Raw genomic sequence first — 56,841 nt, forward strand, 5'->3', positions numbered from 1 at the left:
CCTTGTAAAGTTGCTTTTTCTGCCGTTGACATCATCTTTTTTCAACAGCATGACAAGAGCAAACTAGAGATCTAGTTTGCTCTTGTTTAGTAAGAGAGGTTATTTGATATAGGTTGGTTTATTGACCTTATCTATTAAAAGTATGCCATCGTATTGGTCGCGCGGAACAAAGCTTTCTTGCATGACACCCCAACTATAGGCTAAACGAGGCTCAAACATCCATGAGTTGCCTCGCTCATTTTGACGGTTGCGCAAATCAATGAATGTGTAAGGTTTATTTGTTGTAGACAGAATATCCTCAATAGATCCTTTGACAGGAGGTAAAACAGGCATAGGTTCTCCCATATTATTTGCTGTCTCTCCACTTGTCATGTATAGACCTAATACATAGCTATATTTCTTATACATATCAGGTAAACGTTCTCCCATTAATTTAACTGGGTAAGGGGATCCCATTACATCCGATTGTGCCTTACGAATATGATCGTTATGTGCCCAGACAATAAACTTTTCTGTTGGGTAAACTTCTTCAGCTAACCAAAGTAAGTTCTCCATCATCGCTTGATCTCGCCATTCCATAGTTTGTAAAAAGGATGCTATAATATTTTGTTCAATGTCGATGTTGGACTGAATCGTTAACTCTATATATTCGTCCGCTAGCCGAATACGATCTGTTAGCGTGCGATCCATCAATTTTACAATATGAGGCTCATTTGGATAAGCTGTCTGTAACTCTTTTTCTTTCGTTTCAATTTGTGATTTTACCTGTTTATACACATCCATTATAGTAGCTTTTACTTTCTGATAGCCTTTCAAATCTTTTCCTGAGCTCCATTCGGCAAGTTGCTTCTCCGCTTCACTGAATTGCTGAGCTAGCTTAGGGTTTTGGAGCCAATCTCCGTTCGTAAATGGCCCTTGCTGTTGAATATCAAAGCCAGTAAGTACAAGAGGTTGCTCTGTTGCTTGAGTTGATTTTGCATAGTCAAACAGAGGCAAAGTTTCTTTTGTCCACCAAACCCCGAAAATGGCATCCTTCATTGTCTGTAGAGCTGCTTGCTTGTCAATTTGTCCTTGAGCGTTCATCACATTGCCCATACCACTTTCAAAGGCAAGGACATTATAGCCCATTTCCTGATGTAAAAATTGTATTAAACGTGTTTTCGCGAGATTGAATTGTGCCACACCATGCGAGCTTTCCCCTAAAAAGACAATACGTTTATCGTGTAATAAGGGCTTTAACATCTCTAAATCCTCAAATTTGTTAGCGGGAATTTTTTGTCCATTAAACATTTCAGGCTGGATGGATGACAAGCTGTATGCATGATCATTCGCCCATTTTTTCCAATCAAGTAATGTTTCATTAGAAGTCCTAGCTTGTTTGACTGTAGAATCGTTTTCAATATTAACCTGCTCAGTTGTAGGAACAGCGGCAGAGACACTAGCAACTCCGTTCAATGTCAATAAACTTGCCAGTACAAAACTTAATAAAGCCTTATGCTTCCTAGCTTTCTTCATTCATTATCAGCCCTTTTCTTTATAGTAATACTAATTATAGGGAGCGAAGTTTAAAGTAAAGGGAATATTTGTTTAAATTTAGTTTAAATTTCCTTATATAAAAAGAAAAACACCTCCAATTGATGGAGATGTAGGAATGCTATTTATAGTGATACGTACTTGCCCTTACATGGTTACGTTGAATTTGGTTAAACCACGCACGATCCTTTTCTTCTTGTTTTAATGTACCAACAATGGAGGAAGAGCAACTTACGCAAATTTTAGCTTGTGTAATCTGCCCACATCGTTCGCAAGGGGCTCCTAGATTAGGGAAAATGGAGTTCTTTAATTTCCCTGCTTTTACCCATTTGTAAAGCAATTCGGATGATACGCCTGTTAAAGCGACAACTTCATCGTTTGTTAAGTAGCGATTATTTTTTCTTAATAAAAAATGATGTAACTCTGAAAATATATCTTCTTCTCTCACATCTATTTTCTTTTGAAATAGCAACATAACTAATCATCTCCTCGTCCCATTAATTAATGATTTCATTAATTGTTATAGGTTGTTCATCATATTTATAATTTTCCCAACGATTACGTGCAAGCTTGCGATATTTCGCCGAAACATTTCGATCAGCGATTAAGCGAGAAAATCCTTTTTTAGCTTCAGGAATGTCACCTAGTCGTAGGCTTAATTCAGCATGTAAAAACTGAATTCTCTCTCCACCTTCTTGATTGGAGGCAAAGGATTTACTATAAAAGTCTCTAGCTGCAAAAAGGTAGCGCTTTTCGGATTCTTCGTCATTTTTTAATCGATAGAGCCAAGCAATTTTTAGAGCGAAATTCGCCATTAAAAGAGCTTCCTCCATTGATGCACGGGATACTAAATAGGCGAGCTTAAAACTGATAATGGCATCATCAATTGTACGTTCCTGACAGATATCCATAGGTTTCTGGAGCTCTTTAATGTATAGTTCATCAATGAGTAGCATGAAAGGTCCATATGTCCGTGTCATAGATTTATGATAGGCATAGCCACAATGTGGACACACGGCAACTTCATACAGCAAAGGGTTTAGGCCATCATAAACAGGCATGAAATCCGTTTGTTCTTCGATAATTTTATATCGATTAGGGCGAACTTTATATGTTGTAAACTGCTTTTTGCAAAATTTACAATCTACACTACTTTCATAGTAGTAAATGTTAAATGCCATAAGAATCAACTCCTTTGCGTGCTCTAGAATTTTATTTCTTTTGTTCTATTTATACGTAAGAATTTATCGTTCAATGTATTTAAGTGATTATCTTTTATTTTAACAATTTTGAGTTCTTTGGTATACTCCTTTAGAATTATTAAAATAAAAATATTCATGGATTTATTAGTTAAATATTATTATAAATACGCTTGTAATAGTTTTTATCGGTGTTGCGAATGGAAGTTATATAGTTTGCTGAAAGTTTGTCAAAATACTTTCACATATTTCATGGAAAAGAAATAATAAACTTGATTCTTGTGGTTCTAAATTACTATTTATGTAGGGGGACTCAAAATGAAATATAACATCGTGTTTTTTGATGTAGACGGCACATTAATTAATTACGAGGATGGCTGTGTGGAAGAAAGTACAAAACAGGCTATTCAGCTATTGCAAGACAAGGGAATCCATCTTGTAGCGGCTACCGGAAGACCCTTATCCATGTGCTCTGAGTTAAAAGAGCTGGGGATTGAAACCTTTATTACAGCAAATGGAGCCTATGTGAAACATAAGGATCTTGTCATACATAAAACACCCATTGCTAAAGATATTGTCCAAAATGTACAGGCTTTTGCGCAGGAACAACAGCATAGCCTAACATTTTTTACAGAGCAACTGTCCATGAATAGCATACAAAGTCCAGTAGCTTTAAGAGCGATGCAAGAAACTTTATCTTTACGGGATTTTCCACTTGTAAATGAAACAATTGTAGATGAAGAGGTTTTTCTCATGTGTCTGTATGCAGATGAGCTGGCTGAAAAAAGATATGCTAGCCAATTTTCGAATATATTTTTGCAGCGATGGCATCCTTATATTGTGAATGTATTACAGCAGGATGTTTCGAAGTCATTAGCTATTAAAGCGGTACTGGATTATTTTAATATTAGCCCTGAGAATGCCATTGCCTTTGGCGATGGGGATAATGATATTGACATGTTAGAGTATGTAGGGTTAGGGATTGCCATGGGAAATGGTAGCACAGCTCTAAAAAGTGCTGCCAATTTTGTTACAAAGAAATCTACTGATGGCGGTGTCAATTTTGCTTTACGTCAACTTCAAGTCATTTAGAGTGCTGAGGTTAGACTGTCATGAAACTTATATAGCAGGTCGATTTTAATAAATTTTAGGTGGGATGATTTATGGCACAACACGTGCAGTCTCTAATTGAACATTACGGATACTTTGGGATTATCGTGATTCTAATTGGAGGCATTGTTGGGTTGCCACTTCCTGATGAGGTCTTTTTAACTTATGTAGGCTATAGTGTTTACCGAGAAAGCCTTGAACACATTCCTGCCCTAGTCAGTGCAATGATTGGTGCAGTAGGAGGCATTACTTTAAGCTACTATATCGGTTATCGTTTTGGCTTACCGTTATTGCAGAAATATGGCCCTAAAATGCATATTACAGAGCAAAAAATTGATTTTACGAAAAAGATGTTTACAAAAATTGGACCTACCTTATTATTAATTGGCTATTTTATTCCTGGGGTACGTCATTTGACAGCATATATTGCAGCTATTAATAATTATCCTTATAGGAAGTTTGCGCTTTTTGCCTATACAGGTGCATTTATTTGGACGTTCACATTTATATCATTAGGAAAGATGCTTGGGGAGAAATGGCGATTTGTTGGATACTATTTAACCCATTATAGTATCTATCTCATCCTATTGTTTATTCTAGGAATGCTTATTGCTTACTTTTTATTCAAAAAAAGAAATGGACAAAAATAAAAGTCGGTATACGCTATACCGACTTTTATGTTATGGCAAAATAGCAAATGAGCGCACAGGGAAGCCTGATGCTTTTTCTGGCTTAGGTACGATATTGAAGATGATAGCGCCCTTCGCAGGTAGCTTGTCCAAATTAGTCATTAACTCAATTTGATAGGTGTCTTGTTCAAGCACGAAATATTCGCCATCTAGCTTGCCATTTTTACGAAAATCAGCGGCAGAGTCCGTATCGAATGTTTCATGACCAATTGCGCTTACCTTGCGTTCTTTTAGTAAAAACTGTAAAGCCTCTAAACCCCAGCCAGGGATGTGGTTATGTCCTTCTGCATCCTTATTACTGAATGCCTCCTTATCTGGCCAACGCTTACTCCAATCTGTACGTAATGCTACAAATGTTCCTGCTTCAATTTCTCCATGCTGGGCTTCAAAATCACGAATATCTTCAACACTTAATGAAAAGTCATGGTTGCTAGCAGCCTCTTGTGATTTATCAATGACGACAAGGGGAAGAACGAGTTCTTTTAGTTCTAATTCTTCTAAGTACCGAGTGTCTCGCACAAAATGAATAGGCGGGTCGATATGTGTGCCATATTGACCAGGGAACGTAAATTGTTGGGCGAAGAAACCATCTTCATGAGAGAATAATGTTTCAAATTTAGCGTCCTCAAACATAAAAAAATGTGGTGAATTAGGGCCGAATGTATGTGTTAAATCAACCCATTGTTTTGATTTTAATAATTGCAAAGCTTGTAAAAGTTCATTAGACATCATTTTCCCTGCTTTCTGTTGAAATTAGTGGTAAATAAAAGGAGTCCCCTTATAGAAGAGGACTCCTGCAAAAACAACGGTAGTTCTTCTTCTCATCTTCAAGGCTGATCATTTTGCCAATTGGAGTTAGCACCATACTGTTGAGCTGGTTGCTGAGACTTCATCGGGCCAATCCCTCCGTCTCTCTTGATAAGAAAAGTGATATAAGAATTTTCAGAAATAACAATACAAATACTTTAGCATAGTTTTTTATAGTTTACAAGTTCACTAGGGATACAAGGTTAAAGTTTTTTCACCAATTTAAATTTAAGGTTACTCCACAACAATCATGATCAATAAGACGTATTCTAAAACTGTCTGGTGTATAGTTTGCTTCAAATTTCATCGTGATGCCTGTTGATGTGATTAGTCTATCAACCTCTGTTTTATTTGAAAGCTGTGCAGCATTCATTAGATCATGTGCAAATTGTTGAGAGCTATCAATTTTATCCGTAAGTAATTGAGCTTGCTGCATCATCGCCTTTATCCGTGTAGCTGAAATTTTCAATTTATGTGTGTCGACAGGTGGAAAGGGATTTGTGGTCGGCATTGCTAAATGTTGAAGAATAGGTCTTACGGCAAGCTGATGGACGGATGGCGACGTTGGATAATGATAGGGATGAACAAAGTACGGATAAGGATTGTAATACAATGTAATTCCTCCTATCCTATAGCTGATATCTTATCTTATGTAGCCAAATGGCTTTCGGTGTTACTTTCAGTATCAAGTTTGTCCTAAAACATTGAAAAAGGAAGCTATAGTGGGCTTCCTTTTTGTTTAGCCTAGGATATTCAAGACATCATCAATTTTTTTACTATGTGATAAAATGCCATAATTCATCCATGTTAAAAAGTCTACTTCATAGACACATTTACTTTTAACTGCGGCTAGGTTTTTCCAAGTGGGCGTTTTTAAAATAGCACGTTCCTCATTTTCATAAATAGAATGTTGTTTATCAAATGTAATAAACAAGTGATCTGCGTCTAATTGCAGCAATTGATCAAACGTCAGTTGTGCTTTACGTTGATTGTGCGGAATACTCCATACTAGTGGATGTGGCATTAAACCTAAGTCACGATATAAAATGGGCCCCGTATAGCCACATTCAGGACCAGCGTATAGGGTAATGCCAATGGCTGAAATACGGAGAAATGCCACACTTTGCCCATAAACGGATTTGCTAAGAATTCCTTTTGCTTGCTGTACCTTATCCTCATATTGTAGGACCACGTCTTGCATCAAGGAGGTCTTTCCTGTTAAATCAGCAATTTTAAATAAAGTAGATTGCCAGTTCTCACCAGGATGTGAGATATGGCAGACAGGGGCTACCTCATTTAAATGATGAAAGGATTCCCAACGCTCCACACCAGAATCTAGCATAATTAAAGTTGGTTTATAGTGAAGAAGTCGATCCATTTCTCTATTTTGTACATCAATATCTGGCACTTCTTGGAGACCTAAATAGTCTTGTTTTCCCCATTTTGAATGACTGAATTGAGCAATTGGCGTAATCCCAAGGGCGACAAAGAAATCTTCTAAAAATGGTGCAAATACACGTAGATTGCTGCTTTGATTTCTTCGATATTGCCCTGGAGAGATGCCGACCTGTTCTTTAAAACGACGATTGAAATAATACTCATTATTAAATCCGACAGACTGACTAATTTCAAATACTCGATCATTTGTCGTCATTAATAATTGCTTAGCTTTTTCAAGACGAATGTTATTTAAATAGTGAAGAGGGATTTGCCCCGTAATCTCTTTGAAAATGCGCGTATAATTCCATCTTGGTACATCGGCTAATTCGGCCAACTGCTCAACTGTCCACTCTTTTTCAAAATGTTTATGCAAGTGGTTAATGGACTGCTCAACAGATTGGCGATCATTTTTTTGCACCTGCTTGGGTATAGCTTGATGTAAGAGCAATAACATCAGCTCTTGAAAGTGAACATGCTGCTCAAAAATCGTATGCTCATCCTCCGCTAGGCGGTTTTGATAAATGGCTTCTAGCAGTCTGTGACATTGCGAAACGGGGAGGAGACGTTGCTCTTTAACACGCGTAAAATGGTTAGAAATAGTCTGATTATCACTGAGATGGACAATGTTGAATTGTAATTGATAAAAACATAGGTGCTTGCTTTGGATGTGAATACTAACCGTGTTATTGGGCGGTATCAATATGCACTTTTCTTCACTAAGATGTATGGTGTTATGATCTATTTCTAGCTTTCCACTGCCACTCATTACGATGAAAAGTGTATAGAAATCACTACTAATCAACTGCTTGTTTGATGATTGAATTGCATAAGAGATATTTTGTAACGTATAAACATGTGTTAAGTTACCCATTGATGATTCACCCCTTTATGTTGAATTTGAAGAAAAACACAAAGAAAGCCCTCTTAAGAGCTTTCTTTTGAACATTATTTTACGAACCATTTCTCTAGATCATCATACTTTAGCAAGTTAGCTGTGATTGCACCTGATTGCCAATATGTTCGATCAGCAATATAGACATGCCCATTTTTTACAGCAGGTAGTGTTTTCCATAGTGTACTATCTAACCATTTAATTGCTTCTTGGTTTTCTTCAGACTCCCAAGAGCCGTTTGAAGGGAAAAGGATGATATGATCCGCATCTAATTCTGGAATAGCCTCTTCAGATAAAACCTCGTGGAACTCTGTCATGTCACGGGCTAATGGATGTGGTGTTAAGCCTGTCTCTGTGTAAATATAGCCAGTATAGCGATTTTTAATGCCAAATAACGCTAATGTATTATCTGCTACATTTAGACGTACAACAGCAACTGTTTCGTCTCCAATAGACTTATCTAAGTCTGCTTTTAAATCGGTTACACGTTGCTCATATTGATCAACGATTTCTTTTGCTTTATCCGGAATATTTAAAACATCGGCTATAGTTTTCACAATTTCACGTGGATCTTGTAGAATATCTTCTTTTAAGCGGTAAGTAGGCGCTATCTTCGAGTATTCTTCATACTTTGCCTTATCCGCTGCACCATCTACAATGATTAAATCAGGCTTAGCTTGTAGTAATGTTTCTATACTACCAGTAATGTCGAACTCAGGAACATCTAATCCTAAATAGTCTTGTTTACCCCAGGATGGGTGATACCATTGCACTACAGGTTTTACATCCAAGGCAGTTAAATAATCTTCCAAATAGATAGCAGCTACACGCTGTGGGTTTGTAGGGATTTCTACTTTCCCAAACTCATCTTCTACAATTCTTGTATCTTTAGTTGATTGTTCCTCTTTAGCTGTATCCTCTTTTACTTCATTTGAGCCACAGGCACTTAATACGAACATTAGTGCAAATAAAACTACAAATGAAAAATATCGACTTCTACGCATTGCTATTCACTCCTATAAATTTACTAAAACAATAAGAATATCATCTTAATCCAGAATGATAATCATTCTCGTTTGATTCAAGTAAATTATAGGACACAACATATCAACAAACAATACACAATCTCTACTTCTTTTTTATACAAAATGAAATTTGGCTTCCTAATGTTTTTTATTATCGAAGATTAACCATAATAATGTAACAATCGCTGCAAGCATAACCATTAAAAATCCATACAAGGGAGTATGTGCTAATGATTGATGGCGAATAATAAAGCCTCCAATATATGATCCTAAAAATATACCAATGTTGAAGGCGGAAATATTTAATGCAGAAGCCATAGAAATAGCTGATGGCACATATTTTTCAGCCAGTAGCACAGCATATAGCTGCAATCCTGGTACATTCATAAACATAAATAATCCCATTACCAATACCATGATTAATCCGATAATAGGTGATTCGAGCGTGAAGCCAATGCCAAGCAAGGCCAAGGCGAGTCCTACAAATATAATAAAGATCGAACGTAGCGGATTATGATTAGCAAAATGACCACCTAATGTATTACCGATCGCAACGCAAATACCATAGACCACTAAAATAATGACTACTGCATGAGGAGAATACCCCATATATTGCTCTAAAATAGGTGAAACATATGTGTAGACAACAAAGGCACCACCGTATCCAATTGCGGTAATGAATAGGATTAAGATCATACGAATATTTCCTAATACTTTGCCGATATCACGAATAGAGATGGGATTGCCTTTTGATAATTGGCTAGGTACTAAAATCGCATTACTAATTAAACCGATGATTCCAATTACAACGATAAAGATGAATGACATACGCCAGTCTGTTACTTGACCAATAAATGTACCAAGTGGAACACCTGTTACAGTAGCCAAAGTTAAGCCTGTAAACATAAAGGCAATAGCACTTGCTCGTTTATTTGGTTCCACTACATCCGCTGCTATAACAGAAGCGATGGACATAAACACACCATGTGCTAATGCTGAAATAATACGTCCGATTAATAGTAAAGCGAAATTAGGTGCTAAAGCGACTGCTAAGTTCCCCACTATAAAAATGGACATGACTAACAATAATACAGTTTTTCGACTAAGGCGAGATGTTAAGGCTGTTAATAATGGAGCCCCAACAGTTACCCCTAGTGCATATATAGAAACGGTTAAGCCAGCTGTGCTGAGAGAGATACCAAAGTCATCTGTAATTAATGGTAGAAGCCCTACGCTGATAAATTCAGTTGACCCTATACCAAATGCACTGATTGCAAGGGCTAGCAAGGTTAGTTTAGCATTTGGCTTTTTTGATTTTGACATACTACGACTACTCCTTTGATTTTTTTTATTGTGTGTAGTAATATTCATACATACCAAAAAGATATGTAGAGTACTTTTAGTTACTTTTGAATATTACAGGAGGTTTACGATGCAAAAAATTTATAATATTGGTGTTGAAGCTACGCTAGAAGTTATTGGTGGTAAATGGAAACCGGTTATTCTTTGTCATTTAAACCACCATGGTAAAATTCGAACAAATGAATTTCGACGATTGATTCCAGGTATTTCACAAAAAATGCTCACTAGTCAATTAAGGGAACTGGAGCAGGCTGGATTAATCAATCGAAAGGTCTTCAATCAAGTACCACCAAAAGTTGAATATTCATTAACACCCTATGGACAAGGGATGGAACCTATTCTGAACATGCTTTGCACTTGGGGTGAAAAACATGTTGAATTATTACAGGATAAAGGTGAAGATGTACTGTTAAAACAACGTGATGAAGATATCGCTATGCAGCAAACATCATAATGAGGGGAGAAAGAGACTGTCACATACTAGACAGTCTCTTTTCCCTTTTTAGTGCTTATAAAACAAAGTCAAATTCATCTGGATTTGGTCCAACACGTTGCTCCAGGTTCATCTCATTGATCAAAGCCATTTCTTCGTTAGTTAGGCTAAAGTCGAAGATATCAGCGTTTTGCATCATACGCTCTCTACGTACTGATTTTGGAATCGTGATTACGCCATTTTGTATATCCCAGCGCAAAATAACTTGAGCATTCGATTTTCCATATTTTTCAGCGATTTTCGAAATTGTTGCATCTTCAAGAAGTCCACCTTGCATTAAAGGTGCCCAAGCCTCAAGCTGAATATCATGCATGTCACAAAATGAACGAAGCTCAGCTTGCTGTAAGCGTGGATGAAATTCCACCTGATTCACAACAGGCTTAACACGAGCAAATGATAGTAAATTTTCTAAGTGCGCAACAGTAAAGTTACATACACCAATTGCTTTGATCTTTCCTTGATCGTATAAGTCCTCTAACGCTTTCCAAGAATCAGCATACTTCTCTTTACCAGGCCAATGAATAAGGTAAAGATCTAAATAGTCCAATCCTAGTTTTTCTAGGCTTTCCTCATATGCCGTAATGGTTTCTTCATAGCTTAATCCGTCGTTCCAGACTTTTGATGTTATAAACAAGTCTTCACGCTGTAAGCCTGTAGATGCTAATGCCTGTTTAATACCTTCCCCTACACCAACTTCATTGCCATAAATAGCAGCAGTGTCAATACTACGATAGCCGACCTCAATAGCGTTTTTAACCATTTCAGCAGTAGCATCATTCTCTACTTGAAAAACACCTAAACCCATACCAGGCATTTGTAGGCCGTTATTTAAAGTGATTGTATCTTGTAAATGAGTAATCATTTTTAGTCCTCCATTTTTTGTGATTGTTTGATTGCTTACTCATTATGCTGCTAACATACCCTCAAAAAAAGTACGTACTTTTTTGTGTCATAGAAACGTATAGGTAACTTTTGTGAGCTGACAATGATTAGAGGAATAAAAATATTTATTAATGAAGTTATTAACTAAAGATATAAACACCTGATTGGTCTTAACTACTAGTAAAAAATATTGAGTGGCCTATAAAAAGTATTTGGACAGAAGTAAACGAATATTTTTCTTGGAGTAATAAAAGGAAATGTATGTTCGATAGAGAATTTAAATAGTAATACTTTAAAAAGGGGATTGGAAGATGAATCGATTAAATTTAATCACATTAGGTGTAAAAGATATGGTGGAGTCTTTAACTTTTTACCGAGAAGGGCTTGGCTTTGAAGTGGTGGTATACGGAGAAGAGACGAATCCCGATGTTATGTTCTTTAATAATGGAGGAACAAAAATATCGTTATTTCCAATTGAACGCTTGGTCAAAGATATCAATGAAGCTAATCCACCAGAAATTAGTCAAGGCTTTGGCGGAATCACTCTTGCCTATAATGGTAAATCAAAAGAAGAAGTGGATCGAGTCTTTGCATTAGCAAAAAAGGCCGGAGCCAAAATTGTTAAAGAGCCCGAAACGGTATTCTGGGGTGGCTATAGTGGCTATTTTCAAGATCCAAATGGCTACTATTGGGAAGTTGCCTATGGCGACATGTGGCAGTTTGATGAGAATGATATGCTGATTATTCAATAACTGTTCAAAAAGATGATATCAACGGCAGAAAAAGCAACTTTGCAAGGTGAGAGGTTGATTTCCGTTCCGCCAACGTCCTTTCCAGGGGGCGTCCGATGAGCCGCTTCACTCACTAACGTTCGCTCCAGGGTCTCCTCTGTGACGCTAAAGCCCCTTGGAGTGACGCTGGCTCCACTCCAATCAACCATTATCTGTATTCTTTAGAGGGGATAAGCTCTTATTGGGGAAGTGATGCGTGACAACACCCCTTCATAAAGAGTAGTGAACACCTTCACTTTATTTGAAAACCTTTGCTAAACTTTTGTGGGTTGGAGTGGAAGGCTACTTAACTCCCGTGGGATAGCGAGACAGGCAAAACTCTAAACGGAGCGGTAGCGAAGGAAGCGGCTCGGCGCTCGCCCACAGGAAAGCAAGTAGCCTGCAACGGAAATCCATTTCTACCTTTCAATTGACTGTTTTGTTTTTCAACACTAAGAAAAGAGAGCAAACTAACGTTTCTAGTTTGCTCTCTTTTTTATTAACCGTTAACAATAGTGCTCCCTCATTAAATCCACAAAATTTTGAGCGGCTTTGGATAAGTAATGATTCTTTAGCCATACAAGTCCTACGGAAGTGGATAATTCTGCTGATGGGATTTTGTATGCATGAAGTGGTAAATCTTCATATTGCTTTAAAATGGTTTCAGGTACGATAGAGGAGCTAAAGCCAGAAGCAATTAAGTTCATTAACAATGCCGTATCTGAACATTCTCCGACAATATGGGACTGCAACTTGAAGCGAGAAAATGCTTCTAATATCGAATAATGTACGCCTAACCCTTCTGTGCTTGGTAAAAGGATTGGCCAATTTTGTATTTCAGCTAAAGAAACATCGTGTTCTAACAAGTCGAACTTCTTGGACTGTATAAAGTAAAATGGTTCTGAGTACATATGAAGAACAGAGAAATCATCTAATTCTAAAGGTAAGCGAATGATGGCAAGTTCTACAACACGATCCCTTACTAATTTACAAAGATAAGAAGATTCGTTTTGTTGAATTTTATAGGTCACCTTTGGATAATGTTGTTGAAATTGTTGTAGCAATTGGGGCAGCTCAACAACTGAAAATGTATTAATGCCTAATGTCAATCGTCCATGAAGGCCTAATCCAACATCCTTAACCTCTGCTTCTGCCTCTTTCATTAATTGAGCAACCTGCAATGCATATTTATATAAGGTCTTTCCCGCCTCAGTTACTTCGAAATATTTCCCGCTTCTTTCTACCAATTTTGAACCGAGCTCTTCCTCCATCGTTTTTAAATGCTGGCTTAATGGTGGCTGAGAAATATGTAACCTTTCTGCTGCGGCAGAAATCTTCTTTTCCTCCACAATTGCAATAAAATAGCGTAGCTGTCGAATATCCAAATCCTAAACACCTCTTTATTATAGGTAAAACCTAAGTAAAATATATTTTTTTAATATTTTTCATATAGTTAAAGCCATGTTAGCATAGTTAGTGAAAAGAAAAAAGGAGAGCTTTTCCTTTTTTATCACTAGAAATTAGACCAATGCACCTAAGCGTGAAGGAGAAAAAATCAATGCAAACTAAAACAGTATTTTCACTTTTATTGGTTTATATGTTTCTTGCGATGCTTGGTGCAGGACTTGTCATACCTATTTTCCCTCAGCTTTTAATCGAATTTGGAGCAAGTGGTAAAGCAGCAGGTTACTTAGTATCTGCTTTCGGTTTAACGCAATTTTTATTCTCTCCTATAGCTGGGAATATTGCTGATAGATATGGTCGTAAGCCAATGATTATCGTTGGCTTATTATTATTTGCCTTATCCAATCTAATTGGCGCTCTTGCAAGCAATTTTACTATTTTTCTCGTGGCGCGGTTTATTGGAGGGATGGGTTCTGCGGCATTAGTTCCGTCTATTATGGCATATATTGTAGATATTACCTCGGATGAAAAGAGAACGAGAGCCATGTCTTTTTTAGGTGCATCTATGTCTTCGGGATTTATTGTTGGACCAGGGTTAGGAGGGCTTTTAGCAGAATTAGGTACACGTGCGCCATTTTTTACCTCGGCACTTGTTGGTCTAGTAGCTGCGATGAGCTGTCTAGTGATATTGCCCGAATCACAAAAAGCTCGTGTACAAATAGAAGCTACTTTCAAGAAAGAAAACATTTTTATTCAGCTTGTTCAATCTATCAAATCACCGTACTTTATTTTGCTATTTATGGTGTTTTCACTGACATTTGGATTAGCTCATTTTGAAACAGCATATCCATTAGTCGTAACACAGAAATATGGATTTACAACTAGACAGATTTCTATTTTATTTATGATTTGTTCCTTAGGGGGAACAGTGACTCAATTATTATTAACAGGCTGGCTTACGAATAGATTTGGAGAAAAGCGGATTATTAGCAGTATGCTTCTTCTCTCGGCTTCAGCGCTTGTACTCTTGCTTCTATCAGCTAAATTTTTCTATGTAATGGTGATAACCATGCTCTATTTTTCGTTTAATAATATTTTGCGTCCTACCATTAATACACTATTGTCGAAAGAAGCAGGGAATGAACAGGGATTTGTGGCAGGTTTAAATAATGCTTATATGAGCCTCGGTCAAATTTTTGGACCAGTGCTAGCAGGATATTTATTTGATGTCCATATTAATTTACCTTATTTATTTGGTGCGCTCGTGTTAATCGTTAGTAGTGCGATTGCTATGAAACGAATAGGAATGAAGAATGAAGACCGTTTGCAACATAAAAGTTCAATACAATAACAAAAAGCGGATGGTTTAAAATAGGAGCTGAACATCTACATGTTGAAGAAATGGATTATTGCATGCTTAGCAATAGGTTTATGGCTACAAGCATGTGTTCCTAACGATCATAATGATACTGAAGTGGGTGATCAACTACTTCAAGCAGCAGAGCAGGGAGATATGGCTAAGATCAATAAACTAATCACCCAAGAAGATATTGACTTGAATATACAAGATACAAAAGGGCGTACACCACTCATGATTGCAACCTATAACAATGATGTGGCAATGGCTAAGGTTCTGATTGATGCTGGAGCGGATGTTAATATTCAGGATGATATGGAGAACAATCCTTTCTTGTATGCAGGTGCAGAAGGCTACATAGATATTTTAAAACTTACAAATAATGTGGGAGCAGACCCAGCACTGACCAATCGTTATGGAGGAACAGCATTGATTCCTGCATCAGAGCATGGCTATGTGGATATAGTTAAATTCCTCTTGGAACAAACAAAAATAGATGTGAATCATGTTAATAATTTAGGTTGGACTGCGCTTATGGAAGCTATTGTTCTAGGTGAAGCTGGGGAAAAGCAGCAAGATACAGTAAAAGTTTTACTTGCCCATGGAGCGGATATGAGGATAGCCGATTTAGAGGGTAGGACGCCATTACAACAAGCTGAGAAAAGAGATTTGAAAGAAATCACTCAAATTCTAGCGAATGAAAGCTTTAATAGATTATCTGAATCTGAAAAAGTCCAAATAACAAAGCAATTCTTCAATGCAGTGGCACAGGGGAATGTTATGCAAATAACGGAGATTTTAAATAAGGGAATTGACATAAATATTGCCGATGAACAAGGAAGAACGGCTGCGATGCTTGCAACCTATAGAAATTTTCCGGAAATCGTAAAGGTTTTAATTGAACATGGGGCAGACATCAATAGGCAAGATAATATTGAAAATAGTCCTTTTTTATATGCGGGAGCAGAAGGATATTTAGAAATTTTGAAGTTAACGATTGAAGCAGGTGTAGACACTACAATTTTAAATAGATTTGGTGGGACGGCCTTAATTCCTGCGTCAGAACATGGCTATGTGAAGAATGTTCGAGAGATTCTTGAGCATACAGACGTAGATGTGAACCACATCAATAAACCAGGTTGGACTGCATTGTTGGAAGCAATCTACTACGGCGACGGTGGACCAAGATATCAAGAAACAATACAGCTATTAATCGAGCATGGTGCTGATGTAAATATTGCTGATGCAAAGGGAATCACTCCACTTCGGCACGCACAGTCGCGTGGCTTTAAAGAAGTGAGTCAGATGCTTATGCAGGCAGGAGCAAAATAGCAAGTGTGAAAAGCAAAGTGTAGTGAGTCCTGAATGGGCTTCTACACTTTGTTTTGTTTAAATAATGTTCATTTATGTCTAAATTCTGACTTTCATCTTAAAAAAATTGTGCATATATACCAAATTATCTAATGAGATTTCGGAATGTTTGTACAGGGACAAAATTTGACTAATCTTTAAAATAGAAAATGAAAGCGCTTTATTATCCGCGGATAAAGTACTGAAACATACGTAAGGAAGGGGAGATCAAATCAATTAATAAATGTTATGAGGGAATAGACGGGTTCTAAGATGTTTAAGTGGTAAAGAAAGTGTTCTCCAAATGATTGAAATATTAAGAGCTTTCTCTTAAATACATAAAAAATTGGAGTGAAACCAATGTCAACGATAACTAATGATCAAAAACAAGGACTAGATCCAGAGTTTGAACACACGGCTGTACCAAAAGAATATCGAAAAAGCTTCTCCTCTGTTTCTGCGGTTTGGTATAGCTTTCCTCTAGTATTAACGAGTGCTGTTATTGGTGGTGTTGTGACAGCAATGCTTGGATTTAAAATGGGTGTTGCAGCAATTCTAACGGGTAATCTGTTATTGTGCATTATTGTTGGAGCTCTTAGTTATTTGGCTGGGAATACAGGAGAAAACTTTGCTATTTCCGCAAAAAGAACATTTGGTCAACTAGGCTATTTAGCAGTTTCAGGATTACTATCAACCGTTGTAGTTGGGTGGTTTGCATTAATGGTAGGCCTTACTGGCGATACAATGTTCCGTTCATTTGGAGCCAACTTATTATTTATGACGATTTTAGGTGGCGTGCTTTATGTTGGAGCCACTTTTATTGGCATTAAAGCTCTCACAATTTTAGGCTATATTGCAGCACCCATGTATCTCATTCTAGGGATTGTCTCAGTAATCATTGCCTTTAAAAATGGTTCTTCGGATATTATTCATTTTCAACCAATAGCAGGTGTAGGGGCTTTATCCTTTGGAGCAGCAGTAACAATGGTCTTTGCCACTTTTACTGACTCAGGTACAATGACAGCCGATTTTACACGATGGGCAAAAAACGGGAAACAAGGATTCTTTGCCGCATTTACAGCATTCCCTATTTCAAAATTTCTAGCAGAAGTAATAGGAGCTATTATTGTAGCAACTGGTATTGTGTTACAGCCAGAAGCAACTGGCGGAGACTTTATTATGATCTTAGCTGATGCCGGTCCGTTTCTTTCCATTTTAGCTATACTCTTTGTATTTATAAATTTAGGTGTAGGTTGTACACATTGCTTATACAACGGTGCTGTAGGATGGTCTCATATGACTGGTGGTAAAATGAGAACGCTAACAATTGTCCTTGGTATAATCGGAATTATTGTCGCAATTTCAGGTATATGGAATGCCTTCCAAACGTGGTTAAATCTACTTGGCTTAATTGTACCTCCAATTGCTACTATTATTATTATGGATCAGCTTGTCTTAAAGAGAAAAAATGATGAGACGAAAAAATGGCAGCCTTTATCATTCATCTCTTGGGGCTTAGGAGCGCTTGTTGCATTAACGGTAAATGAATATGCGCCTCAGTTATCTGTTGTCGTAGCAGGTATTGTATCATCAGCTATTTTCTTCTATATCGGTAATATGTTTACGAAATCCACTTCACCAAATCACGCATAATATCAACCTCTAAAACGCAACTTTTACAAGCTATTAAAAGTTGCGTTTTTTTATTTCTACGCAATAAATCTACGTTATCAAATTTTCTAAGAAAACAAATAGTATTTACCATATAATAACCATGTATGGCAATTATGTTTTAGTTAAAGATATCATGAAAAATATGGTATTTTAATATAGGTTTAGGTCATCAACGAGGAGGATAAACATTGATTCGTATATTATACATAGAAGATGAAAAAGAAATCGGACAATGGGTAAGCAAGGAATTAACTGAACGAGGTTATGATGTGACGTGGCTAGAGTCGGGGGAGGGTCTTGAGCAACACATTACCACAAAAGATATTGCTATATTGGATGTGATGCTACCTGGATTGGATGGTTTCTCCATAGGTAAAAGAATTAAACGCGAAAATAAAGACCTGCCAATTCTAATGTTATCAGCACGAACGGCTGTTGAAGATAAAATTGAAGGGCTACATTTTGCTGATGATTACTTAACAAAGCCATTTCACCCTGATGAGCTAGTAGCAAGGCTGGAAGTATTATTGAGAAGATATCAAAAAAATGATGATGTACTGTCATTGCAGCATCTTAAAATTTATACGAAAGATATGCGAATTATCAATACGATAAATGAAGAAGAAATTCCTTTGACGGGTAAACAATTTTATTTATTGCAGTATTTTATACGACACCTAAATCAAATTTTAACGAAGGAGCAACTCTATGAGGGGGTTTGGGGTGAGAGCTATATAGAAGGTGATAAAACCCTGATGGTGCATATACGGTACTTAAGAGAAAAGATAGAAATAGATCCTGCAAAGCCCATGATTATTGAAACAATCAGAGGAATTGGCTATAGGGTGAAACTATGAAATTTTTTCGATCATTATTAGCGAAATATATGCTCATTATTTTATTCGCCATATCCATTGTTCAAATTTCCTATCTTGGTGTTGCTATTTTCGTATTAGGCATTACAAAAACAGGGACAGGGGAATTTTCCAGCGGAGTTCTCGTAGAAAGTGATATTGAAAAGCAATGGCATGCTCAGGCTAAAAATATGACCAATGTGACAGATGATACTATTACGCAGCTTTTTCAAAAGTGGCAAGAGCAATTTCCTACTGCTTCTATGTTTTGGGTAAGTGAAGAGGGGAACTTACTGACTACTTTGAATGTAAAGGAGCAGTTGCCAGCAAAGTGGACACCAGCCTATACAACCCAATTTATAAAAGAGCGCTATGGAGGCGATCCATTTACTGTTATAGCCTTCTTAGACGATGATATGTCAAATGGCTTTATTGTACTAGAGATTTCAAGAGTAGCATTTAATCCTCCGCTTATTAAGGTCTACGATAACTATGGTAACTTTTTATTTTTTGGCGTTGTTGCCGTTATTCTATTTTTTATTGTGGTTTCGCTTTTGTTTTTCAAGGGAATTCGCAAAAGACTATTACATCTCCAAGAAGCTATGGAGATACGTGATGTAGATGGTTTACCTATTGAAATTCATGTGAAAAAGAGAGACGAAATTGGTCAACTGGAGCACAGTTTTAATAGAATGGTCAGCGAGCTGCGAGAAAGCAAGCAACGCCAACAAAAAGAAGAGCAACTAAGACGTGAACTGATTGCTAATTTATCACATGATTTACGGACACCTTTAACGAAAGTAAGAGCACAATCCTATTCAATTAGTAAAGAGGCATTATCAGAGGACGGGAAGCAGGCATTAAAGGCTATGGAAACATCCATAGTGAATATTGATGCTTTAATTGAAAATTTGATGTCCTACACATTGCTTATGGCAAGTAAATATAAATTTGAACCGAAAGACATCAATGTGATTCGATTTGTGCGGGAACACCTAACGACATGGTACCCAGTTTTTGAGCGAGAAGGTTTCACCATCGATATTGAACTGCAGGCATTTGAACCAGTTGAATGGCGTGTTGATCCATTATGGTTAGGACGAGTATTTGATAATATTTTCCAAAATATACTACGTCATGCGAATAGCGGGAAATATATAAGCGTGAAAACGGTATCGACGGAGAGTTATACAGCATTTATTATTGAGGATCATGGGCAAGGAATGAAAAATGAATCAAATGCAAAGGGTGCGGGAATTGGCTTATCGATTGTTGATGTCATGATAAGGGGCATGCATCTAGAATGGGACATCCATTCCGATCACTCCGGCACAAAAGTCATCATAAAGAATTCTGCGAAGCTTGAGAAATAAATGCTTCGCAGAATTTTTTATGTTAGAAATATTTTTTAAACAAAATTTAAACTTGGCCCATACCTGTTTTTAAACTTCCCTTTTTATGATAGTTAAAGAGGTGAGGACATTGGAATATATCGTACAAACACAAAACTTATCAAAAAGCTTTGGGAAAGAGCAAGCTGTATCAAATTTGAACTTACAAATACGTAAAGGTGAAATATATGGATTTTTAGGCCCAAATGGGGCAGGTAAAACGACTACAATTCGAATGCTTCTTGGTTTAATGAAGCCATCTTCGGGAACAATTAAAATCTTTCAAAAGAATATTACCAAGGAACGCATCCAAATATTAGCGAAGGTTGGTTCATTAGTAGAAAACCCTTCCTATTATCCGCACTTGACGGCATATGAGAATCTGGAGGCACTAAGAAAAATACTAGGTGTACCGAAATCTCGAATCGATGAAGTTCTGGAAATTGTCCGTTTGAAGGAAGCTGCCAACAAAAAGGTAAAAGGTTTTTCTCTAGGAATGAAGCAACGTCTTGGTATTGCAGCTTCTTTACTACATCATCCTGAATTACTTATTTTAGATGAACCAACGAATGGTCTCGATCCTTCAGGGATTATAGAAATTCGTAATTTAATTAAAAGATTACCAGAGGAATATGGCATGACCATTATTATTTCCAGCCATTTATTATCAGAGATTGATCAAATGGCTACACAAGTAGGAATTGTTTCTAAAGGCAAATTGATTTTTCAAGATTCTATTGAGGCGATGCGCCGATTTGCCCAACCAAAGGTTACCTTTAAAGTGAACAATGGCGAAAAAGGATGGCGTTCCTTATTGGCAAATGGCATTAAGGCAGACTATCAAGATGGTGTGATTTTCTTAGAAGAATGCTCAGATGAAAAAGTTGCCCATATTGTCCAAGTTCTTGTTCAGGAAGGTATATCAGTATTCCGAGTGGAGGAAGAGAAACGTTCATTGGAGGATATATTCCTGCAAATGACGATGGGAGAGCAGGGGATATGATGGGAAAGCTGTTAACTGCTGATTTCTTAAAAATCAAGCGCAAAGGATTATGGCTTCTAACGCTCATCGGTCCTTTAGGCGTGGTTGCTCTGCAAATGGTCAATTATGGAGTAAGAAAGGATTATCTCTTACAGCAAAGTGAGGATGATTGGGGCTATTTCATACTAAACGTGCATTCATTTACACCACTTGCCCTTGTCTTGGGCATTGTCATTCTCACATCATTCATGGCGAGCATTGAAAATGAAACCAATGCTTGGAAGCAGCTCATCGCATTACCTGTTTCCAAATTAACCGTGTATTTGTCGAAATTTACGCTGTTAGCTATCTTACTATTTTTGGCTTCAACACTATTAATGCTTTTTACGTTGAGCTTTGGGCTGTATTTAAAATTAGGTGATACCGTACCTTACACGGAGCTAGCTAAATTTAGTTATTTCCCTGCTTTTGCAGCATTGCCTATCTTGGCTCTTCAATTGTGGATTGCGAGTGTAAGTCATAATCAAGGAATCCCTATAACTGTAGGCATTATCGGGGTGATTTTTGCCTATTCTTCCTATGTTCTACCTGATTGGATGATATGGAAATGGCCATCATTGATGAACCATTGGAATGAGCCGATAATCAATGTCTTATTAGGCGTAGGAATTGGTATTTTACTCTATGTAATCGGCATGATTGATTTTACAAGAAGGGACGTGAAATAATGATTGCTTTACTTCAAGCTGAGTGGTTTAAGTTACGTAAATCAAAAATGGTACCGATTATTTTGGCAGGACCCATGATCGGGCTTTTCATTGGTCTATCAGCTAATTTAGAAGACAACATACAGGGGATTGAAATCAATGAATGGTATATTTCTCTGTTTTCGATGAATTTAACATACGCTCTATTATTTTTACCTCTTATTTCAGGTGTTTTTACCAGTCTCATTTGTAGGTATGAACATCAGTCGGGTGGATGGAAGCAGCTTTTGGCACTGCCCGTAACAAGGGGGAAAGTATTTGTAGCCAAATACGTGTTGGTTATGCTGCTTGTCTTGGCGATGCAGATATTGTATTTAGGCTCTGTCTTTGCTGTTGGGATGGTAAAGGGTTACACAGATCCCTTTCCTATAGAAATTGTTTGGAAAAGCATAGTAGGAGGCTGGGTAGCGACCTTGCCATTAGTAGCCTTGCAATTATGGATGTCCATTATGTTTAAAAGCTTTGCTGCACCGTTTGCTGTTAATGTTATATTTACGTTACCTTCTATTTTAGCGGTGAATTCTGAACGTGTTGGTCCATATTATCCGTGGGCTCAACCTTTTTCAATGATGTATATAGGTGGCAAAACAGATGATGTGTTTTTTGTGCCGTGGGAGCAATTGTTAACAGTTGTAGGGGGTGGATTCATCCTGTTTTTCCTTGGAGGTTATTACTATTTCCAACGCAAAGCCATTTAACACCTTAAAGGAGAAATGATATGAGAATGTTGAAACGAAGCTTACGATTTTTAACTGCATCTGTACTGCTAGTAGCTTTAGCAGGATGTGGAGAAGGTGAGGTTGTAAAAGATGCCTCGCAATATACTAGTGAAATAAAAGAAATCAATATTCCTGACGATGTGAAAATTATTGGATTTGGGGAAGCCACACATGGCAATATCGAATTTCAAACGTTAAAAAAAGATTTGTTTGAGACGATGATTAAAAATGAAAATGTCCATGTCTTTGTCTTAGAAGGAGATTTTGGTGGAGCCCAGCAGATTAATCAATTTATCACAAATGGTGCTGGAACAGCAGAGGAAGCTATAAAAGCTTTAGACTATGGCATCTACAAAACTGAGCAAATGGTAGAGTTTGTGCAATGGATGCATGACTATAATCAGACAGTCGATGAACAAGATAAAATTTATTTTTATGGCAATGATATGCAACGCTATGATTACAGCAAAAAAGGGTTGCTTGATTTTTACGCCAAGGTACATGCTGACAATGCGCAGAAATTCACGACTGAGCTAGAGCATGTTTCCAATAAAACGATGAGAGATTTATCAAATAGTCAGCTAAACGAGCTGGATAAAACGATAGATACAATAATTAACGATTTACAATCAAACAAAGTGATATATGAGAAAAAATCATCAAAGGATGACTTCTCCTTTGCTGCACAATACGCACAAATTATGAAACAGCGTACACAATTATTTTTAAATGATGGCAACTACATGAATTTACGGGATCAATATTTAGCTGAAAATTTACAATGGATTGTTGAGTACGAAGCAACACAAGGTCACAATAAAGTATTAATGTCTGCTCATAATGGTCATATTGAGAAAACTTCTGCTTCGATGGCAGGCTATCAATCAATGGGACAATATTTAAACGAGCATTTTAAAGATCAATATTTTGCAATTGGCACAGACTTTGTGAAAAATACATTCCAAGCACAAAATGGGTCTGGTGAACGAAAGGAATACACGATTGAGCATCATAATGCTTTAGTGGATGCCTTTAGTGACATCGATAGCAACATCTTTTATGTGGATTTTGAAGCTGCCAAACAATCGAAGGAGCTGGCGAATATTCTATCCAAAAAGCAAAGAATGGGCAATATCGGTGATGATTTTCGTCCATGGTATAAGCTGACACAAATGCTGTATACCATTAAAATGACGCCTGAGGAAGCTTATGATGGTCTCATTGTTGTGCAGGAAGCAACACCAACAAAAATAATTGATTGAGTTAAATTTAGCAACCTCCATCAAAAAATCTGTTTCCTTCTCCAGTATGATAAAGATGAGGTGAGTAACATGGAGTATAGTCAGGCAACACAAAGAACTATTGCCTATATCGAGGAGCAATTGATGGAACAAATTTCACTTGAATGTCTTCCTAATACTGCTGGCTATTCGAAGTACCATCTAAGTCGTATTTTTAAGCAAGAAACGGGAGTTACGATTGGTGAATACATTCGTATACGCCGGCTAGCCATGGCTGCGAGTTATTTGATGTACTCTAATGAATCGATATTAAAGATTGCATTTACACTTCAGTTTCAATCACAAGAAGCTTTTACAAGAGCCTTTAAAGAAGTTTATGCTGTACCACCAGGTAAGTACCGAAAATTGATGCAATCACTAAATATGTTGGAGGAGGGAAATTACATGGAAACAGTTGAACAGGTTAAAGGTTGGATGTTGAGTGGAGTGAATCCAGAATTATATAAATTTCATACAGATGACAAGGTGTTTCATTCAGGGAAACGTTCAGGCGTATTGTATTCCACAACTGCATCAGCAAATCAGAGGCAATTCGGTACGATGATGCAGGGCTTTCAGGCAACTAACTATAAAGGAAGCGCTTGAAAATGTCATGCTATTTAAAGACGGCAGACGCTACAAAGTGTGGTGCATGGATGCGTATTGACAATGGTACGGGTGATACCATTCAATTTGATAATATGAATCAGCGTTCTGTGACAGGTTCTACTGAATGGAATCACTATTCTATTGTCTTAGACGTACCTGAAGAAGGTGACTCCATTTATTTTGGTGTGTTATTAATTGGTTCGGGTAAGGTATGGGCAGATGGTTTTCGATTTGAGGAGGTAGATGACAAAGTACCCTCTACAAATATGCTTACACAAGAACATTTATCGAATCATCCAACTAATCTAGACTTTTGTATGGAGTAAATCAGACAGCACTAACTAAATCGTGAGATGACTTTTTTGAATTACGTATTGATTACCTCGAATTTGTTAAAGATAACAAAGAGGAGGTGTGAGACAATGGCACAAGAAATTCTTTGTGAAGTCAATAACTGCACATTTTGGGATTCTGGTAACAAATGCACAGCCGAAAAAATTTATGTTGTCAGCCAAAAGGGACAACATGCTTCCAACAGTGAAGAAACAGACTGTAAAACATTCGAACCTGAAACGCATTAATGTAAAAGGGTAGCCATAAATATGGTTACCCTTTTTCCCTTTCTTTATTAATAAATATCCACCTTTTCTTTGTTAAATAAAAGAGCATGTGCATTTTTTACTTTTTCTTCTACATAATCTAACGAGTATTTACCAACGGAATCCGTTAAATCACCAATTGCGCGAGATAAATTATCGATGATTGGAATAAGTTTGTGCAATTCAATGCAGTCTTTGTCTTTGTGCATCTCATCCATGATTTCATAAGCAAGACGCTGAATTTTTCTTAATCGTAATTTTTCAGCTTGCATTGTATCCCCCTTATAGAAGCATTTAAGATGTCTCATTATATGAGCTACAATAAGGTTTCATGAATGCTATTTTTTAGAAGTAATGTTTAGGGCTATGAAGGGCTAGCGCTATTTCCCTTATGCCAGCATCAATTTTGGATTCTTCTACATTCGATACATTTATTTTTAAAATACGTTCATGATAAAATACATCTAAATAATTGCGGTTTATAGGATCCAGCAAAATATTTTGTTGTGCCAAATGTTGAATAAGCTTATTAGTATTCACCTGCCTCGGTAGAACGATATGGCTATGCATACAGATTTCCTTAGAGGATGGATACTCTGCCAGATGAGTTGCTATAGATTGCTGAAGTTGATTCGCTCGGCTTGCATAAGCTTCACTGACTTTCTTTTGATAACGCTCAAACATGCCACTTTTCAAGTAAAGCTCTAATGCAGCCTGAGAAATCATGGAGCTATCAATATCAGTGGTATTTTTATACTGTTGAAAGGTATTAATCAAAACATTTGGTAAAACGGCAAGTCCAATACGTAAGCCAGGAAACATAATTTTAGAAAAGCTTTTTAAATAGATAACATGCTGCTGTGTATCATCTGTATAGATGGGATCTATTTTCGAATTTTGCTCGAAATCCGCTAAATAATCATCTTCAACAATGTAAACATTATATTGATAAGCAAGTTTACGGATTAGATCCTTTGTCTTTTTGCTATAAGATGTACCTAGAGGATTGTGCAGGCGCGGCATCGTGTAAAAAAACTTTATGTCATGTTTGCTGAAAATGCTTTCTAATTCATGTAAATCAATGCTATCCGTTGTTCTTTTGATGCCGATTGCTGGTATTCCATAGGTTTTTAAATAATCCATATATAAATGGTAACTAGGTTGTTCCACTAAAATGGTTGAGCGACCATTTGGAAATGGCATAATACTTAGCAAAGACAAGGATTGCTGGACGCCAGAAGTAATGAAAATATTATCTTCCTTTGTAAACAGTTGATAACTTGTTAATAATTTTTTTGCTTCCTCTATTAATGAAGGTAGGCCTTTTGGTGTTCCATATCTAAATAAATCTGCTTGGTATGTGTCGATGGCTTTGTTAATACAATGCTGAAAATCTTGGTATGGAAAAGCATGCCAACTGGGTGATGATGTAGCAAAATCTATGTAATTTTTCATTTTCGGTTGGATGGGCAGCTGATGATCGACAACATAGTAGCCACTTTTAGGCAATGCATAGATAAGATGCTGATTCTCCAGTTTTTTTAAAGATGTTAAAATCGTACTCTTACTACAGGAAAATTGCTGTGATAACTGGCGAATAGAAGGAAGTTTTGCCCCTGCATGAAGAGAGCCTGTTTGGATTTGAGTCAGGAGCTGAGAATAAATCCATTCATATTTAAGCATATATAACCTCCAGCACATCTGTATCGGTACAGATGTGTTTTTTTCATATCGTCAATGTGTTCTCTTTTTAATACGATAACAATACCGGCCGGAATGATTTGAGAAGGAGCATTATCGTATGTCAGAAAAAAGAAAAGCCTATATAGCAGCGATTTCGTATGCATTTATCATTGGCCTTTCCTTCATGTTTGTGAAAGTTACATTAACAGTGGCGAGTCCAATTGATACATTAGCCCATCGCTTTACGTTTGCCTTTATCGGTATTGTTATTTTAATGGTCTTTCTGAAAAATAAGCTAACAATAAAAAAATATGATGTACTAAAAATTTTACCGTTAGCCATATTGTATCCCATTGTTTTTTTCACTTTACAAGTGCTGGGGCTTGCTAGAATTTCCTCTTCTGAAGCTGGAATTATTCAAGCAACGATTCCTATTTTTACATTAGCACTAGCAGGTTTATTGTTAAAGGAAAAAGCTACTCGTGGACAGCTTGTCTTCATTAGTTTATCTGTACTTGGAGTTATCTACATGCTAATTATGAATGGAGCCAATGCGACTACAGGAAATGTCATCGGAAGTGGATTCATTTTACTTTCAGCCCTTGCTGCGTCGCTTTATAACGTGTTTGCAAGAAGGCTTACAAAGCAATATTCATTACTGACCTTAACGTATGTGATGACACTATGCGGATTTGTCATTTTTAACGGAATGGCTCTTGGAAATCATCTGGTGAATGGTACAATCAATGAATTTTTTCAGCCATTAACACATGTTGATTTTGTCATCGCGATTTTATATTTAGGGCTATTATCTTCGCTCGGTACGTCCTATTTATCCAATTATGCGTTATCTAAATTAGAAGCTTCCCAAATGAGTGTCTTTAGCAATTTTGCTACGCTCATTACAATACTGGCAGGCGTTTTGGTTTTACAGGAAGTCTTTCACCTTTATCACTTTATTGGTGGAATCCTCATCATTATTGGCGTCATAGGAACAAATTATTTTGGGCATAGGAAGGGAGTGCAATGAGAAAATACAGCCTTTTGCTATTAATAAGTTGTATATGGGGCTCTCAATTTTTCTTCGTAGCATTAGTTACGAATGATGTGGGGGCTGTTACTTTATCTTTGTTAAAAGCTTTAATCGGTGCAATCTGCTTAAGTATCATGAGCTTATTTTTGAAAAGAGAAAACTACTTAGCAAATAGTAAATTATATATTGGGATTGCCATTTTTGAAGTAGTGATTCCCTTCGTCCTCATTGCGCAAGGTCAAAAATATGTATCCAGTAGTATTGCGTCTATGCTCATAGCAATGGTCCCCATTATCACATTAATCCTCTTTGTTTTTTTCTTTAACAAAAAAGTTAGTCCGTTTCAAACGGTTAGCATTCTATTAGGCTTTTTGGGGATCATCATTCTTTCTTGGCCAACACAAGGGATGGGTGGTTCAGGCACAGTACTAGGGAATGTGCTGCTACTATTAGCAGCACTGAGCTTTGCATTTTCGTTAATTTTAATGGAGAAGTTAGAGGATGGTTCACCAATCGTTCATATGAGAAATATTTTAGGAATTGCCACCGTGATTTTATTACCAATGGCATTTATCCTTGAACAACCATTACTATTAAGCATAGATGGGATTCAGATCGTTTCCATTGTTATATTAGGCATTTTCCACGCAGGGATTGTGTATATGCTTTATAATCTTTTAATTAAAAGTGAGGGTGCTTTATTTGCCTCTTTTAGTAATTATATTGTTCCCATAGTAGGTGTTCTACTTGGATATTTGATGTTGAAGGAACCGTTATTAATCCAACATTTCATAGGGATATGCATTATTCTTTGTGCTCTTTTGTTGTCGAAAGAGCGGGTTGTTGAAAAGAAACAAGAAGTGGGGAATATCAAAGAAGTGAACTTAGGTTATAAAAAATCACCTCGATAGTGTACGAGGTGATTTTGCCATTTTTTCGGAAATGTAACAATGAAGGCAGCCCCTTTAGCAAGTTCACTTTCTAGGGCGATAGTGCCTCTATGTGTTTGGACAAGGTTATAAACAATTGCCATGCCTACTCCAGTGCCTTCTGAAGAAGTATCTGTGGTTGTTCTGCGATAATACTGTTGGAATAGTTTATCCTGCATATCGAGAGTCGTACTGCTCCGCAATCATTAATGCTGATAGCAAATAGTGAATCATCAGATATCACAGTTAAATTAAAGGGATTAAAGATAGAAAAAAATACTAAGGACTCAATGGAGGGGAGAATTGGGGAAGCAGAAAATAGGGTAGAGTTAAAAAATAAGGCAGGAATAATGAATGTGAAATAATAGAAATGTATGACAAGCTCGAAATAATTCAGAGTTTGTCATACAAAATAGTATATTTTAATGTTGCTTTATTTTTATTTTTAAAATCAATTTATGATAAAGTGACAAAATTATATAGGCTATCATAGAAAACAGACCAATGACAATTAAACTTACAGTGAAAGCATGAATATAATTTAAGAAAGAAGCGCTCTCTAAACTTGTTCCTATATGATAAGAAAATACTATACTAATACCTGCGACTGCTAAGGAATTTGCTAAGTACATAAAGGTTGTAAATAGACCAGCAGCAACCCCCATATGAATCTTTGGAATGTTACCCAATATGGCATTTGCTAAAGGTGTTGTAGCAAGACCAAGTCCAAGGCCATAGATGAATAAAAGGATTATTGCATCCGTGCTGAGTAAATCATATTGCTTCATCCATAAGAAAAAGACAAGTAAAAAAGTACACATACTCATACATAATGCACCCATTTTTAAAACAATAAAACCATATTTATTAATAATTTTTGAAGAAACAATGGACGTTAAAAAGAATCCAATTCCTATTGGTAGAAAAACTAAGCTCGTTTCTCCTGTATCATACTTTAGACCATATTGTAAAAAGTAACTAAGGATAAAGAAAAAAGCAAACATACTTAAGTAAATAGATAGCACAGAACAAATGCCAAATACAAAAGGGCGATGCTTAAATAAACTTAGGTCTACGAGAGGTGACTGTTGAAGTTTTTGCTTAAATCGCTCAAGATAAATGAACAAAATAAGTACAACAAATGAAAGCAGTAGACAGCTAAAAATCCAAGTTTGCCATCCTTGTTGTTGGACTTCGGATAAAGGATAAATAAGTAGAAATATACTAACCATTAATAAAATTGAACCCATCCAATCAATATGATTGGATTTCTTATCCGTTGACTCCGGTATAAAAGGGAGCAAAAGGAGTACTAGCATGCCAATTGGAACATTGAAAAAAAATACAGTTCGCCAACCGCCGTTAAATAGATTCCAATGAACTAATAATCCTCCTAATATTAAGCCAAAGGTAAAGGCTACTCCAATGACAGCACCATACAAGCCGAAAGCTAAATTTTTTTCTCTAGGCGGAAAAATTTCCTGGATTGTTGATAAAACTTGAGGCTGAATAAGGGCTGCGGCTAAGCCTTGAACAAATCGAATCCCAACTAATAGCAATGGGCTTGAAAGAATTCCCCCTAGGAAAGCAGTAAGGGTAAAGAACAATACGCCAATCCATAATATTTTTTTTCTACCGTAAATATCACCTAGTTTGCCTCCAATTATTAAAGCAGTTGCAAGGCCAACCGAATAGCCTGAAAATATTAATTGAGCGTGAGAAAACGATATATGCAAGTCGTTTTGAATTGCAGGTAATGCAATTTGTATCATGTAAGTATTTAAGGAGATTAATAATGTTGGAAGTAATATCACAGCTAATGCCAACCATCTATATGAATAGAACGTGCTTGATTTTTCTGATGAAATTGGATTCATAGATACTCCCTCCTTTTAATTGATTGGTTGTCAGTCAAAAATAACTTTAGTGATTTGGTAAAGCTGGATGATACGCGACGACTATATTTTTCGTATCATTATTTTGATAGATACAACAGTCAACCTCATAAACTTCTTTTACTAATGCAGGTGTTAGTAGCTTTTCGGGCTTGCCATGTGTTAGTATTCGACCATTTTTTAATACATATAGATATTCGCAATACATAGCAGCAATAGATAGATCATGTAATGCGGCCAGTGTACCAATTTGTAATGATTGCACTAGTGATAAAATTTGAATTTGATATTTAATGTCTAGGTGATTTGTAGGTTCATCCAAAATTAAAAACTTTGGTTCTTGAGCTAAGGCACGTGCGAGAATGACACGTTGTTTTTCACCACCAGAAAGATAAGAAAAATGTTTTAAAGCATAATGCTCTAAGTTTACTTTTCGTAATATGTTATCCACAAGTTCAATATCATTTTTTGTATCTGATTCCAACATTTTTTTATGTGGTGTTCTCCCCATCATCACCATATCACGTACAGTAAAGTCAAAATTGGAGTTGTTAAATTGCCCAACGACCCCCATTTTTTTCGAGATTTCTTTTGGAGAGGATTTAACAATATCTATATCATCTAAAAAAATCTTGCCACTAGTGGGTTTTATGACTTTATAAATGTTTTTTAATAGGGTGGATTTTCCACAACCATTCGGTCCAATAATGCCAACAAATTGTCCCTCTTTCACCTTTAGCGAAATACTTTTGATTATTTCAACATCAGATACTGTGAATGAAACGTTTTCCACATCTAATTCCATATTAGTTACCCCCAAAACCATATTTCTTTTTTATTAACATGTGCATAAATACTGGGGCACCTAATAATGAGGTCACGATGCCAATTGGTAATTCGCTGTTAGGAATGATTGACCTTGCTAATAAATCTGTCCATATTAAAAAGATGGCCCCTACTAAAATAACAATAGGTAGTAGTTGGTGATGATTCGAACCTGTAAAGATGCGTACAATATGTGGGATAATAAGCCCAACAAAGCCAATGATTCCACAAGTTGAAACTATAATGCCTGTCAAAGCAGCAGAAATAACTAAAAATACTTTTCGATAAGTATTTATATTAATACCTAGTGTCATAGCAGCATCATCTCCCATAAGCATTGCATTCATAATCCGCCATTGAGAGAGGAAAAATACAGCTATAATAATAATACTAGTAGCAATTAAAGGCAGGTCATCCCAATCAGCAGTGGCCAAACTTCCCATTGTCCAAAATGATACTGAACGTACACCTTCCGCATTCTTCGCAAAATATATAAATAGATTAGATAGAGCGGTAAATAGTGCATTGACAACAGTTCCGGCTAGAATAAGTTTAATAACAGACATTTTTTCTCCAATGCTTGATAGCAGCAAGACTAGAAAAGTTGCCAATAAAGCACCTAGGAATGCCCAAATCATTAAATTTGATTCTCCAAAAAGGCTGAACTGATATCCTAATATGATAGAGAATGTTGCACCTAGTGAAGCACCTGAAGAGATACCAAGTAAATAAGGATCTGCAAGTGGATTCTGAATGGTTGCTTGCATCACACTACCACAAAGTGCCAAACCACTCCCAACGAATAGTGCTAATAAAACTCTAGGAAAACGAATTTGCCAAATGATTTCGAGTGTCATTTTAGAAATAGTTGTATCTATATGACCTATATTTATTCCTGTAATTTGATATAAAACAATTTTGCAAGAATCAAGAAAGGGTATACTGACTTGTCCTATGGAAACAGAAGCAATTATTGAAAGGAAAACTAGCACTATCAAAAATAGAAGTAGGGTAAAAAAAGAAAATTTACTTTTGAGCATTTTTTATCACCCCAGGGTGGATAAATTCAGCTACTTCTTCATATAATTCAGCAATCTCAATGCCACCATTTATAGCCCCTGTATATTCTACGGCCATAACTTCATTATTTTGAATGGCTTTTACAGTTCGAAGCTTTTTATCATTCATTAAATTATTTTTTGTCTTTTCTTGATTAGGCTCTTGGAATTCTGTGATGATAATTTTATCTGGATTTGCTGCAATAATTGCCTCTGTTGAAAGTTCAATATAGTCTTCTTTCGAAAGTTCTAAATATGTAGCTCCAGCACCTTCAATCATCTCGTCAATCATGGCCCATTTTGGTGAGAAGTAGAAATACTTTCCTCTAGCTCCACTTATCAATAGAACAGTAGGCTTTTCCTTAGAATCTTTAACTTTAGAAGTAATGGCATCTATGCGTGTTTGTTGTTCAGTCAGATATTTATTTGTTTTATCTTCTATATTAAAAACCTTCCCGAATGTTTGAATTTCCTCAAAGTAAATATCTATACTACGTCCTATTGTAAAGTTGGTAGAAGAAACAACAGGAATTCCACGGTTGTTCCAAGATGGAATACTTCCAATTAATTCCTCACGAAATGCAGAAGCAATAGAGTAGATTAAATCAGGTTCTAAAGCCATGATAGCCTCCTTAGATGGCCACATTTCACTAACTAAAGGTAGTTTTTCAATCCCATCTTTGTAGTTTGAATTTGTTAAATCACTATATGCAAATCCAACGACTTTTTCTTGCTGTCCAAACTTAACTATTAACTCTGCGACAGCTGAACCGATGACCATCACTTTCTCTGGAGCATTGGGGATAGTCTGAGAGATTTTCTGTCCTTCATATGTGTAAGTATCTAGTGTTACTGGATAGTTTCCACTAATAGTTGTATTGTCTTTTTTCTCAGAAATAGTTTCCTGTGATTGTGCACAACCTAGAATCAGCAATAGAAGTGTGAAACTTAATAGAGAAAGGGTCTTTTTTAACATTTAAATCCTCCTAAAAATTAGTATTTGACTGACAGTCACTCAATAATGTTTCACAATATTTCTTCTCACTCTGATAATTTGACTAGTTATTAGTCAAATGCTTAAATGAAAAAAGGGGGTAGTTCAGAAAATGATTAGAGTAACAAAAAGTGCATCAGAACGACGAAATGAGATTTTAGATACAGCAGAGTCTCTTTTTAGTGAAAAAGGTTATGAAAAAACCTCAACTACTGATATAACCAAAAAGATGGGAGTAGCACAGGGAACGCTGTACTATTACTTTAAATCCAAAGAAGCATTGGCAAATGCATTAATTGATAGGCAACTTAAAGGAATAAAGCAAGAATTTACAGAAGTCATCTATAATGAGACACTTACGGCGTATGAGAAAATTGCATGGATTTTTGTTTATGAGCTTGATGATCCAACAGGCCATGTCGAAATCTTTAAATATTTACAACATGATAGTAATGCTACTCTGCGTCAAATATTACATGTACAAACAATTTGTCAGTTTACGCCACTCCTAACAGATTTAAATATACAAGGCAATAAAGAGGGGCTCTTTCGCATTGAAAATCCAACGCTAGTAGCAGAATTTTTTCTATCGACAATCCATCATTGGGTAGATTCATCGTTATTTAAATGGAATAAAGATGAGCGTATTGCTAGAATTAAAGCCATTCAATCTACATTCGAGCATTTATTCGGAGTCCCTCATGGAAAATTTGATTTATCCCTCCTAAGACAAACTGTGAAAGTTAAATTTAATTATTGAGTGAAAGCATCTTAAATGATAATCAATATCAATTAAGATGCTTTTATTATAATTATTGACTGACAACCTGTCAAATTGTTTTTATTAGATTGAATCTACAAATGATATGAAGTTAACGCATAAAATTTTGGAAATGGAAACTTCTAAGTATAGTAACTGTTTGTTATTATTTTTAAAGTACAGCAAGTATGATGCAAATTTTCTATCATACTTTTTTAATTAGGGAGGACAACAATACGATGGAGAAAATTTTCCAAGAAATATTAGAATTGATCAAATTTACGGATAAAAGGATTGTAATCGGTATCTCAGGTCATGGGGCTGCTGGAAAAACAACGTTTGCTCAAAAACTTATACATGCTTTAGATCAAGATGAAGTGAATTATATGAATACTGATCCGTATATTGTGGATTCGGATATTCGCAAACAAACAATGCTTGATTATACATATCAAAATGAGCATCATCGTTTTAAAATGACGGCTTGTCATCCCGCTGCTCATCATCTGCCATCATTGGAGCGAGATGTTCAGATGATAAGAGCAGGACTCGATTTAATGACAATCGATACCCATTATATGAAAAGCACATTAATTTCTTCAAAAAAACAGATCACGATAGTAGAAGGAATGTGTGTAGCATTTATAGATCCGGAGTTATTCGATTTAAAGATTTATTTTTATACGGATGGGGCTACAGAGCTTAAGAGAAGATCGGGTCGTGATGTGCTTGAAAGAGGGACAGATATAAATTATTTAAAACAATCACATGATGAGCGACGTATTCAATATGAATTATTTATGCATCCAATATTTTGATATGGTTATTAAAACACAGGATGATGAAATCTTTATTGAAAAAAATATACTTGTAAAATAAACAAGAGCCTTCCGCTATTTGACTAGTGGAAGGCTCCTAACTTTAGTATTGAAATTTTACACGAACAGTAGCATCAATAGTGATTTGTCCCTGTTCTATAGGCGTAACTCCCGAGGAAACAGCCATAGAGCGATAAAGTATCGGTGTTAGCCTGCTCTTCCACAATTTCTATAGGAAGTGGTTGCAAAGGCAGGTGCATCGTTTCTGCTATTGTTTTCGCCTTCAATTGAGCATTCTGTAGCGCTAAACTTAATGCTTGCTGATAATAAGCATCGGTATGGTCCATTTTGAACTGAATGTTGGCAATTCGATTGGCCCCATTTTCTACAGCTGTATCAATGATTAAGCCCAAATTATTGGTATTCGCTACGTTGACGGAAATCGCATTGACTACTTCATAGCCATTAAAAATTTGTTTGCCATCTTCAAAATTATATAGTGGTGTGATCCTATAACTAGCAGTTTGAATTTGATCTCTTGGAATACCAAGTGCAATGAGTGATTGTATAACTTGATTCATAAACGTCGCATTTTCCTGTTGCGGACCTTGTACATTGTTGCCCTGTGTTTGGACTTCAATTTGTATTTGTGTAGAGCTAGGAGTAGCCATTACCTGTCCATTCCCGGTTACAGTCATAGTACGTGATGGATGATGATGTGCTTGTTGATTGACCTGTGCATAGTACATCTAATACCACCTTTCATAGGTTATATAATCATGCTATGCAAAAACATTTATGACTTGTTTAGTTTCTTTAAAAATTTGTCATGGAGCTTTGTGAATAAAAGTAAAGTTAAAATAGTTCCGAGCAAGGCCAAAAACATGTCCCATTGAGCATCCCATCGATCTCCTTGCATTCCTAAAAAATCCTTTGCTCCTTTACTACCCTTCGAGATTCTTGTACTTAACCATTCAATGATTTCATAAAAAGCTGCAATTGCGAGCAGAATACTGATTGTAATACCTGTAAGCCAAGCTCCTTTTACAAGTGGTGTTTTCCTGATTAGTATTTCCCTTATTACGATGGCTAGTAAACCTTTTAAAAAATGGCCAAAGCGATCATAGTGATTACGTTGTAAATGAAATTCTTCTTTTATCCAATTAAAAAGAGGGACTTCCGAATAGGTATAATGCCCACCTATAAAAGTAAGGATCGACAATAGAGCAATGATGATATAAGAAAATGTGGTGAAACGGAACTTATGATAGATACAAACAACGACTGTTATTGCCACAATTCCTGGACTAACTTCAGCTAGCCAATCTAAATAGGAGGATGGTTTTATAACAGACCAGATGAAAACAATTAAAACGATAATAAGTAAGATGACGTGTATTTTAAAATGTTGCCTCGTAGTCATAACAACAACTCCCTTTGTTCCACAGTATGGGAGATGGGGAATTTGCTTATTCAATATCGGTTTGTGGACAAAAAGAAAAGCGTCTAGTTGACGCTTTTTTCTAGCCAATTAGATCATTTTTAAAAGCGCCTCTACGCCAGTCATTCCTTCAGTAATACCAAGCTGCTCTGCTTCATATGTTACGGATTCTAATGGAGCTGTTAATAGCTCATCAATCGTTTTTACGCCTACTGCACGACCAGCAATAATTCTACGATCAACTAAGCGACTATTTAATAGGCCTACATCTAAAGCGCCACACATAATGTAGCCTGTATCATTAGAAATGGTTAGTAATGTTGTTTTAGGTAATTGAACAACTACTGCTGTGAAGAAATGCCCTTTAATCATAATAGGTTCAATTGTCACCATTGAAATCACTCCTTTTCTCTATATACATATGGTGATAACTAGCAAGGTGTTCGACATTTTCATGAAAAAAATCATTACTAACCATGTTGCTAGATGTATAAGGATGAAAGTGAAAAGGATGGATGATTAGTGGAAGCATGGGAGGCACTTTATTTATAACAAAAAAGAAATCTACTCTGATGAATAGATTCCGTTATTCTTTATCTTGTATAAGAAAGCAAAGCTGTTTGCTTAAAATTGTTTAATGCATTTGTTGCCTCACTTTTAGAACTATACTCAAACATGCGATAAGTATTTTCTTCAAATACAGTAATAACCCACATATATGTCATCCCTTTCGTTGTGTTACATAACATTTTATTTTTTATAAAACTGTTATATATCAATGTTGATTTTATTTTACATCAATAAAGAAAAAAATAAAGTACTATTCAATGATTTTCACATAATGTTCAAAATTATAAATAATGCTTAAAATTTTCTTGAAATAATTAAAAGGAGAAAACAGACAGTCCTATACAAGTATATTTCATTGCAATTCGTAAATAGTAAGTTGACGGAGTTCTGTGATTACGGACTTGGGAGGTGATGCTATGACACGTATTTATGTATTCATTTTTATGGTTTTCTTTTTAATCATCTCGGGATTTTTAGTGCAGGAAGGATACGCAGATAAAGGTCGTCCTTATTATGAGGAGACAGGTGAAGTTGTTTGGGATATCAATACAGAGGATAAAATTGTTGCACTCACCTTTGATGATGGTCCACATCCTAAATACACAGCGGCTGTGCTTGATTTATTAGCAAAATATGATGCAAAAGCCACCTTTTTTATTATTGGAAAAAATGCAGAAAAATATCCAGAGATTGTTTTACGTTCTTATACAGAAGGCCATGAATTAGCAAATCATACGTATACACATCCATTTAAAATTTCCATCAAAAAATTGCATGAGGAGCTTCAACAGACAAATGACACGATTTATAGTATTACTGGTTTTTCCCCAGTTTTATTCCGTCCCGTTGGTGGAAATTACACGGATGCTATGATTAATGCTGCTGTTAAGGACGGCTACAAGGTTGTGATGTGGTCTTGGCATCAGGATACGCAAGATTGGAAAGAGCCGGGTGTAAAGAAGATTGTGCAAAAGGTGATGAAGGGGACAAAGCCTGGAGATGTTATTTTATTTCATGATGGTGGTGGAAACCGTACACAAACAATTAAAGCACTAGAAGAAATAATCCCTGCATTAAAAAAACAAGGCTACACATTTGTTACAATATCCGAGTTGATTGAAAGCAAACAGCAACAAGAGCAAGTTCAATAATGAAAAATGAGCCATCTCAACAAGGTTTGAAATGGCTTCTTTTTCATTTAAATAAAAGGTTTGAGTTAGAAGAAAATAATTGGAGCCAGCGCAATACCTAAAATTGTTCCTAAAGCAATTCCATAGCCAAAACCTTCTCCTCCATACCCTCCAAATCCCCAAAATCCTAAACCGTAACCACTATATCTTCTATCAGGTAGAATCCATACCTGTCTTCTATCTACCCTTGTGATTTCTCCAACATGTACTTTACCAGATGAATCCGAGATTCGAACACGTTTACCATGATATTTACAGCAAAGACTATAAGCATCAGTTGGATTCACACATATCCCCCCTTTCGATGTCATTACAAGCTAATATATGCGATTTAATGCATTTATCACTAGCCGATTGTCTATTCAAGACATATGCTGTGAAGAGGTGATGATATGGCTGTTGTGTCAACAGATAAGTGGTTAAATGAATTTATAAGTGCCAGAAAATCCACTAGAAAGGATGAGCTAACTAGCTTACAATGCTCGATTCTTTGTGATCGTTTAGTCAATCTATTTCGAGATGGGCTTCCCGAAGAAATTCACTATACATTACAGCAACAGGGGCTTTTTTTACCGCATGAGGAAGTCGATGTTGAAAAATTAAAGAAGCACAATGTGTGGGACTGCGTACAGCAGGAGTTTCTATACTTACAGAGGAAATGGAATGGACCATCAATACCTATTTATATTTTTCCGATTACTCAGCAGCAAACGATGACCAATAAAAATGGTGTCGCTTATCCTCATTCGCTTTTTTTATTTGTTGGTGATTTAGAAAAGCAGGAACTTCAAGCTTTACTAGCTCATGAATATAACCATGTTTGCCGTATACACATATTAAGAAAAACTTTAGAGGATATGACTTTATTGGATTCTCTTATTTTAGAAGGATTAGCAGAAGATGCGGTGAAGGAATTATACGGAGAAAAGTGGATAGCTCCTTGGATACAATCCTACTCAGATAAAGAACTTTTAGCTTTATGGAAGACTCATTTTTTACCGAATTTACAACTTCAAGGAATCGAACAACATGGCCCATTTCTATACGGGGGGGACCTCCCACCTTGGATAGGCTACTATATTGGCTACAAAATTGTGCAGTCATATAAAATAAATCATTCATGCCACCATCCTTTGTTCATTTCAAGCCAAGATTTACTTGTTGGTTCGAATTTTCCGCTACAATAGTGAAAAGGAGTGATTGTTGTGTCCAATGAATTAAAAAATGTATTATTACCAATCGTAGATTCAGCAACAAAGGTGTTAATTGTTGGATCGATGCCAGGAAAACAATCGTTAGAGAAACAGCAATATTATGGCAATCCACGCAATCACTTTTGGCCCATTATTGGTGAGTTATTAGAGACAGCGATTCCAGATGATTATACAGAGAGAATAGCCTTATTAAAAAGCAATGCAATCGGTCTTTGGGACACGATTGCAACTTGTGAGCGTGAAGGAAGCTTAGATGCAGCGATTCGCAATGAAAAGCCTAATGATTTTCAAACTCTTTTTGAACAATATCCTACTATCCAATTAGTGCTTTTTAATGGAGCGAAAGCATTTGAGGTTTTTAAAAAGCATATTGGCTTAGAGCTTTTAGATGGACGAGCCTATAAAAAAATGCCATCAACAAGTCCAATACCAGGAAAAAACATTAAATCCTTCACTGAAAAGCTAGAGGATTGGCGGATTATCCAATCCTATTTATTCTAATCAACAGGGCGAGATTAGCGTGATGAAGTAGCTGCCTTGGGGTGAATAGCATTCCTTGTGCTTTTAAACCATTGATAGAAGAGAATATACACAAGTAGGATTTCAATAGCATCTCCACCGTAGTACATGATCTTAGCACCTAGTTCTGCCTCTGAGGTTGGTACATGATGAGGCGGATTTGCAAAAATAAATTTTGCCAATATGGCATGAGCTGCTAATGCTATTACTAATGTAAGGGATCGAAAGACATAAGAGTATGGATGTGGGGCAGGATCAATATAAATAAAGGCAATGGTGAACAAATAACCCGCTAGAAAAATGTGAAGATGAATGAATACATACAGTAGTATATGTTCATGCATCAAGTTGAAGAGTGATGTTGTATAGAGTAACCATAAGCCACCTACATTTAAAATAGATGCAATAATTGGATGACGAATAAAACAAACATACGGTTTTTTTAATATCCGAGAAAGAGTACGTGCGTTGTCCACTGGTAAGGTTCTTAACAGTAGTGTTATGGGTGCTGCTAATACCATAAGTAATGGGGCAAGCATGCCAAGCAATAAATGCCCTATCATATGTGCGTCAAAATGGATATGACTAAGAGAAGCCAATGGGCCAACTAATGTAATAAGAGCACAGACATTCCCAACAATCCAACAGATAGTACGAAAATGAGGCCATTGTTTTTTATGTTGATTCGAAATAATAACAGCGAGGATATACAATATAAGAGCGATAAAAAATGGCAAAGCGAGTAGTAGCTGAACCATGATGGGAAAGTTTTGAGCATGAGCTTCATGAGCATGCAAGATGCGTCACCTCCTATCGTCCTTTTTGATTTGTTTGTAGTAATAAGACAATACCGATAACAATTAAAAGAGCCGCTAGTATGTTCCAAATGATATCATAGGGAAGTATTTCAACGTTGTAACGAATTTGATGCAGGTTCATGAATTTATGTTGTATGATTCCGTCGTAAAGCTGAAATACTCCAGCTCCAAGAAAAATACCGCCTAGCCATCTTTTTAGCCAAAATCCATGTTTTCTATGTAGGTCAGCCAATAAAAAAGCAGATCCAATCGTAGCAAAAAAGCTGAATGCATGAAATAAACCATCTGAAACTAACCCAACAGCAGCTGTAGATTTATCATAGAAATGATGCCAATGTAATAATTGGTGAAAAATTACCTCATCTATAAATGCCACAATCCCAAGCCCGAATAAAATCCCTGTCCACATGTTACGCTGCTTATACTGAAAGCGGTTTTCATGCTTATGTTTTTGTTCTTCATACATTTTCGTCATATCCAATCCTATCACCTCAAGCTGAATTTCTTTTAGTCTACCCCTGGTGAGCTCTTAAACAAACATCCCCCCAAAAACAGTTGTTTGTCAGGGGGAAGCTATGATTATTGCCAGCTATTATAGTAAGAACCAGCAGGACTGTAAAAGAATTTGAAGTGATGCTTCTCAGCTAAAGCACGGCTTTTTGATTCATCTTCAAAACCAATTGTCATCACCTGTGTACCAAATTTATTGCGTATGTGGACAAGCTTTTGCATCATATCGAGTGACCATTCATCTTTTCCTACCACAGGATAAGAAAAATCCTCCCACATAATAAAGTCAACATATGGCGCTGTATAATCGGCAAGTGTTTGAAAGCCCCAATTTTGAGCAACAGATAAATCGGGATGACGTTTTTTGATTTGTTGGATAAAAGATAACATGGCTTCATTTTGCCACTTTTGCTCATCTTCAGGTAAATAAGAATTGATATTACCGACCGTATCTAAAAACACGCCGTCTAAGCCTTTCTGAACAATTTGCTTCTTGATTTCTGCTAGTAAAATGTCTTGATAGTGCGTAGAAGTCATATCCATTAAATAAGAATCCCATTCAGCAAAATACATTTTTTCACCCTGTTTGTCTCGATAAAAGTCTTCTTCTTTCAATTGATGATAAAGTGCTGTATTCCATTTGTCTGCCTCCATCGCATTTATATAGCCATACACTAAAGTACCGCTTTTTTGAGCATTGACGATATACTTCTGTTGCATTTCAATTGGTTCTACAATCACTAAATCTAACTTCATCATGCTCTTGCCAATGGCATCATTGCCTTTATCTAAGTAGTATTTGTAATCTTTCACATCAGCAAGTTTTGCTTGGATACTAGTGGAAGGAGATACTGGATTTTTAGCAAGCAGCATCCACATACCCCCTGCGATAAGCATGGCTAGTAAGGGTAACAATAATTTTTTCATAAGGACTCCTTTTTGAAAAATATCCCTTCCATTATACAGTAATAGGAAATGGATTGCCTTCGATAAATGGGCAATGGCTCAACGGTTAATCGCCCTTTTACATATATTGAATAATGTAAAAGGAGGGTTTGTGTGTATAATAATCCATTTAGAGAAGATAATTTTAGAAGACCTGGTTGGGGAGATTATAATGATTTTGAAACAACGTCATTTGGGCCAAGTCATTTCGGACCCCCTCCAGCAGGACAAATGCCAATGAGCACACCACCAGGTTTTTCGCCACCTATCCCAGCTTGGCGAGTAGGATCAAGTGGTATACGTTCCTGTTTGTTTAGAAATACGTATATTTGGATGAATAGTGGTAGAAGTTTTTGGTTTTTCCCAACAGCTATAGGAAGGGAAATCATTGCTGGCTTCCGATGGAGTCGAAGATATGGCTGGTATTTCCGTACCATTTCAAGAAATCAAATTCGCTCCTATGAATGTTTTAGATAGACTAGGGAGTTTAATTTTTAAAAAAATGATGTTACAATGACGGTAACGATAAATGAAGGGAAGATGGGTGGCTAATGAATAACTAATCTTAATTTTTGTATAGGAAATTTTATATTTCACGAACAACAAAAATAGGATTAGTCTGCCCATTTTTCATAATAATTGCTTTATATTAGCAAACAGCTGCTGATATTTAGCTACTCCAAAGATTGTTTTCATAAAGATTTTGGAGCTTATTTGAGTATGATATTGTAGCGACTAATCCTTCCAAATTAATTGGAGGGATTTTTTTGTCCCTCCAACTGGAGAGGATGGATAATATGAAGGAACTTTTAAAATTACAGGATATACGTTATGAAATAAAGGATACATTACTATTTGAGCATGTGACAGGCACAGTAAAACAAGGTGAGGTCATCGGCATTATAGGGAGAAATGGTACTGGGAAATCGACATTATTACAATTGATTCGAGGTGCATTATTGCCCACTAAGGGAGCAATACAGGAGTCACAGGCTTTAAAAATTTCATTTGTTGAACAGGAGCTAGCTCATTTTGACAAACTAGAAATATCCGCAAGAGAGGCTGATCTGCTGGCTAAATGGCAGGTACCCAATGTGTCATTTGCAGCGTTAAGTGGGGGAGAAAAGCTGAAAATGCGTCTTGCAGAAGGTTTTTCTCAGAATGCGCAAATTTTATTACTTGATGAACCCACTAATCATTTAGATGAACAAAGTACCGCATTTCTCATGAAACAAGTACAAAACTATAAGGGGACGATCATTGTGGTATCACATGATCGCTATTTTTTAGATAAGGTTGCTACAAAAATCTGGTCTATTGAGGATAAGCGTCTTATTGAACATGAAGGCAATTATACAAGCTATATGACTGAAAGAGAGCACCGAAGATTAACACAACAGCGTGCCTACGAGAAGCAGCAAAAAAACATTGACCGGATTGAGGCTCAAATGTCGGAACTGACGTCTTGGTCACAAAAGGGCCACGCTCAGTCAACAAAACTGGAAGGCTTTAAGGAGTACCATCGTGTGAAAGCAAAGCGTTTAGATTCGCAGGTGAAATCTAAGAAAAAGCGATTAGAAGCAGAGCTTGCAAAGACAAGAGTGGAGGCGGTGGAGCCAGAAGCAGAGATTCGTTTTTCTTTAGGCACGAATCAACGAGTTGGCAAGCGCTTACTGGAAATCAAGCACGTATCTTTAAAATTTGGTGAACGCACGTTATTTAACGATGTTAATATTACTGCTCAATTTGGAGATAAGATAGCCATTACAGGAAAGAATGGCAGTGGAAAAACAAGTTTTTTAAAAGTACTTTTAGGCAAGCTAGAAGCTGAGGGTGAAGTATGGCTATCACCAGCTGCAAACATTGGTTACCTGACACAGGAAGTATTTGATTTACCACTTGATCAGACACCAGAGCAATATTTTTATCAAGACACATTTGAAGAGCGTGGAAAAGTCCGCAACTTGATGAAGAATCTAGGATTTACACAGGCACATTGGACATCCGCCATAGGCAAAATGAGTATGGGAGAGCGCGTAAAGTGTAAGCTGATGGCCTATATTTTAGAGGATAAAAATGTTCTTATTTTAGATGAGCCGACAAATCATCTTGACCTACCTTCACGTGAGCAGTTAGAGCACACACTTGCCCAATATAAGGGGACATTGCTTGTCGTCTCCCATGATCGATACTTTCTAGAAAAAGTTACGAATAGTGTTTGGGAGCTTCACAGTCAGCACCTCGAGAAAAAATGGACAGAAGTTACACCTGAAAAAGTGGATGATACAGCGGCACTTCGTTTAAAGCTAGAAACGGAAAGGCAAGAGATTTTAGGCAAACTAAGCTTTCTAACAGCAAAAGATAAGGACTACGCAATGCTTGACCAGAAGTTTAATGAGCTGACGAAGCAGATCAATGAGCTTCGATAATTGAAACGTTTAAGTTAACCTTTTCCAGGGGAAAATATGGAGAGAAATGGGGGTTAACATGATGAAAAAGGTAGTATTTCTCTTTTTATTGTTAAGCATTTGTAGCATAAGTGCTTGTGCTGAACGGGATAAGAATGATCAAGAACATGAGAATGAAACCGATACATCTGTAACACAGTCTAATATGGATGAAAGTGATATTGTTCAAGTACAAACTGAAGCTCTTCAACAAATAAAGGAGCAGATTCATTTTGATGTACCAATAAAAATGCCAACAACGTTACCTATTGCAGAGGGTGCATTTTTAACAGCTACAACAAGGACACAGGGCGACCAGGTTGAAGTTATCTTTTATGAGAGCAAAGAGAATATGCCAATTAATGATATTCGATTAAAGAAGTCAGCGACTGTTATTGGAAGATTGCTTGTCAAGCAATATAAAAGTATGGAAGGTGCAAGTACACAGATAGCATTTGATAATTTTAATCAAAATGGTGGGCAAGAGGTTGAGCTTGGTTACAATATAAAAGGTTATCAAGATGCAGGTGCCGGCTCATTATGGACTGGTTGGAATGAAGGGCGATGGGCAATTGCCACCCATACACGAACTGATAATCCTGATGCAGGTATTAAGCTAGCCAAGCAGGCAGTAAAGTATTTAGAAAGTCACATGCTGCCTATCCCAAGGCAATATGGTATGGCTCAGCTAGATGTCTATCAATCAGGTAATTTAATTGTGTGGCAGGATGAAAAGCTTGTTTACACACTCGATTCAATCAAAGACCCTTTAAAAGCACTAGCCATAGCTACAGCATTTTATCAATAGTCGAAATCCTAGAGTAACGGATGCTCTAGGATTTTTTGTAGTATTTACTTTACAGTATTCAGAAGTTTTTTGTATTCGCTGAAGCGTTGTTGCCACTCTTCCATTGGGAAATATTGATGTTCAACGCTATTTAATAAATCTGTTAACATATCAAGGCATATATGCCACCCTGCTAAATCCTTCGGTGTATGCTCTGTCAGCTCTTGAAGTGTCTCCACTACTACCAATAATGAACCATCATCAGTAGAAGATAGTTCAAATCTCACCGTATCCGTTCCCCAATCAAATTCTAGTACTTCTTTCTCAGCATAATCTGTGATGGTTATTTCCTCAAAGGTACCTGTTCCATCATTCATATTAAAATGTATTTTCCCGTTCTTACGAAGATCAATGATTTCTAGATTACTCATCCACTTTTGTAGGCTTTCATTGTTAGTAACCGCTGCCCAAATGGAATCTACTGAATGTGTCAGTGGTCGTTTGAATGTTGCAACATGACGATTGGATTGTTTTTCAATAGTAGCTAACATAGACATCCTCCATCTTTATAGTTTTGACTTCATTATAGGTGTTCTTCATTAGCTGTCCAAGCAGAAGGTCATTCAACAATTATTATTTCTAAGAAGTCAATTTTAGGATAATATTGTTAAACAGGGGGAGTGAAGATGACACATCAACAAGCATTAGAACGTTATAGACAAGCTACAAATACACATGATTTTAATGAAGTTAAGGCTATTTTGCATCCACAAGCGGTTTATTGGTTCTCCGATAAAACTTGCACAACTACAGATGAGATTGAGGCTTATTTCAAGCATGCATGGAATGTCATTAAAGAAGAGGTTTATTCAGCTACTGATGTAAAATGGTTAACCGTTGATGAAAAGACGGCTACCTGTTTCTATACATATCACTATGAAGGCTACCATAACGAAAAGTTTGTATCAGGTAGCGGTAGAGCGACAAATATTTTTACGTTAGTTAACGATGAATGGAAGATCATTCATGAGCATTTGAGTAATGGTCATTAAATTATTTTCAATGTAACTTGGACAAGCAACAATGTAATAATCAGCGTTAGTAGTATTTTGGCTATTTTTAATGGAATGTATGGGAGCACTAGGAGACCTAATTGGGAACCTATAATGGAGCCAAGTGCCATAGCAATCGCATAGTGCCATTGAATAAAGCCAGTGTGATAAAACACAACAAATGCTCCTGTACAGCTCCCGAAAAGGAGTACTCGAGTGAGTTGTACAGCCTTTATGTAAGTGTGATGAGAACGTAGATAATGCAAAATGCTAAATGTCGAAGAGCCAGGGCCGAAACCACCATCATACATGGCGATGAAAAATGGTTGCCAAAAACGAGGTGCTTGATGTTCTAGCGAATCAGGAACCTCAGTCCACGCCTTATTCTTCAAAGTAACGACTAAAGCTAAAAGAAGTAGTACACAGGCAGAGTAGTTCATAGTTTGCTCAGACAGCGAAACGGCTAGAAGTGCGCCACAAATTCCCCCAACAATAGCAAGAGCTATATATTTGATGATAGATATGGGATGTAGCTCCTTCTGGTAGAGAAGATAGAAAATACTGGTTAAAGCCGAAATGCCTGTTGAAAATTTGTTTGTTGCAATACTTGTTTGAATTGGGATACCAACAAGCATCATAGCAGGAAGCGTAATCAGTCCGCCGCCTCCCGCAAGTGTACCGACAAAAGCAGCTACTATTCCGACGCATACGAGTGTTAAAGAAATGTTTGTATAGAAAAGTCCAATTAAGCTAAGTAGTACAAAGAACAACAGCATGATCATTTTATTCATAAGCTTCTCCTTTCACTTTATTAGCTTTAGGGTAAATGGTGTTAATGTATAAATCTAATATATTATTTTTGATAATTCATAAAATAAATTTATATAAATAGGGGTATTAAATGAATCACCAAATATATCAATGGGGAAATCCTCATAATCCATCTTTAGTTTTTTTACATGGACTTGGAAGCTCAGGTTTAGCATTTGGGGAGCTAGCAACGTATTTATCGGAGTACCATGTTATTTCCTTTGACCTACCTGGACATGGTTATAGAACCGCGTTAGAAGAAGAGGAGGGTTATCTCCCTTCCAATTTAATTAAACTAATAGAAGAAATAATAGGTACAAATTTAAAGAGTAAGCCCTTTTATTTGATAGGGCATTCTTTTGGAGCAGATCTGGCTATCCATTTCGGATCTAAATACCCGCAGCAACTTAAAGGCATGGTATTGCTAGATGGGGGATATATGTCAGGGAAAGATTTAGGTATCACATTAGAAAAGGAATTAAAGGACGTAGCAAGCTTTTGCGAAAATGTCCGCTTCCCATCATGGGAAGAATTCTTTAAATCTGAGAAAGAAGAGCTTGCTCGATGGTCAGAAGAGTTAGAAGTAGCTTCAAAAGCACAAGTAAAGGAACAAAATGGTGAGATTAGGCTAACTCTATCTCCCTTCACGGCACAAGCAATGATAAAAGGTATGAATGTGGAGCCAGTTGACCAAGTAGTGGGTATGATAAAATGTCCTACACTATTATTGCATGCAACGGTACCTGCAGAGCTAGGAACGAAAAGAAAAGGTTGTATTCAGAAATTACAAGTAAAAATAGAACATTTAGATGTTGAATCTATTGAAGGAGCAGGACACGATATCTTTCGAGATGTCCCTGAAATAGTGGCGGAAAGATTAAATTTTTGGTGTAAAGTTTAATTGGAGGCTGAATGAATGAGATTGCTTCAAACGGAGGAAGAGCTGAAGAATTTAATAGCATCTGATAACTGGATGATGAGCATTTTATCCACAGTAGAAACCTTGCAACTCCCGGATTGGTGGGTATGTGCAGGAGTCATTCGCTCAAAGGTATGGGATTACCTTCATGAAAAAGAAGATAGAACACCAATTGCTGATATTGATGTGATATATTTTGATAAAGAAAATTTAGCAGAAGAAATAGAAAAACAGTATGAGCAGGAACTGAGAAAGGTATCTCCAAACGAGCCTTGGTCCGTGAAAAATCAAGCACGAATGCATGTCCTAAATGGTAGTAAACCATATCAGTCTGCTGTTGATGGAATCTCTCATTTCCCAGAAATCCCAACGGCAATTGGAGTAAAATTATCAGATGGGTTGCTAGAGATTGCAGCACCGTATGGGATTTATCTTTTAGGAGCAGGCATTGTAGAGCCAACACCATTTTACCTCGAAAATAAGGATAACTATGCGATTTATCGCCAAAGAATTCAGCAAAAACAATGGCATTTAAGTTGGTCAAAATTAGAAATTAATCTTCAGTAAAAATGAAAGAGGGGGGACCAATTGCAACGAGATAAAACCTATGTCATCAAACACTATGAAAAATCAGTGGATTGGATAAATCATTTGCAAGGATTATCTGAGGAGCAATGGCGTATGCCCATCGAACCTGGGAAATGGTCAGTTGCAGAGGTAATTGGACATCTTCCTCCATGGGATAAGTTTGTGCTAAATCACCGAATTCCTTTTCTTCTTACAGATGAGCGTCTGCCGAAAGGGCCAGATGTAGCACATTTGAATACGATGGCTGCTAAGAAAAGTCGTGAACAAGCAATGGAGGAAACATTGAATGAATTTATTTTCACAAGACGTCAATTATTACAGACCATTCAGCGATGGACAGATGAGCAATGGCAACAGTCGTTTAAAATTGGGCAGTCAGAGATGACCATAGTCGATTATTTTGTAGGATTAATCAATCATGATTTACATCATTTTTCACAGATTCAGAATGTTATACATGTATAGGAGTTAGCATATGGATATCAAATATTTAATTGATTACTTTGCACATGCTTCTGTAAAATTTACAGATGTTTTTATTAAAAAAATGAAGCCTGGTGAAGTGGATGTTGGTAGAACAACAGCGCCAGAAAAATGTGGTTTAGTGGTGCCACTTGCAGGTAGTGCGATCTTTAGCTTTAATGGAACGCCCTATATGATGGAGCTAGGAATGATCGTCCATGCAGGACCCCAAATGCCGATAGAAGTGAGAGCGACTGGTCACAAAGGGTGGGAGTATGCAGTTGTGCATTATCGACTACCTACAGAGGAAATAGCTCTTTTTCCACTAGCTGAGCAACATTTTCTCATCAATACAGGTTTTAACACACAAATTATTAGCCATGTTCAGCAATTAATAGAAAGCTATTCCTATCCCGGTAATATGGCTATATTTAAGTCTAAGACATTATTTATGAATTTGCTGGAGGATATTCTTGTAGCGGCAAAAATGAAGGTTTTGGATAGTGCCAGCGAATTAATGGAGCAGGCATTACAATATATACATGAACATTATGCAGAGCAAATCTCCGTATCAAATATCTCGATGGAATTTGGCATTGAGCGTCGTCGTTTTGCTTATTTATTTGAGCAGCATACGGGCATGAATCCAAGCACTTATATTACGGAATATCGTATACGACGCGCAAAAGACTTGCTAGAATATGATGTAATTCCAGTAGCTGAAGTAGCAGAATGTGTCGGATATGTAGATTGTTTTTATTTTAGTAGAGTATTTAAAAAATGTACAGGCTTGTCTCCTTCAGCCTATCGAAAGATGAAAATAGAGGAATCCAACTATATGTAAAAACTGTTTCTTACAAAAAAGAAGCAGTTTTTTTATTAGTAAAATCGGCAAAAATCCATGTCATTTTCGAAATCGTCCATTCACAATCTTTTTTCACTTTGTTAGGATAGTATCCGTAAATGATAATGAGTATCAATTATATATTGACATATATATGAAAACGATTATCATTATCAATATGAGCTCGTTAGGGGAGAATATCTATGAATAAATATTTTAAAATGTGTGCTCCAGCACTATTAGCATTATCACTGGCTGCATGTGGAACAGATAAAGCAGAGGAGTCTACGTCAACAGCTAATACAGCAGAGACAAGCGCAACAGAATCACAGACAGAGCAAGCTAAAACAACACAGACAATTACGTACTTAGGTGAGCAATATGAGCTACCAGCAGAAGTAAAGAACATTGTCGCTGCAAGTCTTGAATCAATGGAAGATGCTGCAATGCTTGGTATTAAGCCAGTAGGTGTTCTTGAAGTAGGTGGCAAAGTTCCTGCCTATCTAGCAACAGATTTTGAAGGAGCTACACTTGTAGGAAATAAAATGGAGCCAAATGCAGAAGCCATTCTTAATCTGGATCCTGATGTAATCGTGGGTACTTCGAAATTCCCTGAAGAAACGGCCGAAAAACTGAACAAAATTCAAACAATGATCCCATACTCACATATTTCAACAAACTGGAAAGAAAATTTAACATTGCTTGCACAATTAGCTGGTAAAGAAGAGGATGCAAAGAAAATCATCTCTGACTATGAAGCAAAAGTTGCTGATGCACAGGTGAAAACCAAGGAGCAATTAGCAGATAAGCAAGTATTAATCATTCGTGTTCGCGGTGGTGTGATGTACATCTATCCAGCAGGTGTTTATTTAAACCCTGTACTGTATGAAGATTTAGGAGCACCAGTTCCAGAAGTTTTAACAACAGCGAAAGCGCAAGCTGAATTATCACTTGAAACATTAGCACAAGTAAATCCAGATGCGATTTTCCTACAATTTGAGGAATCAGAAAATACGGATTCTCCAAAAGCGTTAGAGGAACTACAAAAGAATCCAATTTTCACTAGCTTAAAGGCAGCACAAAATAATCAAGTTTTCGTCAACACAATTGAGCCATTAGCACAAGGTGGTACTGCTTGGTCTAAGGTGAAATTCTTAGATGCCGCAGCTGAAAAATTACTTAAATAGTATAAACAGGCTGGTAGTAGATTTGGTGATATCACCGGGCTATTACCGGCCTTTTGTAAGATACCGTATTTTTCATTGCAAGCAGTTGTTTTTAAAAGGGTATACACTTAAGTGTTTGATATTGTGTGCCACGAAATGGATAAAGAAAAAGGTGTGAAAGTTGAAAAAAACAAACATAGTGTCATTTTCAATATTAGCGGTATCTCCTTTCCTTATTGCCCTTGTGGCACTTATTTCTGTTATGTATGGAACAAAAGATATTAGTGCCCTTACAGTGTGGCAGTCGATGACAGCATTTGATCCGTCCAATGTTGATCATCAAATTATACGGACAGGCCGTATTCCAAGAGTTGCCGCAGTATTGCTAGTTGGAGCATTTTTAGCAGTAGCTGGTGCAGTCATGCAGGGGATTACGCGAAATTATTTAGCCTCCCCTTCATTAATGGGTGTCAATGATGGCTCTGCATTTGTCATCACATTAGCCATTGTGTTTTTCCCAGGGCTTCCTAATTATCAAATGATTTTATTATCGATGTTAGGCTCGGCATTAGGGGCAGGAATTGTCTTTGGTTTTGGCTCTTTAATCCGCAATGGCTTATCACCAGTAAGGCTAGCCATAATTGGAACCGTCATTGGTACATTTTTAAGTAGTATTGCTACTGCGATTGCGATGTATTTCCAAGTATCGCAAACAGTAAGTGCTTGGTATAACACAAAGGTACATATGGTGGATATGGATATGCTTATCCTTTCGATTCCATTTGGTCTAACTGGATTGATCTTGGCTTTACTATCTGCAAAAGCGATTACCATTACTTCGCTAGGTGAAGATATTGCCATGGGACTTGGACAAAAAACAAAAGCGGTGCGAATTATTAGCATGCTAGCTGTTGTATGTTTGACAGGGACAGCGGTTGCACTTGTAGGGAAAATTGCCTTTGTAGGGTTAGTCATACCACATATTACGCGCTTCCTTGTTGGTGTTGATTATCGTTATATTATTCCTTGTGCAGCTGTCATCGGTGCCTTCTTCTTAGCGCTTTGTGATGTCCTGAGTCGCGTCGTCAATTATCCATTTGAAACGCCAATTGGTGTCTTAACTGCATTGGTCGGTGTACCATTCTTCTTATATTTAGTTCGTAAGCACGGAGGTGAAAAACGTGCGTAAAAAAACCTCAAGTGTATTCTTTTTAACCATGTCGATGCTTATTTTATTGATTTTAGTTGCGAGCTATTTACATATTACAAATGGTGTTTTTGATATGTCTGTAATGGATGTCATCAAAACATTATTGCGTATTGAGTCAAATTCAAAATTTGATCTTGTTATTTTTGAATTCCGTTTACCTCGGATTGTCATTGCTGGACTTGTCGGTATTGGCTTAGGTATGGCGGGGGTTGTATTACAGGGCATTACACGCAATGGACTAGCAGATCCAGGTATATTAGGGATTAATGCTGGGGCTGGTGCAGCAGTCGTCATATTCATGTTCTTCTTTCAATTAAAGTTAGTGAGTGCTGATATGAGCAGTTGGCTGTCAATTTTAATGATGCCATTATTCGGTTTTATCGGTGGAACGATTGCAGCTGTCTTGATTTTTTCATTTGCTTTAAAAAATGGTCATCTGGATATGCAGCGATTAATCTTAACAGGTATTGCTATCAATAGTGGATTTGGAGCTTTGTCCTTGTTTCTATCCTTAAAAATGAGTGCACAAGATTTTGAATCAGCGGCCATTTGGATGGCAGGTTCTATTTATAATGCGAATTGGATTTTTGCACTTACGATGCTTCCTTGGCTCTTGATCTTAGGAATATACGTGCATAGAAAATCGTATTTACTCGATTATTTTCAGCTTGAAGAGGATAGCATCACGAGTTTAGGAATAGCGGTTGAAAAGGAGAAAATGAAGCTGTTATTAGCTAGTGTAGGTCTTGTCAGTGCTTGTGTGTCTGTATCAGGGAGTATTGGCTTCATAGGTTTAATGGCCCCACACATTGCCAAGCAGCTTGTTGGTATTCAGCACCGTTATGTTATGCCAGTGAGTGCGTTAATTGGTGCCGGTCTGTTAATTTTAGCTGATTTTATTGGTAAAACCGTTTTTGCACCATCGGAACTGGCTGTAGGAATTGTCGTTTCAATTATTGGGATTCCATATTTCTTGTATTTACTGGTGAAATCTAAGGCATAGGAGGAAATGGTGTGCAAACTGCATTTAGAATGGAAAACTTGGCTTCTGGTTATGAGCAGGTATGTGTCTTTGAAGGGTTAAATTTAACGATAGAAGAGGGTAAAGTGACTACAATCATTGGCCCGAATGGTTGTGGTAAATCTACCCTCCTTAAAACAATAGGACGTATTTTAAAAAAACAACAAGGTACGGTTTATTTGCAGGAGCAAAATATGCAAAATTTATCGACGAAAGATATTGCCAAGAAGCTAGCAATATTATCTCAAACACCTGTTGCTCCTGGTCAATTGAAAGTGGAGGAGTTAATTGCGTATGGTCGCTACCCACATCGAAACAATGTCAATCGTTTAACGAATAAGGATGAGGAAATGATTGAATGGGCGTTAACGGTTACCAATACAATGGAATACCGAAATAGGGAGCTTGCACAGCTTTCAGGAGGTCAGCGTCAGCGTGTTTGGCTAGCTATGGCCTTAGCGCAAGAAACAAATATTTTGCTATTGGATGAACCTACTACTTATTTAGATATGGCACATCAGCTAGAAGTATTGGATATTGTGAAAAGTTTAAATGAGCAGCACAACTGTACAATTGTGATGGTTTTACATGATATTAACCATGCTGCCCGATATTCAGATCATCTTATTGCAATGCGTAAGGGTATTATTATGCAAACCGGCACTCCACAGGAAATTTTAAGTGCTGATGTGATGCGTAAAGTATTTAATATTGATGCACGTATTATGGAAGATCCTGTAACAAATACACCTGTATGCTATGGCTACGACATTTTGAAGGAGGATATTAAATGAATACAGCTAAAGTAGATTACGTTACACAACAAATGACTTCAAAATTGACGAATTATACGTACACAATTAACATCTATGTGCCAGAGGAGGAAGCACCACAAGATGGCTTCCCTGTTTTGTATGTACTAGATGGTTCATCTTATTTTCATCTTGTAAAGGAAGCGGTACGTCTACAAAGTCGTAATGCACCAAAAACAGGTGTCCTTCCGGCTATCGTTGTTGGAATTGGTCATGGCGATGATATGCGTGAAAGAAGATTTTATGATTTTACAGCGCCGGCAGAGACATATACTTATCCAGCACGATTTAAAGGAAAAGGTCATGAAAAGCTTGGAGGAGCAGTAGATTTTAGTGGCTTTATAGAAGAAGAGCTAAAGCCAACGATTGAGGCACAATATCCAGTAAATAAAGCACAACAAGCTTTATTTGGACACTCTTTAGGAGGTTATTTTGCACTTTGGCAACTATTTCATCATCAATCCAGCTTCCAACGATACCTAGCTATTAGTCCTTCCATTTGGTGGAATGAACATGAACTAGTGCAATGTGCGTCAGTATTTCTGAACGAGCATCAAGATATGAACGAAACATTGTTTATGAGCGCAGGTGAACTTGAAACCTTTATGGTGGATGATGCGCGACAAATGGCGACAGTGTTAGAAAAAATAATGAATGTTGATTTTTATGAGGCTTTAAACGAAAATCATGCTTCAATTGTACCAACTGTTATGAGTAGGGCAATACGTTTTATGCATATATCACAATAATAGGTAAACCGCATTGTCTTTTGATAATGTGGTTTCTTTTTTATTTATTAATAAAATAGTTGAATTGTACGCATAATAAAGGAAATTTGGTCATCTGTCTGGGATAAATGGAGGCGCTGTATGCAAAATAAAATTTTAAAAAACCCAGTATTTCTTATTTCTAGTGGAGCAATTTCTCTCTTAGTTATTATCGGAGCCACGATACCGGAAAAATTTAAGAACGTAGCAAACAGCGTATTTCATATGACAACGGATTATTTTGGCTGGTTTTATTTAATGTCAGTCTTTATTATCGTTATTTTTTTATTTGGCTTGGCCATTAGCAAATATGGTACCATTCGCCTTGGATCGGAAGATGGTCGCCCTGAGTTTAGTTTTCTAACTTGGATTTCCATGCTCTTTTCAGCTGGACTTGGTGTCGGTTTGGTCTTCTGGGGAGTAGCTGAGCCAATGAGTCATTATTTTTCACCACCCTTCAGTGACACAAAACCGCTATCAACGGATGCAGCCCGACTGGCGATGGGTTATTCATTCTTTCATTGGGGATTAAGCCAATGGTCTGTTTATGCCATATTGGGGCTTGTAATGGCCTATGTACAATTTAACAAAAAAAGAAATATGCTCATCTCAACTGCCTTAGAGCCTGTCACTGGAACAAATCCAGTCGTTAAAGGAACAATTGATATTCTCGCAGTAATAGCTACCGTTATGGGGGTAGCCACATCGATAGGACTAGGCGTATTACAAACAAATGGAGGTTTGACCTTTGTCTTTGGTTTGCCGGATACATTTATCTTGCAGGTAGCCATTATTTTTATCATGTTTATTGGCTATATGATATCGGCAACAACAGGACTTCAAAAGGGAATGAAGATCCTGAGTAATGTCAATATGACCTTAGCCATTGTTTTACTTTTATTCGTTTTTATAACGGGTCCAACAATCTTTATACTTGAAACCTTTACATTAGCTATTGGTGATTATATTTCAAATTTTATTCAATATAGTTTAAGGATGCAGCCATATGTCGGTGGGACTTGGGTGAAGGATTGGACAATTTTTTACTGGGCATGGGCGATTGCTTGGTCACCATTTGTAGGCTCCTTTATAGCCCGTGTATCCAAAGGCAGAACCATTCGGGAATTTATCATAGGGGTATTAATCATTCCACCTCTCATTGCCTGCTTTTGGATTGCGACCTTTGGTGGAACCGCGATGTGGTTTGATTTACATCAAGATGCACAAATCGCTCAATCTGTTCATAATGATGTTACCGTTGCCCTATTCCAGTTGTTAGAACATTTACCACTTTCAACGATTGCCTCTTCCATTGGAATACTTTTGATCGTTATATTTTTAATTACCTCTGCTGATTCCGCCACTTTTATTATGGCAAGTATGACGACAAAAGGTTCTTTAAATCCAACAATTTTATCAAAGCTAGTATGGGGTATTCTGATGGCGGCTATTTCAGGCGTTTTATTGTATACAGGAGGACTTGAAGCATTGCAAACGGCCTCGTTAATCGCTGCATTACCCTTTACCGTGGTTTTACTTTTGTTAATGATTTCTTATATTAAAATG

62 protein-coding genes, 3 pseudogenes and 1 riboswitch (1 of these 66 only partly in view) are annotated in these 56,841 nt (G+C 36.9%); of the genes and pseudogenes, 38 read left to right on the forward strand and 27 right to left on the reverse strand.

The window, feature by feature from the left end:
- Positions 1-99: 99 nt before the first annotated feature.
- From ACEVFT_RS06595 to ACEVFT_RS06605, 3 genes are all read right to left on the reverse strand, one after another.
- Positions 100-1,515 carry an erythromycin esterase family protein gene (locus ACEVFT_RS06595; RefSeq protein WP_205446056.1) on the reverse strand — a complete coding sequence of 472 codons (1,416 nt, stop codon included), beginning with the start codon at positions 1,513-1,515 and terminating at the stop codon, positions 100-102.
- Between the two features lie 139 nt (positions 1,516-1,654).
- The gene (locus ACEVFT_RS06600; RefSeq protein ID WP_205446055.1) at positions 1,655-2,008 is read right to left on the reverse strand and encodes a hypothetical protein; all 354 of its coding nucleotides are present in this window, start codon (positions 2,006-2,008) and stop codon (positions 1,655-1,657) included.
- Between the two features lie 22 nt (positions 2,009-2,030).
- Positions 2,031-2,714 carry a DUF2225 domain-containing protein gene (locus ACEVFT_RS06605; protein WP_205446054.1) on the reverse strand — a complete coding sequence of 228 codons (684 nt, stop codon included), beginning with the start codon at positions 2,712-2,714 and terminating at the stop codon, positions 2,031-2,033.
- Positions 2,715-3,050: 336 nt separating this feature from the next.
- On the opposite strand from ACEVFT_RS06605, the gene ACEVFT_RS06610 reads away from it, so the two are divergent.
- Positions 3,051-3,824, forward strand: coding sequence for a Cof-type HAD-IIB family hydrolase (locus ACEVFT_RS06610; RefSeq protein WP_342441929.1), 774 nt, complete (start codon positions 3,051-3,053; stop codon positions 3,822-3,824).
- 71 nt (positions 3,825-3,895) lie between these two features.
- Positions 3,896-4,492, forward strand: coding sequence for a DedA family protein (locus tag ACEVFT_RS06615; protein WP_393948871.1), 597 nt, complete (start codon positions 3,896-3,898; stop codon positions 4,490-4,492).
- A 30-nt stretch (positions 4,493-4,522) separates the two neighbouring features.
- Here ACEVFT_RS06615 and ACEVFT_RS06620 read toward each other — a convergent pair whose 3' ends face one another.
- From ACEVFT_RS06620 to ACEVFT_RS06640, 5 genes are all read right to left on the reverse strand, one after another.
- Entirely contained in the window at positions 4,523-5,260 is a 738-nt protein-coding gene (locus ACEVFT_RS06620; protein ID WP_393948872.1) for a cyclase family protein, read from the reverse strand.
- Between the two features lie 89 nt (positions 5,261-5,349).
- Positions 5,350-5,456, reverse strand: a riboswitch (SAM riboswitch).
- Positions 5,457-5,552: 96 nt separating this feature from the next.
- Positions 5,553-5,951 carry a YuzC family spore coat inner layer protein gene (locus ACEVFT_RS06625; protein ID WP_393948873.1) on the reverse strand — a complete coding sequence of 133 codons (399 nt, stop codon included), beginning with the start codon at positions 5,949-5,951 and terminating at the stop codon, positions 5,553-5,555.
- A 126-nt stretch (positions 5,952-6,077) separates the two neighbouring features.
- On the reverse strand, positions 6,078-7,649 hold the full coding sequence (locus ACEVFT_RS06630; RefSeq protein ID WP_393948874.1) for a helix-turn-helix domain-containing protein: 1,572 nt from the start codon (positions 7,647-7,649) through the stop codon (positions 6,078-6,080).
- Positions 7,650-7,723: 74 nt separating this feature from the next.
- Positions 7,724-8,674 (reverse strand): ABC transporter substrate-binding protein, encoded by a 951-nt coding sequence (locus ACEVFT_RS06635; RefSeq protein ID WP_393948877.1) that lies wholly within the window; start codon positions 8,672-8,674, stop codon positions 7,724-7,726.
- A gap of 159 nt (positions 8,675-8,833) precedes the next feature.
- Entirely contained in the window at positions 8,834-10,018 is a 1,185-nt protein-coding gene (locus tag ACEVFT_RS06640) for an MFS transporter (RefSeq protein WP_393948879.1), read from the reverse strand.
- A 109-nt stretch (positions 10,019-10,127) separates the two neighbouring features.
- On the opposite strand from ACEVFT_RS06640, the gene ACEVFT_RS06645 reads away from it, so the two are divergent.
- Positions 10,128-10,511, forward strand: a complete 384-nt coding sequence (locus tag ACEVFT_RS06645; protein WP_205446046.1) for a winged helix-turn-helix transcriptional regulator — start codon at positions 10,128-10,130, stop codon at positions 10,509-10,511.
- Between the two features lie 55 nt (positions 10,512-10,566).
- Here the strand turns inward: ACEVFT_RS06645 and ACEVFT_RS06650 are convergent, their stop codons facing one another.
- Positions 10,567-11,412, reverse strand: coding sequence for an aldo/keto reductase (locus ACEVFT_RS06650; RefSeq protein WP_393948881.1), 846 nt, complete (start codon positions 11,410-11,412; stop codon positions 10,567-10,569).
- Between the two features lie 331 nt (positions 11,413-11,743).
- Between ACEVFT_RS06650 and ACEVFT_RS06655 the strand changes: the two genes are divergently transcribed.
- On the forward strand, positions 11,744-12,184 hold the full coding sequence (locus tag ACEVFT_RS06655) for a VOC family protein (RefSeq protein WP_205446044.1): 441 nt from the start codon (positions 11,744-11,746) through the stop codon (positions 12,182-12,184).
- A gap of 524 nt (positions 12,185-12,708) precedes the next feature.
- On the opposite strand, the gene ACEVFT_RS06660 is transcribed toward ACEVFT_RS06655, so the two are convergent.
- Positions 12,709-13,587 (reverse strand): LysR family transcriptional regulator, encoded by an 879-nt coding sequence (locus tag ACEVFT_RS06660; protein WP_393948883.1) that lies wholly within the window; start codon positions 13,585-13,587, stop codon positions 12,709-12,711.
- A 173-nt stretch (positions 13,588-13,760) separates the two neighbouring features.
- Between ACEVFT_RS06660 and ACEVFT_RS06665 the strand changes: the two genes are divergently transcribed.
- From ACEVFT_RS06665 to ACEVFT_RS06720, 12 genes and pseudogenes are all read left to right on the forward strand, one after another.
- Positions 13,761-14,957: an MFS transporter gene (locus ACEVFT_RS06665; protein ID WP_393948884.1), complete on the forward strand. Its 1,197-nt coding sequence runs from the start codon at positions 13,761-13,763 to the stop codon at positions 14,955-14,957.
- A 39-nt stretch (positions 14,958-14,996) separates the two neighbouring features.
- A pseudogene (locus tag ACEVFT_RS06670) lies at positions 14,997-15,656 on the forward strand (ankyrin repeat domain-containing protein); the annotation flags it as partial.
- The gene (locus ACEVFT_RS06675; protein ID WP_456952116.1) at positions 15,633-16,295 is read left to right on the forward strand and encodes an ankyrin repeat domain-containing protein; all 663 of its coding nucleotides are present in this window, start codon (positions 15,633-15,635) and stop codon (positions 16,293-16,295) included. The pseudogene ACEVFT_RS06670 and the gene ACEVFT_RS06675, both read left to right, overlap by 24 nt.
- A 378-nt stretch (positions 16,296-16,673) precedes the next feature.
- Entirely contained in the window at positions 16,674-17,966 is a 1,293-nt protein-coding gene (locus ACEVFT_RS06680; RefSeq protein ID WP_393948886.1) for a cytosine permease, read from the forward strand.
- A gap of 209 nt (positions 17,967-18,175) precedes the next feature.
- Positions 18,176-18,844 carry a response regulator transcription factor gene (locus tag ACEVFT_RS06685; RefSeq protein ID WP_393948889.1) on the forward strand — a complete coding sequence of 223 codons (669 nt, stop codon included), beginning with the start codon at positions 18,176-18,178 and terminating at the stop codon, positions 18,842-18,844.
- Complete coding sequence (locus ACEVFT_RS06690; protein ID WP_205446038.1) at positions 18,841-20,214, forward strand: sensor histidine kinase; 1,374 nt, start codon at positions 18,841-18,843, stop codon at positions 20,212-20,214. The genes ACEVFT_RS06685 and ACEVFT_RS06690 overlap by 4 nt, the downstream gene beginning before the upstream one ends.
- Positions 20,215-20,323: 109 nt before the next feature.
- Positions 20,324-21,235: an ABC transporter ATP-binding protein gene (locus tag ACEVFT_RS06695; RefSeq protein WP_205446037.1), complete on the forward strand. Its 912-nt coding sequence runs from the start codon at positions 20,324-20,326 to the stop codon at positions 21,233-21,235.
- Positions 21,232-21,942: an ABC transporter permease gene (locus ACEVFT_RS06700; RefSeq protein ID WP_393948891.1), complete on the forward strand. Its 711-nt coding sequence runs from the start codon at positions 21,232-21,234 to the stop codon at positions 21,940-21,942. Before ACEVFT_RS06695 ends, ACEVFT_RS06700 begins: the two co-directional genes overlap by 4 nt.
- On the forward strand, positions 21,942-22,679 hold the full coding sequence (locus ACEVFT_RS06705) for an ABC transporter permease (RefSeq protein ID WP_205446035.1): 738 nt from the start codon (positions 21,942-21,944) through the stop codon (positions 22,677-22,679). The genes ACEVFT_RS06700 and ACEVFT_RS06705 overlap by 1 nt, the downstream gene beginning before the upstream one ends.
- A 26-nt stretch (positions 22,680-22,705) precedes the next feature.
- A complete protein-coding gene (locus ACEVFT_RS06710) occupies positions 22,706-23,962 on the forward strand; it encodes an erythromycin esterase family protein (protein WP_393948956.1) in 1,257 nt (418 codons plus the stop codon).
- 69 nt (positions 23,963-24,031) lie between these two features.
- Positions 24,032-24,915, forward strand: a pseudogene (locus ACEVFT_RS06715) (helix-turn-helix transcriptional regulator).
- A 96-nt stretch (positions 24,916-25,011) separates the two neighbouring features.
- Positions 25,012-25,170, forward strand: a complete 159-nt coding sequence (locus ACEVFT_RS06720; protein ID WP_004231699.1) for a DUF1540 domain-containing protein — start codon at positions 25,012-25,014, stop codon at positions 25,168-25,170.
- Between the two features lie 47 nt (positions 25,171-25,217).
- Here the strand turns inward: ACEVFT_RS06720 and ACEVFT_RS06725 are convergent, their stop codons facing one another.
- Together ACEVFT_RS06725 and ACEVFT_RS06730 are read right to left on the reverse strand one after the other, a co-directional pair.
- On the reverse strand, positions 25,218-25,460 hold the full coding sequence (locus tag ACEVFT_RS06725) for a group-specific protein (RefSeq protein WP_205446032.1): 243 nt from the start codon (positions 25,458-25,460) through the stop codon (positions 25,218-25,220).
- A 73-nt stretch (positions 25,461-25,533) separates the two neighbouring features.
- A complete protein-coding gene (locus ACEVFT_RS06730) occupies positions 25,534-26,871 on the reverse strand; it encodes an aminotransferase-like domain-containing protein (protein WP_393948894.1) in 1,338 nt (445 codons plus the stop codon).
- Positions 26,872-26,989: 118 nt separating this feature from the next.
- Here ACEVFT_RS06730 and ACEVFT_RS06735 point away from each other — a divergent pair, with 118 nt between their 5' ends.
- On the forward strand, positions 26,990-27,901 hold the full coding sequence (locus ACEVFT_RS06735; RefSeq protein WP_393948897.1) for a DMT family transporter: 912 nt from the start codon (positions 26,990-26,992) through the stop codon (positions 27,899-27,901).
- Positions 27,902-27,915: 14 nt separating this feature from the next.
- A complete protein-coding gene (locus ACEVFT_RS06740; RefSeq protein ID WP_393948898.1) occupies positions 27,916-28,815 on the forward strand; it encodes a DMT family transporter in 900 nt (299 codons plus the stop codon).
- Here the strand turns inward: ACEVFT_RS06740 and ACEVFT_RS06745 are convergent.
- On the reverse strand, positions 28,794-29,012 hold the full coding sequence (locus tag ACEVFT_RS06745; protein WP_393948901.1) for a sensor histidine kinase: 219 nt from the start codon (positions 29,010-29,012) through the stop codon (positions 28,794-28,796). The genes ACEVFT_RS06740 and ACEVFT_RS06745 overlap by 22 nt on opposite strands.
- Positions 29,013-29,042: 30 nt before the next feature.
- On the opposite strand from ACEVFT_RS06745, the gene ACEVFT_RS06750 reads away from it, so the two are divergent.
- Positions 29,043-29,198 carry a hypothetical protein gene (locus tag ACEVFT_RS06750; protein WP_393948903.1) on the forward strand — a complete coding sequence of 52 codons (156 nt, stop codon included), beginning with the start codon at positions 29,043-29,045 and terminating at the stop codon, positions 29,196-29,198.
- A gap of 57 nt (positions 29,199-29,255) precedes the next feature.
- Here the strand turns inward: ACEVFT_RS06750 and ACEVFT_RS06755 are convergent, their stop codons facing one another.
- Genes ACEVFT_RS06755 through ACEVFT_RS06770 form a run of 4 tightly spaced genes read right to left on the reverse strand, consistent with a single transcriptional unit; the run spans position 29,256 to position 33,587 of the window.
- A complete protein-coding gene (locus ACEVFT_RS06755) occupies positions 29,256-30,710 on the reverse strand; it encodes an MFS transporter (protein WP_393948904.1) in 1,455 nt (484 codons plus the stop codon).
- Positions 30,711-30,756: 46 nt separating this feature from the next.
- Complete coding sequence (locus ACEVFT_RS06760) at positions 30,757-31,533, reverse strand: ABC transporter ATP-binding protein (RefSeq protein ID WP_393948905.1); 777 nt, start codon at positions 31,531-31,533, stop codon at positions 30,757-30,759.
- A 1-nt stretch (position 31,534) separates the two neighbouring features.
- Positions 31,535-32,593 carry a FecCD family ABC transporter permease gene (locus ACEVFT_RS06765; RefSeq protein ID WP_393948907.1) on the reverse strand — a complete coding sequence of 353 codons (1,059 nt, stop codon included), beginning with the start codon at positions 32,591-32,593 and terminating at the stop codon, positions 31,535-31,537.
- Positions 32,580-33,587 carry an ABC transporter substrate-binding protein gene (locus ACEVFT_RS06770; protein ID WP_393948908.1) on the reverse strand — a complete coding sequence of 336 codons (1,008 nt, stop codon included), beginning with the start codon at positions 33,585-33,587 and terminating at the stop codon, positions 32,580-32,582. The genes ACEVFT_RS06765 and ACEVFT_RS06770 overlap by 14 nt, the downstream gene beginning before the upstream one ends.
- 130 nt (positions 33,588-33,717) lie before the next feature.
- On the opposite strand from ACEVFT_RS06770, the gene ACEVFT_RS06775 reads away from it, so the two are divergent.
- Positions 33,718-34,365 (forward strand): TetR/AcrR family transcriptional regulator, encoded by a 648-nt coding sequence (locus tag ACEVFT_RS06775; protein WP_393948910.1) that lies wholly within the window; start codon positions 33,718-33,720, stop codon positions 34,363-34,365.
- 239 nt (positions 34,366-34,604) lie between these two features.
- Positions 34,605-35,244, forward strand: a pseudogene (locus ACEVFT_RS06780) (uridine kinase family protein).
- A 73-nt stretch (positions 35,245-35,317) separates the two neighbouring features.
- Here the strand turns inward: ACEVFT_RS06780 and ACEVFT_RS06785 are convergent.
- The 4 genes from ACEVFT_RS06785 to ACEVFT_RS06800 all read right to left on the reverse strand — a co-directional run bounded on the left by ACEVFT_RS06785 (position 35,318) and on the right by ACEVFT_RS06800 (position 37,340).
- A complete protein-coding gene (locus tag ACEVFT_RS06785; protein ID WP_393948912.1) occupies positions 35,318-35,932 on the reverse strand; it encodes an SIMPL domain-containing protein in 615 nt (204 codons plus the stop codon).
- A 47-nt stretch (positions 35,933-35,979) separates the two neighbouring features.
- Entirely contained in the window at positions 35,980-36,606 is a 627-nt protein-coding gene (locus ACEVFT_RS06790) for a DUF2238 domain-containing protein (protein WP_205446025.1), read from the reverse strand.
- 108 nt (positions 36,607-36,714) lie between these two features.
- Positions 36,715-37,017, reverse strand: coding sequence for a YunC family protein (locus tag ACEVFT_RS06795; RefSeq protein ID WP_205446024.1), 303 nt, complete (start codon positions 37,015-37,017; stop codon positions 36,715-36,717).
- A gap of 200 nt (positions 37,018-37,217) precedes the next feature.
- Positions 37,218-37,340, reverse strand: a complete 123-nt coding sequence (locus tag ACEVFT_RS06800) for a hypothetical protein (RefSeq protein WP_279381314.1) — start codon at positions 37,338-37,340, stop codon at positions 37,218-37,220.
- Between the two features lie 270 nt (positions 37,341-37,610).
- On the opposite strand from ACEVFT_RS06800, the gene ACEVFT_RS06805 reads away from it, so the two are divergent.
- Positions 37,611-38,345: a polysaccharide deacetylase family protein gene (locus ACEVFT_RS06805; RefSeq protein WP_393948914.1), complete on the forward strand. Its 735-nt coding sequence runs from the start codon at positions 37,611-37,613 to the stop codon at positions 38,343-38,345.
- 65 nt (positions 38,346-38,410) lie between these two features.
- On the opposite strand, the gene ACEVFT_RS06810 is transcribed toward ACEVFT_RS06805, so the two are convergent.
- Complete coding sequence (locus ACEVFT_RS06810) at positions 38,411-38,671, reverse strand: hypothetical protein (RefSeq protein WP_205446022.1); 261 nt, start codon at positions 38,669-38,671, stop codon at positions 38,411-38,413.
- 105 nt (positions 38,672-38,776) lie between these two features.
- Between ACEVFT_RS06810 and ACEVFT_RS06815 the strand changes: the two genes are divergently transcribed.
- Both ACEVFT_RS06815 and ACEVFT_RS06820 read left to right on the forward strand, forming a co-directional pair.
- Complete coding sequence (locus ACEVFT_RS06815; protein ID WP_393948915.1) at positions 38,777-39,571, forward strand: DUF2268 domain-containing putative Zn-dependent protease; 795 nt, start codon at positions 38,777-38,779, stop codon at positions 39,569-39,571.
- An 18-nt stretch (positions 39,572-39,589) separates the two neighbouring features.
- On the forward strand, positions 39,590-40,099 hold the full coding sequence (locus ACEVFT_RS06820) for a DNA-deoxyinosine glycosylase (RefSeq protein ID WP_393948917.1): 510 nt from the start codon (positions 39,590-39,592) through the stop codon (positions 40,097-40,099).
- Positions 40,100-40,113: 14 nt separating this feature from the next.
- Here ACEVFT_RS06820 and ACEVFT_RS06825 read toward each other — a convergent pair whose 3' ends face one another.
- The 3 genes from ACEVFT_RS06825 to ACEVFT_RS06835 all read right to left on the reverse strand — a co-directional run bounded on the left by ACEVFT_RS06825 (position 40,114) and on the right by ACEVFT_RS06835 (position 42,372).
- On the reverse strand, positions 40,114-40,914 hold the full coding sequence (locus ACEVFT_RS06825) for a cytochrome c oxidase assembly protein (RefSeq protein WP_393948918.1): 801 nt from the start codon (positions 40,912-40,914) through the stop codon (positions 40,114-40,116).
- Between the two features lie 13 nt (positions 40,915-40,927).
- The gene (locus ACEVFT_RS06830) at positions 40,928-41,410 is read right to left on the reverse strand and encodes a DUF2243 domain-containing protein (RefSeq protein WP_342533534.1); all 483 of its coding nucleotides are present in this window, start codon (positions 41,408-41,410) and stop codon (positions 40,928-40,930) included.
- A 104-nt stretch (positions 41,411-41,514) separates the two neighbouring features.
- On the reverse strand, positions 41,515-42,372 hold the full coding sequence (locus tag ACEVFT_RS06835) for an endo alpha-1,4 polygalactosaminidase (RefSeq protein WP_205446018.1): 858 nt from the start codon (positions 42,370-42,372) through the stop codon (positions 41,515-41,517).
- Between the two features lie 132 nt (positions 42,373-42,504).
- On the opposite strand from ACEVFT_RS06835, the gene ACEVFT_RS06840 reads away from it, so the two are divergent.
- The 3 genes from ACEVFT_RS06840 to ACEVFT_RS06850 all read left to right on the forward strand — a co-directional run bounded on the left by ACEVFT_RS06840 (position 42,505) and on the right by ACEVFT_RS06850 (position 45,645).
- Positions 42,505-42,867, forward strand: coding sequence for a hypothetical protein (locus ACEVFT_RS06840; protein WP_393948921.1), 363 nt, complete (start codon positions 42,505-42,507; stop codon positions 42,865-42,867).
- A 320-nt stretch (positions 42,868-43,187) separates the two neighbouring features.
- Positions 43,188-44,819: a ribosomal protection-like ABC-F family protein gene (abc-f, locus tag ACEVFT_RS06845; protein ID WP_393948958.1), complete on the forward strand. Its 1,632-nt coding sequence runs from the start codon at positions 43,188-43,190 to the stop codon at positions 44,817-44,819.
- A gap of 61 nt (positions 44,820-44,880) precedes the next feature.
- Positions 44,881-45,645 carry a hypothetical protein gene (locus ACEVFT_RS06850; RefSeq protein WP_393948922.1) on the forward strand — a complete coding sequence of 255 codons (765 nt, stop codon included), beginning with the start codon at positions 44,881-44,883 and terminating at the stop codon, positions 45,643-45,645.
- Positions 45,646-45,689: 44 nt separating this feature from the next.
- On the opposite strand, the gene ACEVFT_RS06855 is transcribed toward ACEVFT_RS06850, so the two are convergent.
- A complete protein-coding gene (locus tag ACEVFT_RS06855; RefSeq protein WP_393948924.1) occupies positions 45,690-46,175 on the reverse strand; it encodes an SRPBCC family protein in 486 nt (161 codons plus the stop codon).
- 135 nt (positions 46,176-46,310) lie between these two features.
- Here ACEVFT_RS06855 and ACEVFT_RS06860 point away from each other — a divergent pair, with 135 nt between their 5' ends.
- A complete protein-coding gene (locus tag ACEVFT_RS06860) occupies positions 46,311-46,676 on the forward strand; it encodes a nuclear transport factor 2 family protein (protein WP_393948925.1) in 366 nt (121 codons plus the stop codon).
- On the opposite strand, the gene ACEVFT_RS06865 is transcribed toward ACEVFT_RS06860, so the two are convergent.
- Positions 46,673-47,467: a sulfite exporter TauE/SafE family protein gene (locus ACEVFT_RS06865; RefSeq protein ID WP_393948927.1), complete on the reverse strand. Its 795-nt coding sequence runs from the start codon at positions 47,465-47,467 to the stop codon at positions 46,673-46,675. The genes ACEVFT_RS06860 and ACEVFT_RS06865 overlap by 4 nt on opposite strands.
- A 110-nt stretch (positions 47,468-47,577) precedes the next feature.
- Between ACEVFT_RS06865 and ACEVFT_RS06870 the strand changes: the two genes are divergently transcribed.
- From ACEVFT_RS06870 to ACEVFT_RS06915, 10 genes are all read left to right on the forward strand, one after another.
- The gene (locus ACEVFT_RS06870; protein WP_393948929.1) at positions 47,578-48,387 is read left to right on the forward strand and encodes an alpha/beta fold hydrolase; all 810 of its coding nucleotides are present in this window, start codon (positions 47,578-47,580) and stop codon (positions 48,385-48,387) included.
- A 15-nt stretch (positions 48,388-48,402) separates the two neighbouring features.
- Positions 48,403-48,972 (forward strand): nucleotidyltransferase family protein, encoded by a 570-nt coding sequence (locus ACEVFT_RS06875; protein ID WP_393948931.1) that lies wholly within the window; start codon positions 48,403-48,405, stop codon positions 48,970-48,972.
- A 21-nt stretch (positions 48,973-48,993) separates the two neighbouring features.
- The gene (locus ACEVFT_RS06880) at positions 48,994-49,458 is read left to right on the forward strand and encodes a DinB family protein (protein ID WP_393948933.1); all 465 of its coding nucleotides are present in this window, start codon (positions 48,994-48,996) and stop codon (positions 49,456-49,458) included.
- A 10-nt stretch (positions 49,459-49,468) separates the two neighbouring features.
- Positions 49,469-50,299 (forward strand): helix-turn-helix domain-containing protein, encoded by an 831-nt coding sequence (locus tag ACEVFT_RS06885; protein WP_393948935.1) that lies wholly within the window; start codon positions 49,469-49,471, stop codon positions 50,297-50,299.
- Between the two features lie 203 nt (positions 50,300-50,502).
- Entirely contained in the window at positions 50,503-51,486 is a 984-nt protein-coding gene (locus tag ACEVFT_RS06890) for an ABC transporter substrate-binding protein (protein WP_205446008.1), read from the forward strand.
- Positions 51,487-51,646: 160 nt separating this feature from the next.
- Positions 51,647-52,654, forward strand: coding sequence for a FecCD family ABC transporter permease (locus ACEVFT_RS06895; protein WP_205446007.1), 1,008 nt, complete (start codon positions 51,647-51,649; stop codon positions 52,652-52,654).
- Entirely contained in the window at positions 52,647-53,678 is a 1,032-nt protein-coding gene (locus ACEVFT_RS06900) for a FecCD family ABC transporter permease (RefSeq protein WP_393948936.1), read from the forward strand. The genes ACEVFT_RS06895 and ACEVFT_RS06900 overlap by 8 nt, the downstream gene beginning before the upstream one ends.
- Before the next feature lie 29 nt (positions 53,679-53,707).
- A complete protein-coding gene (locus ACEVFT_RS06905; protein ID WP_393948960.1) occupies positions 53,708-54,490 on the forward strand; it encodes an ABC transporter ATP-binding protein in 783 nt (260 codons plus the stop codon).
- Positions 54,487-55,257: an alpha/beta hydrolase gene (locus ACEVFT_RS06910; RefSeq protein ID WP_393948937.1), complete on the forward strand. Its 771-nt coding sequence runs from the start codon at positions 54,487-54,489 to the stop codon at positions 55,255-55,257. The genes ACEVFT_RS06905 and ACEVFT_RS06910 overlap by 4 nt, the downstream gene beginning before the upstream one ends.
- A gap of 120 nt (positions 55,258-55,377) precedes the next feature.
- On the forward strand, positions 55,378-56,841 hold the 5' portion of the coding sequence (locus tag ACEVFT_RS06915) for a BCCT family transporter (protein ID WP_393948939.1). It continues 99 nt past the right edge of the window; 1,464 of the gene's 1,563 nt are visible here — the first part of the coding sequence; its start codon is at positions 55,378-55,380; its stop codon lies beyond the right edge, outside the window.

Origin of the sequence: Lysinibacillus sp. PWR01, from assembly GCF_043359455.1 — a bacterium.
GTDB classification, from domain to species: Bacteria; Bacillota; Bacilli; order Bacillales_A; family Planococcaceae; genus Lysinibacillus; species Lysinibacillus fusiformis_F.

Excerpts from the sequence above, each read along its gene's own strand:
- ACEVFT_RS06830 (WP_342533534.1), bottom strand. The coding sequence starts at position 41,410 with ATGACGAAAATGTATGAAGAACAAAAACATAAGCATGAAAACCGCTTT.
- ACEVFT_RS06795 (WP_205446024.1), bottom strand. The coding sequence starts at position 37,017 with ATGGTGACAATTGAACCTATTATGATTAAAGGGCATTTCTTCACAGCA.
- ACEVFT_RS06700 (WP_393948891.1), top strand. The coding sequence starts at position 21,232 with ATGATGGGAAAGCTGTTAACTGCTGATTTCTTAAAAATCAAGCGCAAA.
- ACEVFT_RS06865 (WP_393948927.1), bottom strand. The coding sequence starts at position 47,467 with ATGAATAAAATGATCATGCTGTTGTTCTTTGTACTACTTAGCTTAATT.
- ACEVFT_RS06750 (WP_393948903.1), top strand. The coding sequence starts at position 29,043 with ATGCTGATAGCAAATAGTGAATCATCAGATATCACAGTTAAATTAAAG.
- ACEVFT_RS06595 (WP_205446056.1), bottom strand. The coding sequence starts at position 1,515 with ATGAAGAAAGCTAGGAAGCATAAGGCTTTATTAAGTTTTGTACTGGCA.
- ACEVFT_RS06745 (WP_393948901.1), bottom strand. The coding sequence starts at position 29,012 with ATGCAGGATAAACTATTCCAACAGTATTATCGCAGAACAACCACAGAT.
- ACEVFT_RS06855 (WP_393948924.1), bottom strand. The coding sequence starts at position 46,175 with ATGTTAGCTACTATTGAAAAACAATCCAATCGTCATGTTGCAACATTC.
- ACEVFT_RS06805 (WP_393948914.1), top strand. The coding sequence starts at position 37,611 with ATGACACGTATTTATGTATTCATTTTTATGGTTTTCTTTTTAATCATC.
- ACEVFT_RS06765 (WP_393948907.1), bottom strand. The coding sequence starts at position 32,593 with ATGCTCAAAAGTAAATTTTCTTTTTTTACCCTACTTCTATTTTTGATA.
- ACEVFT_RS06760 (WP_393948905.1), bottom strand. The coding sequence starts at position 31,533 with ATGGAATTAGATGTGGAAAACGTTTCATTCACAGTATCTGATGTTGAA.
- ACEVFT_RS06850 (WP_393948922.1), top strand. The coding sequence starts at position 44,881 with ATGAAAAAGGTAGTATTTCTCTTTTTATTGTTAAGCATTTGTAGCATA.
- ACEVFT_RS06860 (WP_393948925.1), top strand. The coding sequence starts at position 46,311 with ATGACACATCAACAAGCATTAGAACGTTATAGACAAGCTACAAATACA.
- ACEVFT_RS06785 (WP_393948912.1), bottom strand. The coding sequence starts at position 35,932 with ATGTACTATGCACAGGTCAATCAACAAGCACATCATCATCCATCACGT.
- abc-f (WP_393948958.1), top strand. The coding sequence starts at position 43,188 with ATGAAGGAACTTTTAAAATTACAGGATATACGTTATGAAATAAAGGAT.
- ACEVFT_RS06710 (WP_393948956.1), top strand. The coding sequence starts at position 22,706 with ATGTTGAAACGAAGCTTACGATTTTTAACTGCATCTGTACTGCTAGTA.
- ACEVFT_RS06600 (WP_205446055.1), bottom strand. The coding sequence starts at position 2,008 with ATGTTGCTATTTCAAAAGAAAATAGATGTGAGAGAAGAAGATATATTT.
- ACEVFT_RS06905 (WP_393948960.1), top strand. The coding sequence starts at position 53,708 with ATGGAAAACTTGGCTTCTGGTTATGAGCAGGTATGTGTCTTTGAAGGG.
- ACEVFT_RS06650 (WP_393948881.1), bottom strand. The coding sequence starts at position 11,412 with ATGATTACTCATTTACAAGATACAATCACTTTAAATAACGGCCTACAA.
- ACEVFT_RS06680 (WP_393948886.1), top strand. The coding sequence starts at position 16,674 with ATGTCAACGATAACTAATGATCAAAAACAAGGACTAGATCCAGAGTTT.
- ACEVFT_RS06705 (WP_205446035.1), top strand. The coding sequence starts at position 21,942 with ATGATTGCTTTACTTCAAGCTGAGTGGTTTAAGTTACGTAAATCAAAA.
- ACEVFT_RS06615 (WP_393948871.1), top strand. The coding sequence starts at position 3,896 with ATGGCACAACACGTGCAGTCTCTAATTGAACATTACGGATACTTTGGG.
- ACEVFT_RS06640 (WP_393948879.1), bottom strand. The coding sequence starts at position 10,018 with ATGTCAAAATCAAAAAAGCCAAATGCTAAACTAACCTTGCTAGCCCTT.
- ACEVFT_RS06720 (WP_004231699.1), top strand. The coding sequence starts at position 25,012 with ATGGCACAAGAAATTCTTTGTGAAGTCAATAACTGCACATTTTGGGAT.
- ACEVFT_RS06725 (WP_205446032.1), bottom strand. The coding sequence starts at position 25,460 with ATGCAAGCTGAAAAATTACGATTAAGAAAAATTCAGCGTCTTGCTTAT.
- ACEVFT_RS06885 (WP_393948935.1), top strand. The coding sequence starts at position 49,469 with ATGGATATCAAATATTTAATTGATTACTTTGCACATGCTTCTGTAAAA.
- ACEVFT_RS06870 (WP_393948929.1), top strand. The coding sequence starts at position 47,578 with ATGAATCACCAAATATATCAATGGGGAAATCCTCATAATCCATCTTTA.
- ACEVFT_RS06790 (WP_205446025.1), bottom strand. The coding sequence starts at position 36,606 with ATGACTACGAGGCAACATTTTAAAATACACGTCATCTTACTTATTATC.
- ACEVFT_RS06890 (WP_205446008.1), top strand. The coding sequence starts at position 50,503 with ATGAATAAATATTTTAAAATGTGTGCTCCAGCACTATTAGCATTATCA.
- ACEVFT_RS06800 (WP_279381314.1), bottom strand. The coding sequence starts at position 37,340 with ATGTGGGTTATTACTGTATTTGAAGAAAATACTTATCGCATGTTTGAG.
- ACEVFT_RS06735 (WP_393948897.1), top strand. The coding sequence starts at position 26,990 with ATGTCAGAAAAAAGAAAAGCCTATATAGCAGCGATTTCGTATGCATTT.
- ACEVFT_RS06605 (WP_205446054.1), bottom strand. The coding sequence starts at position 2,714 with ATGGCATTTAACATTTACTACTATGAAAGTAGTGTAGATTGTAAATTT.
- ACEVFT_RS06630 (WP_393948874.1), bottom strand. The coding sequence starts at position 7,649 with ATGGGTAACTTAACACATGTTTATACGTTACAAAATATCTCTTATGCA.
- ACEVFT_RS06835 (WP_205446018.1), bottom strand. The coding sequence starts at position 42,372 with ATGAAAAAATTATTGTTACCCTTACTAGCCATGCTTATCGCAGGGGGT.
- ACEVFT_RS06770 (WP_393948908.1), bottom strand. The coding sequence starts at position 33,587 with ATGTTAAAAAAGACCCTTTCTCTATTAAGTTTCACACTTCTATTGCTG.
- ACEVFT_RS06875 (WP_393948931.1), top strand. The coding sequence starts at position 48,403 with ATGAGATTGCTTCAAACGGAGGAAGAGCTGAAGAATTTAATAGCATCT.
- ACEVFT_RS06815 (WP_393948915.1), top strand. The coding sequence starts at position 38,777 with ATGGCTGTTGTGTCAACAGATAAGTGGTTAAATGAATTTATAAGTGCC.
- ACEVFT_RS06730 (WP_393948894.1), bottom strand. The coding sequence starts at position 26,871 with ATGCTTAAATATGAATGGATTTATTCTCAGCTCCTGACTCAAATCCAA.
- ACEVFT_RS06690 (WP_205446038.1), top strand. The coding sequence starts at position 18,841 with ATGAAATTTTTTCGATCATTATTAGCGAAATATATGCTCATTATTTTA.
- ACEVFT_RS06645 (WP_205446046.1), top strand. The coding sequence starts at position 10,128 with ATGCAAAAAATTTATAATATTGGTGTTGAAGCTACGCTAGAAGTTATT.
- ACEVFT_RS06755 (WP_393948904.1), bottom strand. The coding sequence starts at position 30,710 with ATGAATCCAATTTCATCAGAAAAATCAAGCACGTTCTATTCATATAGA.
- ACEVFT_RS06620 (WP_393948872.1), bottom strand. The coding sequence starts at position 5,260 with ATGTCTAATGAACTTTTACAAGCTTTGCAATTATTAAAATCAAAACAA.
- ACEVFT_RS06635 (WP_393948877.1), bottom strand. The coding sequence starts at position 8,674 with ATGCGTAGAAGTCGATATTTTTCATTTGTAGTTTTATTTGCACTAATG.
- ACEVFT_RS06610 (WP_342441929.1), top strand. The coding sequence starts at position 3,051 with ATGAAATATAACATCGTGTTTTTTGATGTAGACGGCACATTAATTAAT.
- ACEVFT_RS06775 (WP_393948910.1), top strand. The coding sequence starts at position 33,718 with ATGATTAGAGTAACAAAAAGTGCATCAGAACGACGAAATGAGATTTTA.
- ACEVFT_RS06665 (WP_393948884.1), top strand. The coding sequence starts at position 13,761 with ATGCAAACTAAAACAGTATTTTCACTTTTATTGGTTTATATGTTTCTT.
- ACEVFT_RS06655 (WP_205446044.1), top strand. The coding sequence starts at position 11,744 with ATGAATCGATTAAATTTAATCACATTAGGTGTAAAAGATATGGTGGAG.
- ACEVFT_RS06910 (WP_393948937.1), top strand. The coding sequence starts at position 54,487 with ATGAATACAGCTAAAGTAGATTACGTTACACAACAAATGACTTCAAAA.